This window comes from uncultured Slackia sp., from assembly GCF_934630525.1.
Taxonomy (GTDB): Bacteria; Actinomycetota; Coriobacteriia; order Coriobacteriales; family Eggerthellaceae; genus Slackia.
Window position 1 is genome coordinate 1 of sequence record NZ_CAKTVX010000014.1, and the last position, 53,712, is coordinate 53,712.

The 53,712-nt window shown below is 59.0% G+C and carries 39 protein-coding genes, 1 tRNA gene and 1 riboswitch; of the genes, 30 read left to right on the top strand and 10 right to left on the bottom strand.

Translation table 11 applies throughout. The features are described 5' to 3' along the window. Positions 1-240: 240 nt before the first annotated feature. Positions 241-1,158: a MarR family transcriptional regulator gene (locus Q0D41_RS09190; RefSeq protein ID WP_294378301.1), complete on the bottom strand. Its 918-nt coding sequence runs from the start codon at positions 1,156-1,158 to the stop codon at positions 241-243. A 673-nt stretch (positions 1,159-1,831) separates the two neighbouring features. Between Q0D41_RS09190 and nrdD the strand changes: the two genes are divergently transcribed. Further along, positions 1,832-4,054, top strand: a complete 2,223-nt coding sequence (gene nrdD, locus Q0D41_RS09195; protein ID WP_294378303.1) for an anaerobic ribonucleoside-triphosphate reductase — start codon at positions 1,832-1,834, stop codon at positions 4,052-4,054. A 132-nt stretch (positions 4,055-4,186) separates the two neighbouring features. On the opposite strand, the gene Q0D41_RS09200 is transcribed toward nrdD, so the two are convergent. Further along, positions 4,187-5,098 carry a cation diffusion facilitator family transporter gene (locus Q0D41_RS09200; protein ID WP_294378306.1) on the bottom strand — a complete coding sequence of 304 codons (912 nt, stop codon included), beginning with the start codon at positions 5,096-5,098 and terminating at the stop codon, positions 4,187-4,189. 85 nt (positions 5,099-5,183) lie between these two features. Then, positions 5,184-5,269: riboswitch (NiCo riboswitch) on the bottom strand. A gap of 368 nt (positions 5,270-5,637) precedes the next feature. Between Q0D41_RS09200 and nrdG the strand changes: the two genes are divergently transcribed. The 7 genes from nrdG (at position 5,638) to Q0D41_RS09235 (ending at position 18,884) form a co-directional block, all read left to right on the top strand. Then, positions 5,638-6,246: an anaerobic ribonucleoside-triphosphate reductase activating protein gene (nrdG, locus tag Q0D41_RS09205; RefSeq protein ID WP_294378308.1), complete on the top strand. Its 609-nt coding sequence runs from the start codon at positions 5,638-5,640 to the stop codon at positions 6,244-6,246. Positions 6,247-6,390: 144 nt separating this feature from the next. Further along, positions 6,391-6,924 carry an adenine phosphoribosyltransferase gene (locus Q0D41_RS09210; protein ID WP_294378310.1) on the top strand — a complete coding sequence of 178 codons (534 nt, stop codon included), beginning with the start codon at positions 6,391-6,393 and terminating at the stop codon, positions 6,922-6,924. Positions 6,925-7,097: 173 nt separating this feature from the next. After that, complete coding sequence (gene cydC, locus Q0D41_RS09215; RefSeq protein WP_294378312.1) at positions 7,098-10,589, top strand: thiol reductant ABC exporter subunit CydC; 3,492 nt, start codon at positions 7,098-7,100, stop codon at positions 10,587-10,589. A gap of 214 nt (positions 10,590-10,803) precedes the next feature. Beyond that, positions 10,804-11,448 carry an ABC transporter ATP-binding protein gene (locus Q0D41_RS09220; protein WP_367113836.1) on the top strand — a complete coding sequence of 215 codons (645 nt, stop codon included), beginning with the start codon at positions 10,804-10,806 and terminating at the stop codon, positions 11,446-11,448. Positions 11,449-11,454: 6 nt separating this feature from the next. Next, a complete protein-coding gene (locus tag Q0D41_RS09225; protein WP_294378318.1) occupies positions 11,455-14,118 on the top strand; it encodes an FtsX-like permease family protein in 2,664 nt (887 codons plus the stop codon). 380 nt (positions 14,119-14,498) lie between these two features. Then, positions 14,499-17,090 (top strand): RNA helicase, encoded by a 2,592-nt coding sequence (locus tag Q0D41_RS09230; RefSeq protein ID WP_294378321.1) that lies wholly within the window; start codon positions 14,499-14,501, stop codon positions 17,088-17,090. A gap of 18 nt (positions 17,091-17,108) precedes the next feature. Continuing rightward, a complete protein-coding gene (locus Q0D41_RS09235; RefSeq protein ID WP_294378323.1) occupies positions 17,109-18,884 on the top strand; it encodes an ABC transporter ATP-binding protein in 1,776 nt (591 codons plus the stop codon). Between the two features lie 7 nt (positions 18,885-18,891). On the opposite strand, the gene Q0D41_RS09240 is transcribed toward Q0D41_RS09235, so the two are convergent. From Q0D41_RS09240 to Q0D41_RS09250, 3 genes are all read right to left on the bottom strand, one after another. Continuing rightward, on the bottom strand, positions 18,892-19,191 hold the full coding sequence (locus Q0D41_RS09240) for a hypothetical protein (protein ID WP_294378326.1): 300 nt from the start codon (positions 19,189-19,191) through the stop codon (positions 18,892-18,894). Positions 19,192-19,307: 116 nt separating this feature from the next. Next, entirely contained in the window at positions 19,308-21,473 is a 2,166-nt protein-coding gene (locus tag Q0D41_RS09245) for a UvrD-helicase domain-containing protein (RefSeq protein WP_294378328.1), read from the bottom strand. 304 nt (positions 21,474-21,777) lie between these two features. Further along, positions 21,778-22,311: a TIGR00730 family Rossman fold protein gene (locus Q0D41_RS09250; protein WP_294378331.1), complete on the bottom strand. Its 534-nt coding sequence runs from the start codon at positions 22,309-22,311 to the stop codon at positions 21,778-21,780. A gap of 217 nt (positions 22,312-22,528) precedes the next feature. Here Q0D41_RS09250 and Q0D41_RS09255 point away from each other — a divergent pair, with 217 nt between their 5' ends. The 3 genes from Q0D41_RS09255 to Q0D41_RS09265 all read left to right on the top strand — a co-directional run bounded on the left by Q0D41_RS09255 (position 22,529) and on the right by Q0D41_RS09265 (position 26,398). Then, the gene (locus Q0D41_RS09255; protein ID WP_294378333.1) at positions 22,529-23,845 is read left to right on the top strand and encodes a putative DNA modification/repair radical SAM protein; all 1,317 of its coding nucleotides are present in this window, start codon (positions 22,529-22,531) and stop codon (positions 23,843-23,845) included. Positions 23,846-23,938: 93 nt separating this feature from the next. Then, the gene (locus tag Q0D41_RS09260; RefSeq protein ID WP_294378335.1) at positions 23,939-25,438 is read left to right on the top strand and encodes a C69 family dipeptidase; all 1,500 of its coding nucleotides are present in this window, start codon (positions 23,939-23,941) and stop codon (positions 25,436-25,438) included. 105 nt (positions 25,439-25,543) lie between these two features. Next, positions 25,544-26,398, top strand: coding sequence for a TIGR03915 family putative DNA repair protein (locus Q0D41_RS09265; RefSeq protein ID WP_294378340.1), 855 nt, complete (start codon positions 25,544-25,546; stop codon positions 26,396-26,398). A gap of 9 nt (positions 26,399-26,407) precedes the next feature. Here the strand turns inward: Q0D41_RS09265 and Q0D41_RS09270 are convergent, their stop codons facing one another. Together Q0D41_RS09270 and Q0D41_RS09275 are read right to left on the bottom strand one after the other, a co-directional pair. After that, entirely contained in the window at positions 26,408-27,763 is a 1,356-nt protein-coding gene (locus Q0D41_RS09270; RefSeq protein ID WP_294378342.1) for a glycosyltransferase family 2 protein, read from the bottom strand. 143 nt (positions 27,764-27,906) lie between these two features. Beyond that, positions 27,907-28,062, bottom strand: a complete 156-nt coding sequence (locus Q0D41_RS09275; RefSeq protein WP_294378345.1) for a ComF family protein — start codon at positions 28,060-28,062, stop codon at positions 27,907-27,909. 1,088 nt (positions 28,063-29,150) lie between these two features. On the opposite strand from Q0D41_RS09275, the gene Q0D41_RS09280 reads away from it, so the two are divergent. From Q0D41_RS09280 to hisE, 12 genes are all read left to right on the top strand, one after another. Continuing rightward, complete coding sequence (locus tag Q0D41_RS09280; protein ID WP_294378348.1) at positions 29,151-30,104, top strand: ABC transporter substrate-binding protein; 954 nt, start codon at positions 29,151-29,153, stop codon at positions 30,102-30,104. Positions 30,105-30,113: 9 nt separating this feature from the next. Next, positions 30,114-30,245 carry a hypothetical protein gene (locus Q0D41_RS09285; protein WP_260162761.1) on the top strand — a complete coding sequence of 44 codons (132 nt, stop codon included), beginning with the start codon at positions 30,114-30,116 and terminating at the stop codon, positions 30,243-30,245. A gap of 54 nt (positions 30,246-30,299) precedes the next feature. Continuing rightward, on the top strand, positions 30,300-31,223 hold the full coding sequence (locus Q0D41_RS09290) for a histone-lysine N-methyltransferase (protein WP_294378358.1): 924 nt from the start codon (positions 30,300-30,302) through the stop codon (positions 31,221-31,223). 136 nt (positions 31,224-31,359) lie between these two features. Beyond that, a complete protein-coding gene (gene hisG / locus Q0D41_RS09295; protein ID WP_294378361.1) occupies positions 31,360-32,976 on the top strand; it encodes an ATP phosphoribosyltransferase in 1,617 nt (538 codons plus the stop codon). A 5-nt stretch (positions 32,977-32,981) separates the two neighbouring features. Further along, positions 32,982-34,358, top strand: coding sequence for a histidinol dehydrogenase (gene hisD / locus Q0D41_RS09300; protein ID WP_294378364.1), 1,377 nt, complete (start codon positions 32,982-32,984; stop codon positions 34,356-34,358). Between the two features lie 3 nt (positions 34,359-34,361). Further along, complete coding sequence (gene hisC / locus Q0D41_RS09305) at positions 34,362-35,480, top strand: histidinol-phosphate transaminase (protein WP_294378367.1); 1,119 nt, start codon at positions 34,362-34,364, stop codon at positions 35,478-35,480. 147 nt (positions 35,481-35,627) lie between these two features. Then, a complete protein-coding gene (hisB, locus tag Q0D41_RS09310) occupies positions 35,628-36,215 on the top strand; it encodes an imidazoleglycerol-phosphate dehydratase HisB (protein ID WP_294378369.1) in 588 nt (195 codons plus the stop codon). Then, positions 36,215-36,961: an imidazole glycerol phosphate synthase subunit HisH gene (locus tag Q0D41_RS09315; protein WP_294378371.1), complete on the top strand. Its 747-nt coding sequence runs from the start codon at positions 36,215-36,217 to the stop codon at positions 36,959-36,961. The genes hisB and Q0D41_RS09315 overlap by 1 nt, the downstream gene beginning before the upstream one ends. Further along, positions 36,958-37,707, top strand: coding sequence for a HisA/HisF-related TIM barrel protein (locus Q0D41_RS09320; RefSeq protein WP_294378374.1), 750 nt, complete (start codon positions 36,958-36,960; stop codon positions 37,705-37,707). The genes Q0D41_RS09315 and Q0D41_RS09320 overlap by 4 nt, the downstream gene beginning before the upstream one ends. After that, on the top strand, positions 37,701-38,483 hold the full coding sequence (gene hisF / locus Q0D41_RS09325; RefSeq protein WP_294378380.1) for an imidazole glycerol phosphate synthase subunit HisF: 783 nt from the start codon (positions 37,701-37,703) through the stop codon (positions 38,481-38,483). Before Q0D41_RS09320 ends, hisF begins: the two co-directional genes overlap by 7 nt. 230 nt (positions 38,484-38,713) lie before the next feature. Next, complete coding sequence (gene hisI / locus Q0D41_RS09330; protein WP_294378388.1) at positions 38,714-39,052, top strand: phosphoribosyl-AMP cyclohydrolase; 339 nt, start codon at positions 38,714-38,716, stop codon at positions 39,050-39,052. Between the two features lie 2 nt (positions 39,053-39,054). Then, positions 39,055-39,372, top strand: coding sequence for a phosphoribosyl-ATP diphosphatase (gene hisE / locus Q0D41_RS09335; protein ID WP_294378391.1), 318 nt, complete (start codon positions 39,055-39,057; stop codon positions 39,370-39,372). Between the two features lie 22 nt (positions 39,373-39,394). Here hisE and Q0D41_RS09340 read toward each other — a convergent pair whose 3' ends face one another. After that, the gene (locus tag Q0D41_RS09340) at positions 39,395-40,297 is read right to left on the bottom strand and encodes a PHP domain-containing protein (RefSeq protein ID WP_294378394.1); all 903 of its coding nucleotides are present in this window, start codon (positions 40,295-40,297) and stop codon (positions 39,395-39,397) included. A gap of 218 nt (positions 40,298-40,515) precedes the next feature. Here Q0D41_RS09340 and infC point away from each other — a divergent pair, with 218 nt between their 5' ends. The 3 genes from infC to rplT are packed head-to-tail and all read left to right on the top strand — an operon-like array spanning position 40,516 to position 41,689. Beyond that, positions 40,516-41,094 carry a translation initiation factor IF-3 gene (infC, locus tag Q0D41_RS09345; RefSeq protein WP_114616198.1) on the top strand — a complete coding sequence of 193 codons (579 nt, stop codon included), beginning with the start codon at positions 40,516-40,518 and terminating at the stop codon, positions 41,092-41,094. Positions 41,095-41,112: 18 nt separating this feature from the next. Continuing rightward, on the top strand, positions 41,113-41,310 hold the full coding sequence (gene rpmI, locus Q0D41_RS09350; protein ID WP_114616199.1) for a 50S ribosomal protein L35: 198 nt from the start codon (positions 41,113-41,115) through the stop codon (positions 41,308-41,310). A gap of 22 nt (positions 41,311-41,332) precedes the next feature. Then, positions 41,333-41,689, top strand: coding sequence for a 50S ribosomal protein L20 (gene rplT, locus Q0D41_RS09355; protein ID WP_114616200.1), 357 nt, complete (start codon positions 41,333-41,335; stop codon positions 41,687-41,689). Between the two features lie 75 nt (positions 41,690-41,764). Here the strand turns inward: rplT and Q0D41_RS09360 are convergent, their stop codons facing one another. Together Q0D41_RS09360 and Q0D41_RS09365 are read right to left on the bottom strand one after the other, a co-directional pair. Beyond that, the gene (locus tag Q0D41_RS09360; protein ID WP_294378401.1) at positions 41,765-45,406 is read right to left on the bottom strand and encodes a collagen binding domain-containing protein; all 3,642 of its coding nucleotides are present in this window, start codon (positions 45,404-45,406) and stop codon (positions 41,765-41,767) included. A 327-nt stretch (positions 45,407-45,733) separates the two neighbouring features. Continuing rightward, entirely contained in the window at positions 45,734-48,172 is a 2,439-nt protein-coding gene (locus tag Q0D41_RS09365; RefSeq protein ID WP_294378404.1) for a U32 family peptidase, read from the bottom strand. Between the two features lie 179 nt (positions 48,173-48,351). Here Q0D41_RS09365 and Q0D41_RS09370 point away from each other — a divergent pair, with 179 nt between their 5' ends. From Q0D41_RS09370 to tyrS, 4 genes are all read left to right on the top strand, one after another. Beyond that, positions 48,352-50,460 carry a transglycosylase domain-containing protein gene (locus Q0D41_RS09370; protein ID WP_294378407.1) on the top strand — a complete coding sequence of 703 codons (2,109 nt, stop codon included), beginning with the start codon at positions 48,352-48,354 and terminating at the stop codon, positions 50,458-50,460. A gap of 184 nt (positions 50,461-50,644) precedes the next feature. Further along, positions 50,645-51,526, top strand: a complete 882-nt coding sequence (locus Q0D41_RS09375; RefSeq protein WP_294378410.1) for a P-loop NTPase — start codon at positions 50,645-50,647, stop codon at positions 51,524-51,526. 85 nt (positions 51,527-51,611) lie between these two features. Next, a tRNA-Ala gene (locus Q0D41_RS09380) sits at positions 51,612-51,687 on the top strand. Between the two features lie 63 nt (positions 51,688-51,750). Next, positions 51,751-52,968 (top strand): tyrosine--tRNA ligase, encoded by a 1,218-nt coding sequence (gene tyrS / locus Q0D41_RS09385; protein ID WP_294378412.1) that lies wholly within the window; start codon positions 51,751-51,753, stop codon positions 52,966-52,968. The last annotated feature ends 744 nt before the right edge of the window (positions 52,969-53,712 follow it).

Sequence of the window (53,712 nt, forward strand, 5' to 3'; positions counted from 1 at the left end):
GTGTGGTTCAATGGTAGAACTGAAGCCTTCCAAGCTTCTAACGCGGGTTCGATTCCCGTCACCCGCTCCATTAAAACGCCAGGTCAGAGCCTTGTACGCTCTGACCTTTTTTGTTTATGCACCAAACTCTGTACCAAGTGGGGACCAAATTGGGATCAAACTTGGAAACTTCTCGATCGCCCCACGGGCGCGCCAGCATGGGTTCTACACAGCGCAGCGTTTCGTCTGCGTCTCTTCCGTCTAATCGATCGGTCTCAAATCGGCAAAGCCCACGTTGCGCTCTTCGGCGCGGCGTCGGCGCAAGCCGTCGATAACCACCGATCCCACATCGCCGATGGCTTCCTGGTCGGCCGGCGTAAGCTTGCTCCAAAGAAGGGCCTCGGCAAGCTCGTTCGATTTTTCACTGATGATGCGTTCCTGGAATTCCCCGTCTTCGGTGGGCACGACGAAGACGGCCTTGCGATCGCGGTCGCTTCCCATGCGCTTCACCCAGCCGCGTTGCGCGAGACGGTCGACCGCGCGAGTCACATTCGCCGTGGGCATTTCGAGCGACTCGCCGATATCGTTGACGCGCAAGGGCCGCGTCGCCTCGCCAAGGCGCATCATCACCAGACAGTCGGAAAACGGCGCCCCGCACGTCTCTTTCAAGCCGCGTTCAATAGCCAAGCGCACCAGCTCAATGGAAACGAGCGTGCGCGACGCGGGGTATTTCTCGGCGAAATCAGGGGAGAGCGGCGGATCGATGTCGGCGCCGGCGGCGATGGACGCTTCCAGAATCTTGCGCCAGGCGGCATTGTCGGTCGGGAACAGGTCGTAGAGCTCCTTGACGATTGCCGCATTCACGTGCGCTACGTGCTCGCCGCCGGCGGAGGTGGCGCGGGCGCGGCGAAAACGCTTATCGGTTGCGCCGTTTGCGCGCAGGGCAAGCCCGCGTTCTTCAAGCGTGTTGATGGCCTGGGTAACGACATTGGGCTTCAAATCGAGCAGCGCGCTTACGTCTTTCTGCGGCAGGCCCGCAGTTCCTGCCGTGAGCAGTTTCACGAGCACGCGATACTGCGTGATATTGAGCTCGCTTGCCTTCTTCAGCGCGGCATCGAGCGCCTCGTGGGTGAGCTTGAACGCCACAAAGAACGTCGAATCGAATTTCGGGCGAAGCATGGATCCTTCTTTCGATGCATTAGTTCGTGAGTGCAACTGATTATTTCATAGATGAACTATACCGCACGAAGGCGCTTCGATGAACATTGGTTGGCAACAAGAAGTTAACATCGCGCCGCATTGAACGAAGCTGGCGCCAAGGCGCCTGGGCCCGTTTTTGCGCGGCCCCAATATCTTGTGCATGCGGGAGGGGAAACGCGTCAATCGGCTTCGGAGGCAAGGCGTGAAACCAGTTATCGCTCGACCTTACGCCCTCGCGTCGCTTCGGACGTGGCGCCTCGCCTTCGCATGCCGCGCCCGCTCTTTTTCGGCCGTATGTGACCCCACCTGCGGCTTTGCCTTGCCCCGGCTTTTGCCCGCGTCTCCCACGCACGTTGCGCTCTCGATTTCAAGGCCAATCGCCGAATTCGAGCATGTTTTTTCGTTTGCGAGCGGTTTCATTCGAGCCGACCTGCACAAACACGATACTGTGCAGAGTTCAAATAACAATCACAAGATATTGTGGTCTGTTTGAGTTATCATAGAGGCACCGAAACCTGGGTTTTCGCAAGGGAAAACCCAGGCGATGTTGTCTTTAGGGCGGGACGAAGGTCCCGATAGCGTGCGTATATGGGGTGTCCGAACGCGCGATTTGACGAAGTGGCACATGGCGATACATTGATTGGGGAATGCGATGAAAATCATCAAGCGCAGCGGTTCGGAAGTAACGTTCGACATCCAGAAAATCGTGAATGCGATCACCGCAGCCAACAACGATGCCGCTCCTCACGAGCGCCTCACGGAAGACCAAATCGCCCTCGCCGCCCACAGCGTTGAATGGCTGTGCGGTCGTGCCGGCCATACCGTGTCGGTTGAGGAAATCCAAGACATGGTCGAGAACCAAATCATGGCGCTTGGCCGTTTCGAGGTGGCGCGCAAATACATCATCTATCGCTACATCCAAACGCTCAAGCGCACGTCGAACACCACCGACGACAAAATCCTGTCGCTCATCGAGTGCAACAACGAAGAAGTGAAGCAGGAGAATTCCAACAAGAACCCTACGGTGAATTCCGTCCAGCGCGACTACATGGCCGGCGAGGTTTCCAAGGACATCACCATGCGCCTGCTGCTGCCTGCTGAAGTCGTGGCCGCCCATAACGAAGGCATCATCCACTTCCACGATTCCGACTACTTCGCGCAGCACATGCACAATTGCGACCTCGTGAACCTGGAAGACATGCTGCAGAACGGCACTGTCATCTCTGGCACGCTTATCGAGCGCCCGCATAGCTTCTCTACGGCATGCAACATTGCCACCCAGATCATCGCCCAGGTTGCGAGTTGCCAGTATGGCGGCCAGTCCATCTCGCTCACGCATCTTGCGCCGTTCGTCGAGGTGAGCCGCCAGAAGATTCGCCGCCAGGTGCTCGATGAAATCAACACGCTGGGTCTTGAGACCACGTCTGAGAAAATCAACGAAGTGGTCGAGGCTCGCCTGCGCGACGAGATTCGCCGCGGCGTGCAAACGATCCAGTACCAGGTCGTCACGCTCATGACCACCAACGGCCAGGCGCCGTTCGTCACGGTGTTCATGTACCTCAACGAGGCGCGCACTCCCGAAGAAAAGCGCGACTTGGCCATGATCATCGAAGAAGTGCTTCGCCAGCGCTACGAGGGCGTGAAGAACGAGGCGGGCGTCTGGATCACCCCGGCGTTCCCGAAGCTCATCTACGTGCTCGAAGAAGACAACATCACCGAGGATGCTCCGTATTTCTACCTCACGCAGTTGGCCGCGAAGTGCACCGCCAAGCGCATGGTGCCCGACTACATTTCCGAGAAGAAGATGCGCGAGCTGAAGCTTTCCAAGGGCGAGACCGAGGGCAACGGCGATTGCTACACCTGCATGGGTTGCCGCAGCTTCCTTACGCCCGACCGTTCTGGCAACGGCTACGACAACGTGGCCAATGCGGGCAACTACGAGCCGGGCAAGCCGAAGTACTACGGCCGCTTCAATCAGGGCGTTGTCACCATCAACTTGGTCGATGTCGCGTGCTCCTCGCAGGGCGACGAGAAGAAGTTCTGGGAAATCTTCGACGAGCGTCTGGAGCTGTGCCACGAGGCCCTCATGTGCCGCCACAACCGCTTGAAGGGCACCCTTTCCGATGCGGCGCCCATTCTGTGGCAGTACGGCGCATTGGCGCGCCTGCCCAAGGGCGAGCCCATCGACAAGTTGCTCTACGGCGGTTATTCCACCATTTCGCTGGGGTATGCAGGCCTGTATGAGTGCGTGAAATACATGACCGGCCACAGCCATACCGAGGCGGAAGGCACGCCCTTTGCGCTCGAGGTCATGCAGCACATGAACGACAAGTGCACCGAATGGAAAGAAGCGAGCAATATCGACTTCTCGCTGTACGGTACGCCGCTCGAGTCCACGACGTACAAGTTCGCGAAATGCCTGCAACGCCGTTTCGGCATTATCGAAGGCATCACCGACAAGGGCTATATCACGAACAGCTACCACGTGCATGTGTCCGAGGAAATCGATGCGTTCGACAAGCTGAAGTTCGAGAGCCAGTTCCAGCGCTTGAGCCCTGGTGGAGCTATCAGCTACGTTGAGGTGCCCAACATGCAGGACAACCTGAAGGCAGTCATTCGCGTGATGCAGTACATCTACGACAACATCATGTACGCCGAGCTGAATACCAAGAGCGATTACTGCCAGGTGTGCGGCTTTGATGGCGAAATCAAGATCGTTGAAGACGATGGCAAGCTCGTGTGGGAATGCCCGCATTGCGGCAACCGCGACCAGGAAAAGCTCAATGTCGCGCGTCGTACCTGCGGTTATATTGGAACCCAGTTCTGGAACCAGGGCCGTACGGAAGAAATCCGCGATCGCGTGCTTCATCTGTAGCGAATCGCCGCCCGAATAAACGAAGGGTCAGCCTGAGGGCTGGCCCTTCTTGCGTATTGTGGGGAATAGAGAGGTGGAGGCGAGGGCCGGCCGACCTCATAGGGTTTCGGCCCTCGCTGCGAAACGTGGCATTTATGCCGGGTTTTCGTGAATCATGATGTGCTTTACTTCTTCGAAGTTTGCCTCGACCGCGTCGTGCGCGGCCTCGGCGATTTCGTGGGCCTCAGCAAGCTTGAGCTGTCCATCCACGGCGATTTCGGCATCGACATAGACGCGGTTGCCGAACTTACGCGTGCGCAGCGCATCGATGCGCACCACGCCCGGGACCCCTTCAATGCAGCCTCCGATTCTGCGCTCGAATTCGCGATCGCACGGCGTGTCGGTCATATTGTTCAGGGCGTCTTTCATCACGTCGTAGGCGACCTTCAGAATGATGATGCAAATTGCGAGGCTGGCAAGAGCGTCGCCCGCGGCAAAGCCCAGCATGCTTGCGCCGATGCCCAAAAGCGCGCCGACCGACGAAATGGCGTCGGAACGGTGGTGCCACGCGTCGGCCATGAAGGCGCTCGAATTCAGCACGCGTGCCCAATGGCGCGTATACCAGAACATGCCTTCCTTAACCGCGATAGACAAGACGGCTGCCGCGAGCGCGATAATCGTCGGCGCGCTGGCGGAGGCGTATGATCGGGTGGCAATGGTTTCGATGCTCGAATATCCAATGGCGAGGCCTGTGCCAGCCAAAATAAGGCCCAGCATGAGCGACGCCACGCATTCGAAGCGCTCGTGGCCATAGGGATGAGTCGCGTCGGCATCGCGCTCGGCCAGGCGCACGCCGATGAACGCGATTGCGGTGGCGAACACGTCGGAAAGCGAATGGATGGCGTCGCTGATCATGGCCGTGGAATTGCCCATGATGCCTGCGATGAGCTTGATTGCCGAAAGCGCCACGTTTCCGCCTACGCCAACTGCGGCGACCTGCTTGGTGATGGCTGCCTTGTCGATGCCCGGTTGCCGCGACGAATCGGATTGCGTTGCTTGCGTCATGATGAACCTCCTGGTTGCGAACGTGTCGTTGCTCTTCGGGGTTCGTTTTCAATTGGAAGAAAAGAAAACGCGCCTGCGGGTCAGCTACTGTCCCGCAGGCGCGTGTGCGTCTGCTGCCGAATACGGCCCGGCTCCATGGCGATGCGCCACGGCCTGATCAGTTTGCGCTGTTGAGCTCGCCCTGTCGCCGTGCGATGGGCAATGCAGTGCAAAGAGCGCCATTATTGTATGCGAGCGGCGGCCGGTTAGTCCCAAGCAACTTGAAAATGTGATGAAAATGTGTCTGACCTGGAGATATGTGAATAGTTGAGCATATGTTCGTCACGGTTCGAGTGTGGCCGTCTGTCGGTTTTCTGGCTCGGATGGAAGGTCCTTTGTTAAGGTATAGGAAAAGGAAACGGCTGGGTGCGATGGCGCGCGCTCATGCGCTTCCGCTTCGGTCAAGTCCTGGCTCGCGCGAACAGCGCATTAAGTGCTGTTCGGCTCGTGCGGAATCTATCGGAATCGCACGACCGCGCGCCATCGCGCGAGGGGGTTTCATGAACTACTCTGCCATCAAATATTTCGATATCGCGAACGGCGAAGGCGTTCGCACGTCGCTGTTCGTGTCGGGGTGCCGCAGGCATTGTCCGTATTGCTTCAACGGCGAGGCATGGCGCTTCGACGCAGGCGAGCCGTTTGATGAGGCGGTGCAGGCCAAGGTAATCGAGAGCTTGGGCGCGGCGTTTTGCGATGGCCTCACGATTCTGGGCGGCGAACCCATGGAGCCCGAGAATCAGGAAGGCTTGGTCGAATTCGTCGAACGCGTAAAGCGCGAGGTTCCGAGCAAGGCCATTTGGTGCTTTACGGGCGATACGCTCGACGAGCTTGAGCCCGGTGGGCCCCATTTCACCGAGTTCACCAATCGCTTGCTCGATTGCATCGACGTGCTGGTCGACGGGCCTTTTGAAAACGACCTGCACGACATTACGCTGCGTTTTCGTGGCTCGTCCAACCAGCGCGTCATCGATATGAATGCAACGCGCGAGGCGGCTCGCGCGGCTGGCGTGAAGCCGTCGCAGGCAGTGGCGCTGTGGCAAGACGAGGAAGTCTATGCGACGCATTCCATGAAGCGCGACGACGTGCCCGAGTATTTTCAGCACGGTTAACGCCCTTCGCGCAGCCGGCTCGGCTTGCGATGCCCGGTTGGTTTGCGTGTAATCCCTTCTTTACGAGGGCTCGTCGGCAACGCAATTGGCGGCGGCGAGCGCTACAATGGCTCAGTTGCATATTCCGTGCGAGAAAGGGCATTCATGGCTGCTTACGATTTTGAAGGCCACATTACCGACATTCCCGATTATCCCGAGCCGGGCGTCATTTTTAAGGACATCACGACGCTTTTGAGGGAGCCCGAAGGCTTCAAGGCAACCATCGATGCCATTGCCGACCACTTCAAAGACGCCGGCATTACCAAGGTCGTGGGCGCTGAGGCCCGCGGCTTCATGATTGGCGCCCCTGTCGCGTACAGCCTAGGTGCTGGCTTCGTGCCTGCTCGCAAGCCCGGCAAGTTGCCGCGCGAAGTGCGCAGCGAAAGCTATGAGCTCGAATACGGAACCGATAGCCTCGAGATTCATACCGACGCGCTCGACGAAAACGATGTGGTGCTCATCGTTGACGACTTGGTTGCCACGGGCGGCACGGCGGTGGCGCAGGCCCATCTTATCGAGCAGTTCGGCGCAAAGCTCGCGGGCATGGGATTCCTCATGGAGCTCGATTTCCTCAACCCCCGCGAGGCCATTGCCAAGGCGACCGACGCTGAGGTCTTCGCACTCGTTCACGTGGAATAATCCTGTTGCTATTTCTCAATGCGGCGCCTGAGCGCCTCGCTTTTGCTCAGACGACCTGCTGCAAGCATGAAAACCCGTGGAGGTCTTCTCGAAAGCCTCCATAAAAGTGTCGCTTGGGTTACCATTAGCCCCGTACAACTTATGACGTTCGCAAAGGCGAAAACGGGGGAGAAATGTTCGATAAACGCTTGCTTGCTATGGTGCCGGGCGCCGCAAAATACATTCTTGCCAATGTACTGTTCCAATGGATAGCGCTTGTGTGCAACATCGCGCTGTTCATTGTGATTGGCGTATTTCTGCAGGCCACGTTCGAGGGCGCGGCTGACGCCGCTATGGCGATTGGCGTGATGGCCGCTTCTGTGGCGGCGATCGCTGTGCGCATGGTGTGCCAAACGATGGCGCAGCGCATGGGGCAGCGCGCGGCCGCTAAGGCGAAATGCGCCATTCGCCAGCAGGTCTACGATAAGCTCGTCGCCCTTGGCCCCGCCTATAACGAAACCGTGGCAACGAGCGTCGCCGTGCAGGTGAGCGTCGAGGGCACCGAGCAGCTCGAGAGCTATTTCGGCCAATACGTGCCCCAGCTGTTCTATGCCCTGATCGCGCCCATTACGCTGTTCGTGGCGCTTGCCCCGCTGTCGCTTCCGGCCGCCGTGGCACTGCTCGTGTGCGTGCCGTTCATTCCGGCGTCTATTATGGCCGTGCAAAAAATCGCGCGCCGCACCATGCGCAATTACTGGGGCAGCTATTCCGATTTGGGCAGCGTGTTCCTCGAGGCCATCCAAGGCCTTACCACGTTGAAGATTTATTCGGCCGACGCCCAAAAGCACAAGGAAATGAACGAGGCGGCGGAAGGCTTTCGCAAAGCGACGATGCGCCTGCTGTCAATGCAGTTGAATTCAATCACCGTTATGGACCTGTTCGCATTCGGCGGAGCGGCGGTTGGCATCATCGCCGTGCTGTGGCAGTTCTCGGTTGGCGCGGCGACATTCGCCGCTGCATTCTCTATCGTGTTCTTGTCGAGCGAGTTCTTCATTCCCATGCGCACCTTGGGTTCGTTTTTCCATACGGCGATGAATGGCATGGCCGCCGCCGAGAAAATGTACGCGATTCTCGACGCGCCGTTGCCGGTTGACGGCACGCGCGCGGTTGATGCGCGCAATGCGAACGTCGTATGCCGTGGCGTGGGCTATTCCTATGATGGACAGCGCCAGGTGCTCGAGGGCGTCGATTTTTCGGCGCCATGCGGCAGCTTTATTGGCGTAACGGGCGAAAGCGGATCGGGCAAATCGACGCTCGCTGGTATTCTGTCCGGCGCGAACGCGCGCTATGCGGGCGATATCAGCATCGGCGGCATTGATTTGCGCGACATTTCGGCCGAATCGTTGCGCGAGACCATTACCACGGTGCCGTTTTCGAGCTACGTGTTCAAGGGCACGCTGCGCTCGAATTTGCTGCTTGCCAAGCCCCATGCGACCGATGAAGAGCTGTGGGAGGCTCTTGAGAAATGCCGTCTCGCCGGTTTCGTGCGCGAGTCGGGTGGCCTTGATATGGATATCGCTGCCGAGGGCGCGAATCTTTCGGGCGGCCAGCGCCAGCGGTTGGCATTTGCGCGCGCCCTGCTGCACGATGCCCCCATTTATATCTTCGATGAAGCCACGAGCAATATCGATGCCGAAAGCGAGGCTGCCATTATTTCGGCCGCGCGCGAGTTGGCTGGCGGCCATACGGTCATCATGATTTCACATCGTTTGTCGGCCCTTGAGCATGCCGATGAAATTTACGTGCTTGAGCAGGGGAAACTTGCGCAACATGGCACGCACGCGCAGCTTCTTGCGCACGGCGGCGCATATGCGAAGCTCTGGGAAAAGCAGTCCCAGCTTGAAGCCTTCGCACATGGCGTCGCCCAGGAAGGCGTCGAGGAATTCGATGTGTGCGAGGCCGATTCGCAGCTTCAACCCGCGCAGCGTGATTCGCGCCAGGTGAATGGCGAGGCCGCTTTAAAGCCGCGTCGTCGTTCGAACTTCAGCATCATGGCGAGGCTTGTGGGCCTTACGCGTCCGCTTCTGCCCGTTATGGCGCTCGCGATTCTTCTGGGCGTGCTCGGTTTCTTTGCGGCGATTTTCCTTACGGTGCTCGCAGTATATGGCCTGCTCGATGCCGCAGGCGTATGGGCCGCGATTCCTGTGGGCGCAGCGTGCGTGGCGGTGGCGGTGTGCGGCGTGGTGCGCGGTCCGCTTCGCTACGGCGAGCAGCTGTGCAACCACTATCTCGCATTCAAGATTCTCGCGCTCGTGCGCGACAAGGTCTTCGGCAAAATGCGTACGCTCGCTCCGGCCAAGCTCGAGGGCCGCGACAAAGGTGATCTGGTTTCGCTGCTGACGAGCGACGTCGAGCTGCTCGAGGTTTTCTATGCGCATACGCTTTCGCCGGCGGCCATCGCGCTTATCGTTTCGCTCGGCATGGTCGCGTTTACCGCGACGCTTTCGCCGCTGTTGGCGTTCTATGTCGCATTCTCGTATGCGGTTGTGGGCATTGCGGTGCCGTGGGTTTCCTCGAAAGCGAGCGGCACGGGCGGCCGTGAAGTGCGCGATGCCATTGGCTCGATGAGCGCTTTCGTGCTCGATAGCCTGCGCGGTTTGCGTGAAACCTTGCAGTTCGGTCGCGCGTGCGACCGCGCGCAGGAATTATCGAATCGCATGGATAGCCTCATTCGCGTCGAGGCGCGCCTGAAGGGGCGCACGGCGATTGCCATGGCGGCGACGGGCGCTGTGGTCTTGGCGCTCGATATGGGCATGCTGCTCGCGTCGATGCATCTGGTGAACTACGGCATGCTCGATTTCGGATGCGCCGTTGTGGCATGCGCGGCGCTCATGTCGTCGTTTGGGCCGGTTATCGCCGTGGCGAATTTGGGCTCCACGTTGCAGCAAACGCTTGCCTCGGGCGCTCGCGTACTCGACGTGCTCGATGAACATCCGCAAACCGAAGAGGTCGAAGGCGGCGTGGCGCTTGAGGGGTTCGAGGGCGCTGCAGCCGACCACGTCGATTTCTCATATGGGGACGCAGAGGTGCTTTCCGATGTCGAGCTGCGTGTCGAGCCTGGCCAGGTGGTGCAAATTGCCGGCCGTTCGGGCTCGGGCAAATCGACCTTGCTTAAGCTTTTCATGCGCTTTTGGGATGTCGATCGTGGTGAAATCGAAGTGTCGGGACGCGATATTCGCTGCGTGAATACTGCGAGCTTGCGTGAAGTCGAGGGCTTCATGACGCAGGAGACGCATTTGTTTGCCGGAACGGTGCGCGACAATTTGGCGTTCGCGAAACCTGGTGCGCGTGACGAAGAAATCATGGTGGCGTGCGAAAAGGCGTCGATCGCCAATTTCGTGCGCAGGCTTCCTGCGGGGCTCGATACGCAGGTGGGCGAGCTGGGCGACGCCCTTTCGGGAGGCGAGCGCCAGCGTTTGGGCCTTGCGCGCATGTTTTTGCACGATGCTCCATTCGTTTTGCTCGATGAGCCTACGAGCAACCTCGACGCGCTCAATGAGGCTGCCGTGCTGCGCGCGCTTTCAGACAATCGCGCGGGCAAAACGGTGCTGCTCGTAAGCCACCGCCCGAGCGCCGCGGCCATTGCTGACGTGACATACTCGGTGGAGCATGGACGCGTTTTGTAAACAATAAGTAACCATTTGCTAACAAATTGGCTCAGTGGTATAAAAGTCACCTAAGGGAAACTGTTAGGAAGGTACTTTTATGCCTCATGGAGTTACGGGCGCGGCCGCATCGGCGGGATGCGCATTGGATAAGGGCGCCCCGCATGCGAATGCGGGCGCGTCCTATTTGGTAACGCGCGGCCTTGTGAAAGGCTATGGCGAAGGCGCGGCGCGTATGGAAGTGCTGCGCGGCATCGACGTGGAAATCGCGCGCGGCGAGATTTGCGTGCTGCTCGGCCCCTCGGGTTCGGGCAAATCGACGTTTTTGAACCTTATCGGCGGCCTTGAAGCGGCCGATGGGGGCACTATCGAAGTGGGCGGCACCGCTATCACGAGCCTCGGCAAGAAGGCGCTTGGCGAATATCGTCGAAGCGAGCTTGGCTTCGTGTTCCAATTCTATAATCTGGTACCCGACCTCACGATTCGTGAAAATATCGAGGTCACGGCGCATCTTTCAAAAAACCCGCTCCCTATCGACGATCTTCTGAAATCACTGGGCCTCTATGAGCATCGCGCGAAATTCCCCCGGCAGGTTTCGGGCGGCCAGCAACAGCGTTGCGCCATCGGACGCGCGCTCGTGAAAAACCCTGGCTTGCTTTTGTGCGACGAGCCCACAGGCGCGCTCGACTACAAAACGTCGAAGGAAATCCTCGCCCTTATGGAGCAGGTAAATCGCGATTATGGCTGCACCATCGTGATCGTGACCCACAATGACGCCATCTCCCACATGGCGAACCGCGTTTTGCGCCTTCGCGACGGTGTGCTCGTTGAAAATGAGACGAACGCCGCTCCCGTGTCCGCCGCAGAGCTTGTTTGGTAGGTCGTTATGAGTCCCCTGATCAAACGGCTTCCGCGCGAGCTTGTCCACAATATTGGAAAATACCTCGGCATATTCTTGCTCATGGCCGTGAGCATCGCGCTTACCTCGGGGTTTCTGCTCGCCGCCCATTCCATTTCGGTCATCATCGACGATATGCCCGAAACCTACAGTATTGAAGACGGCCGTTTCACCACGGCGTTCGAGGCGACCGATGAGCAGCTCGACGCCGTGCGCGATGCTGCGTCCGATTCTGACGGCATTGAGCTGTACAAGAACTATTTCTTCGATGCGAGCTTCGAGAAAACGCAGGGCGATAACGCCCGCAACTGCACGGTGCGCACGTTCGAGCATCGCACGCAGGTCGATTTGGCCGCGTATGCGCAAGGCGGCGAGCCCCAGGCGGCAGACGAAATCGCCATTGACCGCGTGTTCGCAACGAACAACGATGTATCCATAGGCGATACGGTCACGCTCAACGGCGTCGAGTTTCGCGTGGTGGGCATTGTGACCCTGGCCGATAACCAGGCGCTTTTCCAGAGCAATTCCGAGTTCACGGTGAATACGCTTTCGTTTGGCGTGGCCGAAGTGTCGCCCGAGGGCTTCAAGGCGCTCGAGAATACGGGCTTTCTGCCGAGCTATACCTACTCGTACCGCTTCAACGATCGCGACCTTTCCGTGGCCGATCGCGTGGATATCGAAAAAGACATGGTGAGTGCGCTTTCCGACGCCCATGCGAACGTGACCGATTTGACCGACGTCGATTCGAACCAAGGCATTGGGTATGCCAAAGACGACGTGTCGGGCGACTCGGCGATGTGGACGACGCTGCTGTATATCATCATCGTGATTATGGCATTCGTGTTTGTGGTGCTCACGTCGGGCACGATTGAAGAAGAAAGCGCGATTATCGGCACGCTTCTGGCGAGCGGCTATCGACGCCGTGAGCTGGTAGCGCATTATCTCGCGCTGCCGTGTATCGTGGGCATCGCCGCCGCCGCAGTGGGCAACGTGGTGGGCTTTACGCTCATGAGTGAGCCTATGCGCAATTTGTATTATGGGTCATACAGCCTGCCTCCGTATTATGCGACCTGGAGTTGGGGCGTTTTCTTCCAGACCACCGTTGTTCCTGTGGCGGTTTTGATTCTGGTCACGCTCATCGGTTTGCTGCGCAAGATGGGCCACACGCCCCTTCAATTCCTTCGCCATGAAACGAGCAAGGGCGGCGTGAAGCGTGGGTTTGCGCTGCCCGAGTGGCTGGGCTTTACCGCGCGATTCCGTCTGCGCGTGTTCCTGCGAAATTTAGGCAACTTCGCCACGCTCTTCGTGGGCATTGGCTTTGCGAGCCTGCTTTTGCTGTTCTCACTCGCGATTCTTCCCACGATGAGCCATTACGCCGAGAATTTGCACAATACCGTTGTCGCGCAGCATCAATATTCGCTGAAGGCGCCGCTGGAGCTTGAGGGCACCAATGACGAGCGCGAAGCGTGGAAAGCTGCCGATACGCTGCAGGGCGTGGAGGGCGCCCGGCTTTCGGCTCTTGAGGATGCCGCCGACGATGCGCAAGAAAAGGCCGATGCCTTGAAGGTGGCGGCGGAGGCGCTGCAGGCCGAGCCGACGCTTGAAGCCATGCAAAAGGCGCAAGATGCCCAGGACGCTTTCGCGAAGTCCCAAGACGCGCTCAATAGTGAGCTCGATGGTGTTGCCGACGATTTGGGCACGACGCGCGACGAGGTGGTCGATATGGTCGACAAGGTGTCCGACCTCGACCTTGACGACGAAAACGCGCATCCAGTGAATACGGTCGACAACGGTGCCGGCGCAATCGCCCAGGCTGAGAAATTCGCCGTGTATTCGCTGCAATACGATCGCGGTGAAGGCAATGGCGAGGAAACGATCGCCGTGTATGGCGTGCAGGAGGATTCTCGTTATTGGACCGATATGGACTTTGGAGACGGCAAGGCGGTCTTTGGCGGCGGCTTGGTTGACAAGTTCGGCTTCAAGCAGGGCGATGCAATCGAACTGTACGACAAGTACGAAGACAAGACGCATACGCTCACGTTCGCGGGCGACGATGGCACGTGGGGCACGAAGTCGACCATGAATATCTACATGAGCCTGGACGATTTCAACGCGTTGTTCGGTAACGATGCGGCCTACTTCAATGGGTATGTTTCCGACGAGCCGCTCTCGCTTGATTCCCGCTATGTGGCGAGCGACCTTACGCCTTCCGACATGGATGCCATTGGCGAGCAGTTCACGGGCATGATGGACGACATGATCGGAATGCTCGTGGGCATGTCGGTGTTCATCTTCCTCGTATTCATGTATTTGCTCACGAAGTCGGTCATCGACCACAGCGCGCGCTCCATCAGCTATATGAAGGTGTTCGGCTATCGCGACAGGGAGGTGAGCAAGCTCTACGTGCGCTCGATTACCTGGTGCGTGGCGGCATCGCTCATCGTGTGCCAGCCGCTCATCATCGTGTCGCTCACGGCGATATTCAAGGCAATGCTGCTTTCGTACAGCGGCAACATCGAGATTTACGTGCCGCTGACGTGCATTTTGGAAGCCATCGCCACGGGATTCGCGACCTATCTTGTGGTGGCGCTTCTGCATGTGCGCCATATCAAGAAAGTGCCGCTTGCGCTCGCGTTGAAAAACGCGGAATAATGAAAGAGTCTGGCGTGTAGGCGCTTTGGGGAAGGGTCGCGAGAGCGGCCCTTTCTGCGTTAAAATAGCCGATACCCCAACGGCGGTTTGTGTGCCGGGCAGTGCCTTCCCGAAGAAGGGAGGTGATGCCCTATGACCGATTTTTTCACAGAGGTAGCGAACCTCGCGACTGCGCTTGTCGCTCTGGCGACGGCGATAATCGGGCTATCCGCGGCACGTGAGCAGTGCCCAAAGCGTAAAAAGAAAGGCCACCGCCGATAGGGGGTGACCTTCTTCAAAAAACGACGGCATTGCCTGGATCCCACCCGCAGGCTCGCCATTGGGCCCATTTTATCACCGCATTTTTCTTTTGCCAACTTGATTGGCATGAAAGGCCTGCCATGTCAGACGCTCATCCTGAAGATCTTACCGAAGTCGTTGAGGCCGACGAAATCGCAGCCGCCGCCCATGGCGAGCTTGGCCGCATCGCCAACAAACTCTATGACGAAGACGCCTCTACCGAAGAGTCGTTCATGGCATTCATGGAGTGGTGCGAGTCGCGCGGCATTGAACTGTGGCCGCACCAGGAGGAAGCTCTCATGGACATCATGGTGGGCGATCACGTGATTTTGGGCACGCCGACCGGTTCGGGCAAATCGCTCGTAGCGCTTGGCATGCATTTCATGGCTATGTGCTTCGGCGAGCGCTCCTATTACACGGCGCCCATCAAGGCGCTCGTGAGCGAGAAATTCTTCAACTTGGTCGAATTGCTTGGCCGTGACAACGTGGGTATGATCACCGGCGACGTGCATATCAACGTCGACGCGCCCGTGATTTGCTGCACGGCCGAGATTCTCGCGAACCTCGCGCTTCGCGAGGGCGCCGAGGCTCAAGTGCATTCGGTGGCGGCCGACGAGTTCCACTATTTCAGCGATTTCGATCGTGGCTGGGCGTGGCAGGTGCCGCTGCTCACGCTTCCGAAAACGCAGTTTCTGCTGATGAGCGCCACGCTTGGCGACGTCGACGAAATCGCTGCGACGCTGCAGCGCCAAACGGGCAATACGGTGAGCCGCGTGATGAACGCCCCGCGCCCCGTGCCGCTTTCATATGAATATGTGAAAACGCCAATCGAGGCCACGGTCGAGCTCGCCTTGCGGGCTGGCGAAGGCCCCATGTATTTGGTGCATTTCTCCCAAGATGCCGCGCTCTCTACGGCGAGCGCGCTTGCGAGCTACGGCGTTGCCACCAAGGCGCAGCGCGAGGCGGTCAAGGAGGCCATGAAGGGCACGGCGTTTACCACTGCATTCGGCAAAACGCTCAAACGCTTGCTCGGCTTTGGCGTGGGCGTGCACCATGCGGGCATGCTGCCGCGCTATCGCTTGCTTGTCGAAAAGCTCGCCCAGCAGGGTCTTCTGCCGGTAATTTGCGGCACCGACACGCTGGGCGTGGGCATTAACGTACCCATCCATACCGTGGTTTTCACGCAGCTCACGAAATTCGACGGCTACAAAATGCGCCGCCTGCGTTCGCGCGAGTTCCACCAAATCGCCGGTCGCGCGGGCCGTTCGGGCTTCGATAGCGAAGGCCGCGTGCTCGCCGAGGCGCCCGAGCATGAAATCGAGAACTACAAAGCCATGGTGAAGGCTGGCGGCGACGAGAAGAAGCTGCGCCGCATCAAGAAGAAGAAAGCGCCCGAGGGCTTCGTGAATTGGAGCGAGCAGACCTTCGACCACCTCATTGAATCGCAGCCCGAAAAGCTCACGCCGCGTTTGCGCATCACCCATTCGATGGTGCTTTCCGTGGTGGAGCAGGGCGGCGACGCACGCGCTCGCGTCGAAGCGCTCATCGACGACTCCATGCAGACGCCCGAGGAAAAAATCAAGCTCTCGCAGCGTGCTGACGAAGTGTTCGCCACGCTCATCGATGCCGACGTGGTGGAGCGCCGCGAGGCCGAAGATGGCGGCACCGAATACGTGCTCACGATGGACCTGCCTGACGATTTCGCGCTTGACCAGCCCCTTTCGCCGTTCCTGCTCGCGGCGCTTGAGCTGCTTGACCCCGAAAGCGACACCTATGCCCTCGATGCGGTTTCCATGGTTGAAGCGACGCTCGAAAACCCGCGCCAGGTGCTGCGCGCGCAGGAACGCAAGGCGCGCGACAAGGCTATGGCCGAAATGAAGATGGACGGCGTCGATTACGATGAGCGCGTGGAGCGCATCGCCGAAGTCACCTATCCCAAGCCGCTCGAAGACCTGCTCAATTCCGCCTTCGCGCAGTATTGCGAAAAGGTGCCGTGGGCTCGCGACTTCGAACTGAGCCCCAAGTCGGTTCTGCGCGACATGCTCGAAACGGCGAGCGACTTCAAAGGCTACATTCAGCGCCTGGGAATCGCACGTTTCGAGGGCATTTTGCTTCGCTATTTGGCCGAGGCTTTCCGCGCGCTCGATCGCACGGTGCCCATCGATAAGCGCGACGAGCAGATGAAAGACATCATCGCCTGGCTCGGCCTCGTGGTGAGTTCGGTCGATTCAAGCTTGGTGGACGAATGGGCGAATGCGGGCGCGTCGCTTGACGCGGCTCCGCCCGAGGCGCAAACCGACGCCGTGGTGCGCGACAGGCGCGGCCTTACCGTGCTCGTGCGCAATGCGCTCATCTCGCGCGTGCGTCTGGCCTCGCTTGGCCGCGTGGCCGACTTGGGCGAGATGGATGCCGATTGGGGCTTTGGCGAGCGCGCTTGGCAGGCGGCGCTTGACGAGTACTTCGCCCAGCACGAGGAAATCGTGCTCGATGCCGATGCCCGTTCGAAGAAATACCTGTTCATCGACGAATCCGATGAAGAGGCGGCCCATGTGTGGCACGTACGCCAAATTTTCCGCGACGAGTCGGACGATCGAGATTTCAGCATCAGCGCCGATGTCGACCTCGATGCGACCCAGATGGGTGATGGCGTGGTGTTCGCGAACTACCGCGTTGGCTTCATCGACGAACAGTAAAGGCGCCAAGGGGAACTCATGCAACAATCAACTACACGCCGCACGCTGCATTACTACTGGCAGGTGACGCGCAAGCACAAAGGCCTGTTTTGGGGCCTTATCGTATCGACGTTCCTTTTCGTGGCGCTGCTTTCGTACGGCAACCCGTACGTCATGAGCCTCGTCGTCGATCGCGTGAGCGAGGGCGGCGTGGGCCCCGATGAGGTGTTTTCCGCCTACGGACCTTATATCGTGGCGCTTATCGCGATCAACATATTCGGCCAGGCCGCGAGCAAGTTTCAAGACTACACGCTGTATAAGCTGGAAATCGCGGCCGCGTATGATTTGGCTACGATGAGCTTCGACGCGTTGTGCAACCAGTCCATGAGCTTTCACTCCAACCGCTTCGGCGGTACGCTCGTGAGCCAAACATCGAAATTCATGAGCGCCTACCAGCAGATTATCGAGACCATCATGTTCCCGTTTCTGCCGGTTATGTGCTCGGTCATTTTTACGTGCGGCATTTTGGCGCCGCGTGTGCCGGTGTATGTGGCTATTCTCATGGCGCTGCTCGCGGTGTACGCCACGGTTTCATATGTCATGTACAAGCGCATTCTGTCGCTTAATGAGAAGGCGGCGAGCGCTCAAAACCAGTTGTCGGGCGAGCTGTCCGATTCGGTGTCGAATATCCTTGCCGTGAAAACGTATGGGCGCGAAGACTATGAGCGCGGGCTGTTCGATGCGGCGAATAGGGAAGTGGTTGCGCGCGATTCGAGGCGCATGTGGGCTTCGCTTACGCGCGGCATTATCACGGCATCGATTACCGTGGTCATTATGAGCGTGGTGGCCGTGTTCATCGCGGGCGGCAATGCGTGGTATGGCATCACGCCGGGCACGCTTGTGATGATGTTCACCTACACCTATACGGTCACGAACCAGTTCAACTTCATCAACAATGGCCTGCAGCGTTTCAATCGCGCGTTCGGCGACGCGAGCGGCATGACGGCCACGCTCGATGAACCGCGCCTGGTGGCCGACGCTGCCGGCGCGCCCGATTTGCAGGTGCGTGAAGGCGCGATCGATTTCGAAGGCATTGGCTTTTCGTATGGCGACGGCGATACGAAAACGCAGGTGTTCGACGATTTCGAACTGCATATTCCCGCAGGTCAGCGTATTGGCCTCGTCGGCCTTTCCGGCGCGGGCAAAACGACGCTCACGAAACTTTTGCTTCGCTTGTCCGATATTCAGCAGGGGCGCATCCTTCTTGATGGGCAAAACATCGCGCAATGCACGCAGCAGTCGCTGCGTCGCCAAATCGCCTATGTGCCGCAGGAATCGTTGCTGTTCCACCGCAGCGTTGCCGAGAATATCTCGTACGGCAAGCCGGGCGCCAGCATGGACGAGATTCGCGAAGCGGCGGCGCGTGCGAACGCGCTGGAATTCATCGAACGTCTGCCTCAGGGCTTCGAAACCCAGGTCGGCGAGCGCGGCGTGAAGCTGTCGGGCGGCCAGCGCCAACGCATCGCCATTGCGCGTGCCATTCTGGCCGATTGCCCGGTGCTCGTGCTCGATGAGGCGACGAGCGCGCTTGATTCTGAAAGCGAAGCGCTCGTGCAAGACGCCCTCGCCACGCTTATGAAGGGGCGCACGTGTATCGTGGTGGCGCATCGCCTCTCAACGGTGGCGAGCCTCGACCGCATCGTCGTGCTCGATTCGGGCAAGGTCGCCGAAGATGGCCCGCACGAGCAGCTTATCGCCGCTGGCGGCGAATACGCCAACTTGTGGAATAGGCAGACTGGCGCCTACTTGGAGTAACGTCGTTTTAAAACGGCGTTACCGGCCGACGCTGCGCGACAATCTGGCGGCGCATTTCGGGCTTGCGCTGCGGCTCGCGTAACGAAGTACGCGTCGCCTTGCGCGTCCCCGAACTGCACTCGCCAGCTTGCCGTTCGCTGACTTTTGGTTGGCCTGATTCTCGTCCGCTGCTATTGCGCTGTTTTGAAGAAAATGCAGGAAAGGCCCGGATGGGAGGCGCGACGAGACTGCCGGTTTTAGTTTCGGCTTTTGTAAAGAGGACGCAGGGAAGGCCCTGATGGGGCGCTCCAAGACCGTCGGCGTTCAAACGCGTCCTTCGTTGTAAAGCTGAACGCCGCCAAGCGAGCGCAAAGCGAACGAAGTGAGCGGTAGCGAGCTGTGGTCTTGGAGCGCCCCATCAGGGCCTTCCCGAACAGGTCAAACCTACTTCTTCAAAAGCGGCGTAAGTTCTCCGCGGCACAGAATCTGAACCGAGCGGGTCGCGCGTGAAACGGTGGTATACAGGCGGTTTTTCGCCACGCGGTCATCGGCGGGGAATACGCGCGCGCTCGCATCGGGCACAATCACGTGGTCGAATTCCAAGCCCTTTGCCAGCTGAAGCGTAATAATCATGGCGCCGTTCGTGGGCAGCTCGGCGGCCGTTTCCATATCGACCAGGCCATCGGCAGCATCGCCCAAGAACGCGCGCAGACGCTTGGCCTCGTGCTTCCACGGTACCACGATAGCCGTAAGGTCGTCGTTTTCCTTCGCATGCGCAACGGCTTCGCGCAATGCGGCGGCATATTCGTCGTCGTTGCCGTAGCAATCAACGCGCACGGGTTCGCTTGCGCGTTGTACCGACGAGATTTTCGCGCGCTGCTCAGCAGGCAAAAGACCTGCGAAAATCTCGGTGATTTCGGGCGAGGAGCGGTAGCTCGTAAGCAGGCTGCAGGTCGAAATGCCGCCGCGCAGGCGCGTGAACACTTCCCGCACCTCGGCGAACGACGCCGTGTTGGGGTTAATCGCTTGGTTTTCGTCGCCAAGGAGCATGAAATGCGCGCGACGGAAGAAGCGCGCGAGCACGGCGAGCTGGGCCGCCGAATAATCTTGCACCTCGTCGATCATCACGTATTTCGCGTAGGCGTCGCCCAGGCCGGTGATGGCCATCTTCAAATAGAGCCATTCCAGCGCCGAGAGGCTTTTTTCGCCCAAAAGACGCATGCCGATGCGATCGATGCGCAGCCAAGCGTCGTCACGCACCGCGCGGAATGCGCCCTGGTAGCGATCCTGCAGAAGGCGCAGCGCGAAATCGCGCGCCTCCTTTTCGTCGACGGGCGCATAGGGCTCGCCGAACTGGGAAAGCTGCTCGTTGAGCGTCATGCCCTCGAGCTCTTCGAGCACGGCCGGGCCCGACGCGAGCTGCTTCACGCGTGCCTCAAGGGCGTCTTCCAGATCTTCGCGCATGAGCGTGGCGCGGTGCGGCCCGGCGGGAACGTTGCGGTACTTCGCATTCACCTTGCGAATCTGGTTGATACCCAGAAGTTTCACGTTGCCATGGTGCAGTTCGCGGAAGTCGTCGTCTTCGAATTCGAGGTTCGCGATGGCTTCGTCAATGCGCCACAGGGCACCGACGGGCACGCTCTTCTTCTCAGCGGCCTTGTCGAGCGGCATCACGCGGCTCGCGAATTCCGCCCACGTGAGCGTTTCGGGATTGCGCTCTCCCATGTCGGGCAGCACATTCTCGATATACGTGCGGAAAATCGGGTTCGGCGTGATGAGGAACACCTCGCTCGGGTCGAGCTCGGTGCGATTTTGGTAGAACAGGTACGCGATGCGCTGCAGAAGCACGCTCGTCTTGCCGCTGCCCGCGATGCCCGCCACCAAAAGCGCGGGAACGTCTTCGTGGCGCACGACTTCATTTTGCTCGCGCTGGATGGTGGCGGTAATGGCCTTCATTTGCGCGGTGCGCTGATGCGACAGCGATTCAAGCAGAAGCGCGTCCTGAATGGCGACGGTGGTGTCGAAATAGGCGTGGAGCGTGTCGGCTTCGATGTCGAACTGGCGTCGGCACGCGAGGTCGACATGGATGGTTCGCCCGTTCGCCACGTAGCTCGTGGCCCCGTTGCTCTGGTTGTAATAGGTTTCGGCTACAGGGCTTCGCCAGTCAACGACGAGACGCTTGTAGTTGTCGTCGGAAATGCCGGCGGCGCCGATGTAGAGCTCCTTGGGCGGCTGGCCGGGCTTGAATTGCAGCGCGACTTTCGCGAAGTACGGTTGGCGCAAAAGCAGGCGGCAGCGCGCCAACTTGTCGGCGGTCACTTCCTGCTGCGCGTTGTACGAATCGATAACGCTGTTCACGGCGCCGTACGACGCGTAGGTTTCGCTCGTTTCGGTGTCGCTCGTGAAGTCGTTCGAGATTTCGGAAAGCAAATCGAGCTTATCGCGCGCGGCAGCGGCGCTCGTGGCTTCCATTTTGCGCACGAGTTCGCCGCGCATCTTTTCCAGCTCGGCGTAAACCTCGGAAAGATGTGCCTGCTCAGCGGCGAAAACGGGGTCGTCGAGCGAGGTGCCGAACGCCTGGGCGTCTTCGGCTGCGGTGTTTTCTTGCATAGCGGCTCCTAGCATTCGCGGGCCAAAATTCGGACAAACTAGTTTACCCGCATTTCAACCCGCAAACCAACGGCGAGCCTTGTCGTAAAGAAATCACCATGCATTCGCGCTCTCGAAAGTACGCTGCGGCCGTGTTATCCGCGCTTCGAGCCCTGCCTGCGAATGCCACCTTTGTGCCCGCAGGCCTTGTTGGGGCCAATGCCTTTCGCCGAGGGTCCCTTCGCGCCTGCGCATCGTGCGGTTTGCATGGCTGCTTTGCGCGCAAGCGCCGCTTCGAACGCCTTGCTGGAGGTGGGGCGTGCCATTATTTCTCGAGCCAATCGATGATGTCGTCAGGGGTGGCGAAAACGTCGCAGAATGCGCGCCAATCGCAGGAATTGAGGCCCGTTTCGCATGAGAGGTCGAGCATTTCCACGAGCGGTTTGAAGTAGCCGTCGACATCGAGCAGCGCGCAGGTGGCCTTTAGCTCGCCAGCCTTGATTTGCGACATCACGCTGAAGAATTCTTCGAACGTGCCAAGGCCGCCCGGCAGCGTGATGAAGGCGTCGGACATGCGCACCATGTGCTTGATGCGCGTGGAAAGGTCGGGCTCTTCCACGTTTTCGATGCCTTCGACGATGGCGCGTCCCTTGGCGGTGAGGCCCGTGGTGGTCACGCCGAACACGTGCCCGCCTGCAGCGACGGCGGCATTCGCGACATCGCCCATGAGGCCCTTGTCGTAGCCTCCGAACACGAGCTCGTGGCCGCGCGCGGCGATGGTTTCGCCGAGGGCTTTTGCCGCTTCGACGTATTTCGCGTCAAGGTTGTCGGAAGAGGAGCAGAACACGCAAATTTTCATAGTGCGCCTTTCAATTCTCGAGGTGTTTCTTCCATGCTAGCGCAATTGCCCGGGTTCTCCAAAACACGGCAGCGTCGTTTCCGGTCTTTGCATGGCGCGGTTTTCGAGCCGATGCTCCATGCAGACGTGTCATGACTTTCGCGAAAAAGCATCTTGAATCGAACATTTATTCGTTTTAGAATAACGAAAAGATGTTCGCTTTTACGGAAGGGGTGCGGTGGATACAACAGCGAAGCTCGCATTGCTCGCCGATGCTGCGAAGTACGATGTCGCCTGCACCTCGAGCGGCATCGACCGCGATGCGCGCATGGGTGCCCTTGGAAACGCGACGGCGGCGGGCATATGCCACAGCTTTTCGGCCGACGGGCGCTGCATCACGCTTTTAAAGGTGCTGTTCACCAACGTGTGCGTCTTCGATTGCGCCTATTGCGCGAGCCGCTGCTCCAACGACGTTCCGCGCGCTTCGTTCCGGCCGCGCGAATTGGCCGACCTCACTATGGAGTTTTACCGGCGCAATTACATCGAGGGTCTGTTTCTTTCGAGCGGGGTTTTGAAAAGCCCCGATTACACGACGGAGCGCATTATTGAATGCCTGCGCATCCTTCGCGAGGAATATGGTTTTCGCGGCTACATTCATGCGAAGGCGGTTCCGGGAACGTCGTCTGATCTGCTGGCGGCGTTGGGGCTTCTTGCCGACAGAATCAGCGTGAACATGGAGTTGCCGTCGAGCGAAAGCCTTGAGCTTTTGTGCCCCAATAAAACGCGCGACTCCATCGTCGCGCCCATGCGCCAAATTCGCGAGGGTATCGCCGAAGATCGCGATACGCGGGCGCTCATGCGGCGCGATGCGTGCTATATGGCACAGCGTCGCCCTGCCCGAAAAACGCGCGCATTCGCGCCGGCGGGGCAAAGCACGCAAATGATCATTGGCGCAACCCCCGAAACCGATTTTCAAATATTGAATCTCTCTTCGTCGCTCTATAAAACGATGCACATGAAGCGTGTGTTCTTCTCGGCGTATTTATCGGTAAACGAAGACGGCCGGCTGCCGCAGGGAAACGCCGTGCAGCTCGATAGGGAGCACCGGCTTTATCAGGCCGATTGGCTTATGCGGTTCTATAAGTTCGATGCGGCAGAGCTCATCGACGAGGGCCAGCCGTTTCTTGCCACCGACATCGATCCGAAGGCGAACTGGGCTATCAACCACCTCGATCGGTTTCCCGTCGAAGTGAATACTGCGCCTTATGAGGAACTTCTGCGCGTGCCTGGCATTGGGGTGCGTGGGGCGAAGGCGATCGTGGGCGCGAGGCGCGCCACGGCGCTTGGCGAAGCCGAATTGCGCAAGCTCGGCGTGGCGTATAAGCGGGCACGGTTTTTCATCACGTGTCAGGGCCGCTACCAGGGCCACGGCACGCGCTTTGACAAAGAGAGTCTGCATGCCCAACTTGCAGCGCCCATTCAAGCGGGGTCGCATGGCCGCCGTTCGGGCAAGGTGCTCGCTGGGCAAATGAGCCTTTTCGATGCCGTAGGCTAGGCGCGTCAGGGCGTATTTTTAGCTACTATAGGGCGCAGGTGAAAATGCCCCAGCGCGCATATGCGCGAGGGCTTTCGTAGAGGAGGAAACGGTATGTCGAAAAAAGGGTTCGATGGCCTTATGCGCCGTTCATGCACATCGGTTCTCGTAGGCCGCGCCGCAACGCGCGACGGCTCTATTCTTATTGCCCGCAACGAAGACAACACCACGCCCGCCGCGCCGAAATCGCTTCGCATGGTGCCAGCGGGCGAACGCGATGGCGTCGAACTTGTATCGGGGGCGAACGGATTTACCATTACGCTGCCCGAAGGGGGCCTTCGTTATTCCGCCATGCCCGACGTTACGCCCGAAGAGGGGCTTTTCGAAGAGGCTGGCGTGAACGCCGCCCATGTCGCAATGTCTGCTACCGAAAGCGCGTTGGCAAACGATCGCGTTTTGGCATTCGATCCCTATGTGGAAAACGGCCTTGCCGAAGATGCCATGCTTACCGCTGTGCTGCCCTATGTGAAAACAGCGCGCGAAGGCGTGAAGCGTTTGGGCGAAATCGTGGCCGAGTATGGCTCCGCTGAAAGCAACGGCGTGCTGTTCGCCGACCATCTGGAAGCATGGTATATGGAAATCGCCACGGGCCATCATTGGGTTGCCCAGCGCATTCCCGACGATTGCGTTGCCGTGGTTGCGAACCAGCTCTCGATTCAAGAAGTCGATTTTGAAAGCGATTCCTTCATGTATTCAGAGGGAATTCGTGAATTCGTTGATGAGCATGCGCTCAATGGCGCTTTAGGCGTCGGCGAAGGGCGTCCGTTCAACTTCCGTGAGATTTTCGGCACCAGTTCCGATGGTGACAGGCGTTACAACACGCCGCGCGTATGGGATGGTTTGCGCTTGCTTGCTCCTGAAATTGCGAAAGAGCATACGGTGGTCGATAGTGATTTGCCGTTCGTTTTCCGGCCCAACCGCCTGCTCGGAGTTGAAGATGTGGCGGCGGTGCTTTCGAGCCATTTTGACGAAACGGAATTCGACCCCATTGGCACAGCGGGTGACGAATTCTCGCGCAAACGCTATCGCGCCATTGCGCTCTCGCGCACGCAGGAATCGCATGTGCTGCAAATCGAAGGCGTGTTTGGGCTTTCCGCTGAGCAGTGCGCGCAGGCTGCGCTTAAAGGCGAGCTTGCTTCCCCCATTTGTTGGGTCGCGCTGGGCACGCCATGCTTCTCGCCCTATATGCCTTTGTTCTGCGACGCCCCCATGTGGCCGGCGTGCTTTGACGATGCGGAGCCTAAACCCGATCTGGGCCATCCGTATTGGGTGTTCCGTTCGCTGCAGGCAGCAAGCGATGCGCGTTTTGCGGTCACGCAGGTGCGTTCGGGCGACTACAAAAGCGGGCAGTGGCAAAAGGCCTTGCGCCATGCGCAGCGCGTACATCGCGAGGCATTGGCGGCTCCTGTCGAAGAACGCGCGGCGGTATACGAAAAGGGCAACAGCGATCTTGCCCAATGGGTTGTCGCCGATGCCCAAAAGCACCTTGCAGCGCTTCTGCTCGACCTGTCGATTGCCTCGCCGCTCACGTTCAAGATGAACCCGAATTTGTAGCATGGTTCCCAGCGGCCACTGGCGGCTGTTGGGTTTTGCGCATAGCGCGGTTTGCCGTGCTGCGGTGAGGCGCGGAGCGCGCCTATGAAAGGAGGATTGCCGCCGATGAACGACCTTGAGCTCGCCTACGTGCACGATGGTTCGCTCGAAGGGCTGCTCACGGCGGTTTTTCTCGCTTTCGAGCGAAAGGAATACCCTTCCGATGTATCGGCGTCGTGCAGCTTCGCGCCCAGGCTCGGGCAGCGAATCGTTGAGGTCGAGACGAATATGGAACGGGCGTGGCGTGTGCGTGCGGGAATCATTCGCGTATGCGATGTGGAGACGTATCAATGCGTGGTTGCGGCCTTGCTTTCCGATGAACCCGATGCGGGCTCATCGATTCTTTCCTTCATTCGATACGCCATGAAGCGTGGCCCTTGCGCGCGTTTCGACAAAGCTGCGCCCGATGTCGAGCGTTTCGCGGAAATCGTCCGGTCGGTCAAAAACGAGCGTCACTACTGGGTGCAATTCATGCGCTTCTCGAAAACGCGCGATGGCGTGTATGTGGCGGTATGCAATCCCAAGGCGAGCGTCGTGCCGCTGCTTATGGGGTGGTTCTCGGCCCGGTTCAACACGCAGCCGTTCATTGTGTTCGATGAGGTTCACCATGTTGCTGGCGTTTCTCACAACGGGGAATGGCAGCTCGTTCGCTCCCTTGATTTCGTTGTGCCGCCCGCTGCCGACGATGATGCCTTCTATGAACAGGCATGGAAAACGTTCTACGATAGCGTGGCGATCGATGCGCGCTACAACCCCGAATTGCGCCGCAGCTTTATGCCGAAGCGCCTCTGGAAGAACATCGTCGAATTGAGCGATGTATCGCTTGGAGGTCCGGGAATAAAAGAAGAGCGCCGTCCGCTGCCCAAGCAGCGAAACGGCGCTCTGAAAGGGAGCGTGCCCCGTGGCCTTCCGGGCCAATAGGACGCGTTTCTATTTCATGCCGGTTTGGCTCATTTCCTCAACGTTAACCGAAATAGTGTGAGCAATGGGCTTCCAGCTGGCCTTTTTCACCAGCGCCACCAACGCGATGGGGATATAGGTGAGCTGGAAAATGGGGAAGGTGAACAGGTAACCGATCTTCTTCGTCGTGGTGGAATGGATGTTGTCCCATTCGGTAAAGGTAGTAAGCACGCCGAAGATGAACATGAACAGCATGAAGTTAAATAGGCAGAAGAACATCGACGAGAGGGCCGAAGTGATCATGGTGCCTGCCGATATCACGCCGAACACCGCGAGCAGCGCGATGGTGCCGTTGAAGCCGATGGAAATAACCGTGAGCAGCATAGCGGGCGCGATGGTCATGAGCATGTCGTAGCATGCAAAGCGCTTGCCCTTCGGGTTGGTGAAAATGCCCTTGAGCAGTTTGGCGGCATAGTGCCAAAACACCTGATAGAAGCCTTTCGCCCAACGGAATCGTTGGTTCCAGGAGTCGATGAAGGTAATGGGCTGCTCGTCGTAGAGCATAGCGGTGGGGCAATAAGCGATACGACGGCCTTCGATAATGGAGCTCGCGGAAAACTCGATATCCTCTGTGAGCAGATGCCATTTCCAGCCGCCGCTTTCTTTGAGCACGTGGGCGGCAATGAAGAAGCCCGTTCCCGAAATAGCGCAGCTCGTGTTGAGCGTCAGGCGCGCCTGGCTCAGGTATTTCGCCTCGCGCAAGAACCAAATGGCATAGCCGGCGGAAATCCAGTTGCTTCCATAATTTTTAGAATTGCGGTAGCTCGTGGAGGCTTCGGCGCCGCCGTCGAAGACCTTATTCATTTCGCGGAAGTAATTCGCGTCGAGCACGTTGTCGGCGTCGAACACGAAATACGCTTCGAAGCTCTCGGCGTCGTCGCGTTTTTGGATTTCGTGCCAGCCGTAGTTCAGTGCGTAGCCCTTGCCGACTTCTTCATCGTTAAAGCGCTCGTACACATCGGTCGCACCGGCATTGCGCGCGATTTCCGCAGTGTTGTCGGTGCAGTTGTCGGCAATCACGAAAATGCTGATGAGCTCCTGCGGGTAGTTTTGCACGCGAATGCTGTGAATGAGGTCGCCGATAACTTGGCTCTCGTTGCGCGCAGAAATCATCACGGCATATTTGTGATTGGCCTTGGCTCCCTGCAAAGGCGGTTTGCGCGTGAGCACGACGAATACGTAGTAGAACTGGTAGATGTAGCAGATGCTGAAAACCAGCAAAACGGACCAGTTGAAGACGTCAACGAACGTCATATGCGAAAGCATTTGCTCGAACACGGTCTTCTCGCTCCTATCGATTGGCGGCTTTAAATGCTGCGTTGGCATTTCCGTAAACTTTCAAGATTATAGGGTTAGAGCGGCGTGGGGCCTATATGCCTTCCCGCGCGCGAACATAAAATGCGCAACCATTGCAGAATTGAGCGGCCTTTGGCGCCTCAAGGCGCATGCACCGCTCGTCGATGGCGCGCCTACACTCGCGCGACGGTGGCGCAGCGCACCCTGGCGCCGGCCAGTTCGAGCGCGATGCTCGCCTGATCCATTGTCGCGCCCGTAGTGAACACGTCGTCAATCAAAAGCAGGCGTCGGCCTGAAAGGGGTTCGCATGCGGTGAAGCGTCCTTGCATATTCTGCTTGCGTTCCGTTTTGCCCAATATTCGTTGATCGCGTGTTGCGGGAGGATTGAGCGTTCGTATGCATGGCAGCCCGCATTGGTCCGCAAGGCTTTGGGTTAATAGTTCCATGTGATCGAAGCCGCGTCTTCGTCGAGCGGCGTTGCTTGCGCTCACGTAGGTCACGCCGTTTGCCCATGTCATCCATGATGGCGGAAGCGTGTTCGCCAGAATTGCCGCCAGGGTTTCGGAAAGGCGCTGTTCGCCTTTGTCTTTATACGTTTTGATCAAAACCCCCGTGTCTGCTGTGTATCGAAGCGCGCTTACGCAAGGGCGTATGCGCTCTCCTTTGTTTGCGAGTGGGGTGCAATGGTCGCATTGCAAAAAGCCGAAGGCGGCTCCGCACCGTGGGCATGCGCGCCAAAAATCGAGATAATCGAGTTGAGCGGCGCAACGTGCGCACAAAACGGCGCCTGGAGTGTCGCAAAGAGCGCAACGCGTGGGCCAGAGCGTTTCGCATATCGCGTCGGCGATAAGTCCCATGGCCCCTTCTTTCCGATTCGCATGCCCCTGGGCGATATGCTAGGGCGCAAACCTTGCCGTTATCTTGCCCATTTCGCGACATTCGCCTGGCATTTCCCTGCCTTTTTCCTCGGCATTTCCGTTGTTTCGCATGCCTTTTGCGAGCGCAATGCGCGAAGAGTCCGTCAAGTATTCGTGGGTTTTTCGCCGTAATCAATCTTTCGGTATTGCGTTAACACTGCATGGAGGATGCTCGCTCGTTCATGCAGGGGCATTAAATCTGCTAAACTGACCCGAGACTTCTTTCGGGTCTGTAGTTGCGGGGGCCAAAAGGCTCCTTAGTCCATGGCAGATGCGGTCAAAAGGATCCACGTAAGTACGCGCCGCCCTAATATAGGCGCGTGCGAGCATGGCGTATCCTAGAAGTAAGTCGCACCTCCCGGCCGATTTTTGCGGCAACGCCGCACTGGGGGAGAGGGCAGAGCGAAATCATTCGCAAAACCCCAGTGCGCGAGTGTGGGGGCAAAGACTAGGTCAGCCGAAAGAGGAATCTGGATAGATATGGAAAGAGGATTCATACGATGAAACATCGCGTGTCGCTCGTTGTCGCGTTTGCATGCGCGTTTTGCTTTGCGCTTGGTTTGGCTGGCTGCAGCCAGGCCGGTTCCTATGAGGGAAAGACCCTTACTCCCACGATTAGCTCTCCCACCATTGGGCAGAATGGCACGTTGCGCGTGGGCATCGACGCCGATGGTGGCGCGCCGTTCGTCACATCTTCTTCGAGCGCCAGCTATGCGGGCCTCGACGTCGATATGGCGGCAGCTCTCGCCGATCAGCTGGGCTTGAAGCTTGAGCTCGTCGACGTTGCAGGCAATGCCTCTTCTGCCCTTGCCGATGGCGATGTCGACATCGTGATGAGCCAGACGTCCACCGAGAAAAGCTCGACCATGTGGGTTTCCGATCCTTACATTGAAACGGGCGTTGCCCTGTTTGCTCCGAATGGGTCCACGACCGTTCCCGCAAGCGTTCAGGCGTCGAGCATCGCAGCGCAATCTTCTTCCACGAGTGCCTGGGCTGTCCAAAACGCTTTCGGAGATGACGCGTTGAACCCCGCTTCCGATTTGGTCTCGGCGTTTTCCCTTGTTGAAACCGGCAAATCGCAGTACGTCGCAGCCGATGCAGTCATTGGCTCGTATGCGGCGCTCGTCCAAAGCGTCGACGTGCAGCCCATTGCCCTGCTTGGCTCCAAGGGCGGCTATTGCATCGGCGTCGATTCGAGCAATCAGGAATTGCAGAAGGCTATTTCCGCGGCGCTGACCGCGGTGCGCGGCAACGGAGTTTTCGATGCGGTGTGCACGAAGTGGCTTGGTTCTCCCATGAACCTCGACGCGCTTTCTACGATCGAGGTGTCTTCGAGCAAATCGGTTTCCGCCGGCGACGATTCCGATGAGGAATCCGCAGGTGGCGGCTCGGCCGAAACCGCTTCGAGCTCCACGGCAGGCGCGAATGCCGTCCAGCCTGGTTCGACGAGGTAGGGCATCGCTATGGGCAAGCGAAGCGTCGAAGACGAGAACGATTTGAACGATATCGCCCCTATGACTACGATGCAAAAAGCAATCATAGGGCTGGCCGTGGTTGCTGTCATCGCGTTTATCGCATATACGGTGTTGCATTAATTTCCATGTGGGCTCGCCTCAGGCGGGCTCACATGCGTATTGAAAGGAATACGAATGGCCAAGCATGGGAAGCACGCTCGCGTTCAGGAAGCTGACGTCGAACTTGTTGATGACGCATCCGTTCAGGCTGCGCCCGAATACGACGCTTCAGAGAACAACGTGCCTGAAGCCACGAAGGGCATTTCGGCCCATCAGAAGAAATCGAAGCGCATGCGCACGGTGCTCATCGTTGTGAGTGTGGTGCTCGTGGTGCTCATCGCGGCGTTGGGGTATTTCGCATTCATGCTGTACCAGGAAGCAAGCGACGTTGCGAGCCAGGCTTCAAGTTCGTCGGCTGCCACGCTGAAAGACACCGCCGAGGCAACCGATGCGAAAAAGCAGGGCAGTCGCCTTACCGCTCCGAATTTGGTTGCATTGCTTGGATCCACGGAAGATGAGGCCATCTCGAAGGTTGGCCGCGGTGCTACTGTGGCGAGCTCTTCCGACATAACCGAGGAAAAAGGCGAAGGCGACTCGAAGACTACCGAAGTCGTGGGCAAAACGGTGACGCTTGCGCTCACCGAGCAACAGGCCGACTCGAAGGGTAATACTCCTTCGGTGTATCTCACACTTGACAAAGACGGGAAAATCACCCAGGCAGGCTATTCTGCCGCGATGTCGACGCTGGGGTATGGCGATGTGAGCTTCTCCGACGCGGTGACCGAAAAGCACGTTGTCGAGACTTTGCTCGGCGACGCCGGCCTGACGGTCGAAGATGGCTCGGTCGAGCTTCCTTCCGCCGACGAATACCGCACCTACGCAAATGACGGAAAGACCATTGCCCAAGAGCAATACACCTTCTCGGGCGAGGCGCCCGCCGCGCTCGACGGGGCCCAACACGCGTGGCAGTGTCGTTTGAATTACGACTATTCCGCGGCGAACGTATCGAACAATTTGTCTGATACGCTCAGACTCTTCTATGTATACGTGAACGCGTAGAAACTGGAATCTATAGAAACCCGCCAAATGGCGGGTTTTCTTTTATGGAGAGCAGGGCCACGATGCAACGCTCGACCACTCTACTGTGATAAAGTATCTAACACATTACACATGTGAAAGGGGAAGGTGACACGTAGTGAGGCCTATTACCGCCCGAGGATTCCGAGACATCATGCCCGATGAAGCCATCGAGCGTGAGCGTATAACCCGCATCGTGAGCGATGGGTTCGCATCCCACGGGTACCTGCCGGTCGAAACGCCCTTGCTCGAAGAGCAATCTTCGCTGGCGATGGCCGGTGGGTCTGCCGTCACGCCTTTCCAGCTTTTCGATGGCGATGGCCGCCTGCTCGTGGTGAGAAGCGACCTCACCATGCCCATCGCGCGCCTCGTCGCAACCCGCCTGGCGCACACCGAGGCGCCCATTCGCTTGCGCTATGCCGCACCTGTCGTGCGCGAGCAGGCTCAATACATGGCGCGTTCTCGCCAGTTTACGCAGCTTGGCATCGAGCTCATTGGCGCAAACGGCGTCGAGGCCGATTTCGAAGTGGTGTCCATGGCCGCTGAAGCGCTTAACGCCGTGGGCGTTTCCAAGTGGCGCATCGTATGCGGAAGCGTTCGTCCCATGAATGAGCTTCTTGCGGCGGCGGGCATTGCCGGCTCCAAGCGCGAAGAGCTTCTGTCGTGCGTGCATGCGTCCGATTTCGTCGATTTGGACGCGGCGCTTTCAGGCGTGGACGCGCCCGAGAATCTGGTGAGCGCAATAGCGGCCTTGCCGCGCATCAGCGGCGGAATCGAGGCGCTCGATGCGGCATCTGCGGCGCTTGCGGCGGCGGGTATCGCCGATGGAGGCGTGTCGGAGTTGCGCGCGTTGTTCGAGTCGGCGCAAAAAGCGGGCTTTGCCGATAACCTCGCAGTTGATTTCTCGGTCATGAACTCGTTCGGCTATTACACAGGCCTCGTGTTTTCCGTGTACGCCGATGGCGTATCGGCCCCTCTTGGGTCGGGCGGGCGCTATGACGAAGCATTTTCGCGACTGGGCGAGCGTGATTTGCCCTCGGCTGGCTTCGCTTTATCGCTCGAGGAAATCGAGGAAGCCGTCGCGAACAACGCCGAACCGCGCCCGCTTCGCATCGCGGTGCCGAAGGGGTCGCTGTTTGCCGATACGGTTGAGGCGCTTGCGGCGGCGGGGCTCGACACTGAACCGCTGCACGATGTAGGGCGACACCTTATCGTGCACGGTCAGGGCGTCGACTATGTCATCGTGAGGCCCACCGACGCCCCTGCCTTCGTTGCCTCTGGCGGAGCCGATTGCGGCATTTGCGGCCGCGATTCGCTCGTTGAGGCGGGCCTCGATTTGGTGCAGCTCATCGATCTTGGCTACGGCGCGTGCCGATTCGTGGTCGCCGAGCCTGCGAGCGCGAAGGGCGCGGCCGATGCGGCCTATGCGCGGCGCGGTTCCATTCGCGTATCGACGAAGTATCCGCGCATTACCCAGGCGTATTACGATCGAATTGGCGTGCAGGCCGATATCGTCACGCTTCATGGCAACATCGAGCTTGGTCCCATGGTCGGCCTGTCCGACCGCATCGTCGACATTACTGCGACAGGCACCACGCTTCGAGAAAACGACTTGGTCATCGTCGATGAGGTGCTGAAATGCTCCGCGCGCTTCTTTGCGAGCCCCGCGAGCATTCGATGTGATGAAAGAGTTCGCGACCTGGCAGCTAAGCTGGCCGCTTCGAGAAAGGCATAGATACTATGAAAATCATTACGCTTAACCCAGGTGAGCGCCTCGCGGCCGGGCAACTTCCGCGCCAGGGAGTTTTGCCCGCGGCCATTATGCAATCGGCCCAGGCTATCGTCGACGATGTGCGCGAGCGCGGCGATGTCGCCCTGCGCGAGTATTGCAAGAAGTTCGATGGCGTCGACGTCGACGATTTCCGCGTCGATCCCAAGCTCATGGATGAAGCTGTCCAGGCGGTCGACCCTGCGTTCATCGAGGCCTTGAAGAAGGCTGCTGCGCAGATTCGCGAATTCCATGAGCGCGAGGTTGAGCAGTCGTGGTTCACGTCTCGCGCCGATGGCACCATTTTGGGCGTGAAGGTCACCCCCGTTTCTGCCGCTGGCGTGTATGTTCCGGGCGGTCGTGCCCAGTACCCTTCGACGGTGCTCATGGACTGCATTCCGGCGAAGGTCGCCGGCGTAAAGCGCGTGGTCATGGTTACCCCGCCGCAAAAGGAAGGCGGCATTTCGCCGTACACGCTTGCAGCGGCGAAGGTCGCGGGCGTCGATGGGATATATGCCGTGGGCGGCGCCCAGGCCATTGCCGCTCTTGCGTATGGCACCGATTCTATTCCCAAGACCGCGAAAATCGTCGGCCCCGGCAATGCGTTCGTTGCCGCGGCGAAGAAAATCGTCTCGGGCGATGCGGGTATCGACATGGTGGCGGGCCCGTCGGAGGTGTGCGTTCTCGCCGATGCGACGGCCGATGCAACTGTGGTTGCCGCCGACCTTATGGCTCAAGCCGAGCACGATCCTCTGGCCACGTGCTACCTGGTCACCTGCGACGCTTCGTTCGCGGAAAAGGTGCAGGGCCGTTTTGCCGAGCTTTTGGCCGCAAGCCCGCGCGCCGAAATCACGAGCGCATCGCTTACCGACCAGGGCGTGGTCGTTGTGGCCGCCGACCTTGAGGCGGCAATCGACGCCGTGAACGTCATTGCTCCCGAGCACCTCGAGCTGCACTGCGACAACGCTATGGGCCTGCTCGGCAAAATCGAGAACGCCGGCGCTATCTTCGTGGGTCCGTGGAGTTCCGAACCTTTGGGCGATTACGTTGCCGGTCCCAACCACACGCTTCCCACAGGCGGCACGGCGGCATTCTCCAATCCTCTTTCCGTGCAAGATTTCATTACGCGTTCGTCGGTTATTTGCTATACGCCGGAAGGCCTTATGAACGATGCCCCCGCCACGCAAACCATGGCGCAGGCGGAAGGCTTGTGGGCGCATGCGCTTTCGGCTGGCCTTCGCTGCAAAATGGTCGAAGAGGGCCTCGAGGGCTTCGATGGTGTCGATTTGGGCGACATCAACCGTATTGCCTGGCCGGTTGATTTGGCCGCTCCCAAAAAGACGGAATAGCGTATGGCCCAACTCTCCGACCGCGTTCGGGCGCTCATACAGCCGCATTTGGCGAGCATCGAGCCCTACGACCCGAATTTCACGCCGTGCCGCGTGAACCTTTCGGCGAACGAGAACACGTATCCCATGCCTGCTGCGGCGCGCGCGTCCATCGATGCCGCGCTTGCGGCTACGCCGCTTAATCGCTACCCCGACCCCATGTCGAACGAGCTGCGTGCGGAAATCGCCGCGTGGCACGGCGTCGATCCATCGTGGGTGTGCGTGGGCAACGGTGGCGACGAGCTGCTTTATAACTTCCTTCTCGCTTTTGGCGGCGTGGGCCGCACGCTGCTCAACTGTCCGCCATGCTTTTCGGAATACGCGTTTTTCGCATCGCTTGCGCAAACCGAGGTGCTCGATGTGTGGCGTGATGCGGAAACGTTCGAGCTCGACCAGGCGGCGGTGCTTGAGGCGGCGCCGAAATGCGATATCGCAATCGTGACTTCGCCGAACAATCCAACGGGCGATTTGGCTCCGGTTGAATTCGTGCGCGAGGTGTGCGCCGCATGTCCTGGCCTCGTTATGGTCGACGAGGCCTATGGCGAATTCGCCGATGCCGCTTCCTCGTGCGAGCAACTGCTTTCGGAATGCGACAACCTCGTGGTGCTGCATACGCTTTCCAAGGCGTTCGGCATGGCGGGCACGCGCGTTGGATATGTGATTGCCGCGCCCGACGTAATCGACGCTTTCGCCGCGATTCGCCAAATCTATTCGGTGAACGTGCTTTCGCAGGCTGCGGCTTTGGCCGCGGTTCGCGCGCGCGACCAGTTCGCGCCCGTGGTGGGCACCATTCGCAGCGAGCGCGCACGCGTGATTGAAGGCCTGCGTGGCATTGCCGCCTGCGGGCTTCCGCTCGAAGTTTGGGAAAGCGAGGCCAACTTCGTGCTCGTGCGCATGCCGAACGCCACGCGCGTACGTGAGCGCATGCGCGACGAGAAATCGATTCTCGTGCGTGATTTCAGCTATGCGCTCGGCTTGGCCGATTGCCTGCGCATTACGGTTGGCACGCCTGAAGAAAACGACGAAGTGTTGGCAGCGTTGGCTGCGTTGCTGAAAGATGAAATTGATTCGTGCCACGAATAGGCATGCCGGCTTGCGCAGTGCATGTCTTCGCGCATTGAGAGTCCCGTCGGCGGGCGCCGAAAAAGCGCTGGCCGCAGCGGTGTTTTGCTCGCACGAATCGTTTGGCTGGTATAGAGTGCTCTCTAACCGCTTCGAAAGGAGTTGCCCATGGCTCGAATTGCTGAGGTTTCGCGCAAAACGGGCGAAACCGATATCGTGGTAAAGCTCGACCTTGACGGCTCGGGCATTTGCGATATTTCTACGGGCGTGCCGTTTTTCGACCATATGCTCAATGCCTTCGGGCGCCACGGTTTGTTCGATTTGACGGTGCACGCGCAAGGCGATGTCGAAGTCGATGCCCATCATACGGTTGAGGATGTGGGCATTGTGCTGGGCGAGGCGTTCGTCCAGGCTCTTGGCGATAAGGCGGGCATCGCGCGTTTCGCCGACGTTGCCATTCCCATGGACGAAACGCTCGTCATGGCAGCGGTCGATATTTCGGGTCGTGGCCAGGCATATTGCGATTTGCCCATCTCTTCGCCGCGTGTAGGCGATTTCGATACCGAACTCGCGGTGGAATTCTTCTATGCATTCGCACGCGATGCGAAAGTCACGCTGCACGTGCGCGAGCTCGCGGGCGCCAATGCCCATCACATCATTGAGGCTGCGTTCAAGGCATGCGGCCGCGCCATGCGCCGAGCGTGCGAATTCGACGGCCGCGTTCAAGGCGTGCCGTCAACGAAGGGTTCGCTGTAATGGCGCCGAGAATTGTGGTGGTCGACTACCACAAGGGCAATTTATCGAGTGTGGTGCGTGGGCTTTCCCGCGCAGGCGCCCGCGCGCAGGCGAGCGATTCGCCAGATGAAATTCGCGCGGCCGATGCCGTGGTGCTGCCGGGCGTGGGCTCGTTCTACGACGCTATCGCGTTCATGCAGGAATCGGGCGAAGCCCAAGCGGTGTTTGACGCCATTGGCGAGGGAACGCCGTTTTTGGGCATTTGCCTGGGGCTTCAGCTGCTTTTCGAGCGCGGCGATGAGGGCGTGCCAGAAAATGCGCCTGCGGCTTTGGCGGAAGATGCCATGGGGTCGAACCTTGCTCCCGCCGAGGTTTTCGAGGCGGGCTCCAGGCGCTGGGCGCGCGGTTTGGGCGTGCTTTCCGGCTCGTGCTCGCGTTTGGAATCGACGCGCCTCAAGGTGCCCCATGTGGGTTGGGACCAGGTGCATCTGACCGACAACGGTCGCGCATGCGAACTTTTGCGCGGCTTTCCCGAAGGCGCGAACATGTACTTCACGCATTCCTACGCGGTTGACGCCGATGCGTGTGCTGCCGACATTGCGGCGCATACGCACTACACGCGCAGTTTCCCGTGCGTGGTGGCGCGTGGCAATGTGTTCGGCTGCCAATTCCATCCGGAAAAATCGTCGTCTCGCGGACTCGACATCCTGAAGAATTTCGTCGCCATAGCGGCTGCCGCAAATGAGCAGAAAGGAGGCCGCACATGATCGTGTTCCCCGCCATCGATTTGGTTGCCGGCAAAGTCGTGCGGCTCGAGCGCGGCGACCGTTCGCGCATGAAGGTCTATTCCGAAAATCCGACCGAGGTTGCTCGCGATTTTGTCGAACAAGGCGCTACGTGGCTCCATGTGGTCGATCTTTCGGCGGCTTTTGAGGAAGACGAGGCCGCCCGCGAAGCGAATTCGAAAGCAATTGCCGCCTTATGCCAGGTCGAGGGAATTTCAATCGACGTGGGAGGCGGTGTGCGCTCGCTCGAGAGAATCGACGAGCTGGCGCGTTTGGGCGCCAAGCGCATTGCCATGGGCACCGTGCTCGTGCGAGACGAGTCGTTCGCCCAGGCAGCGGCGGCCCAGTTCGGGGAGCTGCTCGTGGCCGATGTGGCCGCCAAGACCGGTCAGGTGAAGGTGAATGGATGGCGCGAAGGCGTGGGCGCTTCTGCCGATGAAGTGGTTGGGCGCTTGTCGAGCCAGGGGTTCAAGCACCTCGTCTTCACCGATATTGCGCGCGATGGCATGCAGACGGGCATCGATGTCGAGGCGTACCGCCACATTGCCCAGGTCGCCGGCTTTCCCGTGGTCGCATCGGGCGGCATCTCTTCTACCGCCGATATCGCTGCGCTCGCGGCGACGGGTGATGACATCATTGAAGGCTGCATTACTGGGCGCGCGCTTTATGAGGGCGCCTTCACGCTGAGCGAAGCGCTCGCGGCCGCGAAAGGCGGTGCGCCATGCTGACGAAGCGCGTGATTCCCTGCCTCGACGTGAAGGACGGCCGCGTGGTGAAAGGCGTGAACTTCGTATCGCTGCGCGATGCGGGCGACCCGGTGGAGCTGGCGGCAGCGTATGACCGCGAAGGCGCTGATGAGGTTGTGTTCCTCGATATCACAGCTACAAGCGATGGCCGTGCGACCACGATTGATATGGCGAGCCACGCTTCGGAGGAGCTTTCAATTCCCTACGCGGTGGGCGGTGGCTTCCGCGATCTTGCCGGCATGCGCGCCATGGTTGCAGCGGGTGCCGACAAGGTGTCGCTCAATTCGGCGGCCGTGCGCGACCCGTCGCTCATTACTGCGGCGGCTTCGGCGTTTGGCAGCCAAGCTGTGGTGTGCGCCATCGATGCGAAACGCGTGGGCAAGCCCGGCGCTCCTGGGGCTGACAAGTGGGAAGTGTTTACAGCCGGCGGCCGAAATGCCACGGGGCTTGACGCGGTTGAATGGGCGGCGCAGGCCGCTCGACGTGGAGCGGGCGAGATTCTGCTCACGAGCATGGACCGCGACGGCACCAAGGCTGGCTTCGATGTGGCGCTCACGCGTGCGGTTGCCCGCGCGGTAAGCATTCCCGTTATCGCGAGCGGCGGTGTTGGTGAGCTCGAGCATTTCGCGGAAGGCGTCATCGATGGCGAGGCCGATGCGGTGCTCGCCGCAAGCGTGTTCCATTTCGGGCAGTTCAGCATTCGACAGGTGAAGGAATACATGGCCAGCCAGGGCATTCCCGTGAGGCTCGACTTTTAGAAGCGCCATTTCGCCGCGCACCAAGGCTCTATGTCCGGCGTAGTCACGGAGCGTTCGGAGTTGTTCGCGGCTCTCTCGCCGACGGTGCCGCATGCGCTCCCAAGAGCGGGAGCGCGGGTGGCGGCGATGACATTCCGATGCGCGCCAATCTGGAGTTGCGCTTTTTCGGCCGCGCGGCGCTCGATAGAGACGGGTCTCGCTGTCTCTTGCATGGCAGGAAAGGTTTTGAAATGCAATTGAAGTTCGATGATCGTGGGCTCATCCCCGCCGTCGTGCAGCAATACGACACGGGCGAAGTGCTCATGGTGGCATGGATGAATGCCGAATCGCTGCGTTTGACGCAAGAGACGAAAACAACGTGGTTTTGGAGCCGCAGCCGCCAAGAGCTCTGGAATAAAGGAGCTACGAGCGGAAATATGCAGCGCGTGATTTCCGTCGACGCCGATTGCGACGCTGACACGTTGCTTGTAAGGGTCGACTCGCCAGGCCCCGCGTGCCACACGGGTGCGCGCAGCTGCTTTTTCAATCGAATCTACGATGCGCCGGAAGGTGCGACAAAGGAGGATTAGCCATGGGAGTTCGTACCGCAAACGTACAACCGGGCAGCATCGGAGAGACCATCGAGGGCCTTGCCGCAACCATCCACGCCCGTCGCGATGCCAGCCCCGATGAGAGCTATACGGCACGCCTGCTTACCGACGTCGAAGACGAGCTGCTGAAAAAAATCGCCGAAGAGGCGAGCGAGGTCATCATGGCCTGCAAAGACAACGACCATGACCATATTCGCTATGAGGCGGGCGATCTGGTGTATCACCTGCTCGTAACGCTTGAACGCTATGGTGTGGGCATCGATGAGCTTGCGGGGGAGCTTAACGCGCGCATGAAGTAGGCTGGGCGGCGCGAAGGCGCATCTAAAGGTTCCAGCTTTCCCATGAGCCGTCGACTCGGGGCACGTCGAAGGTTCGATACCCCGCAGCGAAAGCATGCTTTTGGGCTTCGAGGACGCCGAAGCATATGTCGCTTGCGACATGCGCATCAGAGCCAATTGTGATGGGCACGTCAGCTTTGGAGAAACGTTCGAGCAGGCCTGTGGCGGGGTAGCAGTCCGGCAGGCCTTTGCGCAGCGACGCGGTGGATAGCTCGACGCGGCGATTTGTGTCGTGTGCGCATGCGGCCATTTCGTCCCAAAGGCTTTCAATGTTCGCGGGTGCCGCCCATCCATCTTGCGAAAAGCGCATAGGCAGGTCGGGGTGGGACATCGAGTCGAAGGCGAGGGGGCTTTCGCACGCGGCGCACCACGCATCGACGTACGCACGCCATACGCCGCTCGCGCCGAGTTCCTCCCAAATGTGCATGTCTTCCGAATAATCGATCCAGCCTGCGGCGAGGCCGGGCGCATCGGCGGGATTGATGCGGTCGCAGCCGTGTTCGCCCGCGGCGATCGAAACGTCTCCCGCGGCTCCAATCCAATGCACGCTGCCAAGCTTGACCTGGGCGTTTTGTGCCCACTTTGCAACGTTGCGCTCGCATCCCGGATACCAGTCGCATTCGAATCCAAAAATGAAGTCCATGTCGGGCGCGATTTCTGCTGCAAGCTCGCGCGCGGCATCGAATGCTGCTTGATGGGTGGGCAAATCGCGCGCCGGCACTTGGCACTCGCATCGCGGGTCCATGCTGGCCGGCAGCGTGAGGTGGTCGGTGGAAACGAGCACGCGGCATCCTTGCGCTGCGGCCGCGCGCACATTTTCCTCGAATGACGACTCGCCGTCAGAGAAATTAGTATGGGTATGGCAGTCAATAATGGATGCGTGCACGTTTTTCCTCCACATCTAAGAATTTCTTCTTGCCAACCGAAAGAGAATGTTGCTATTATATTCGAGCTGTTTCAAGCGGAGGCAAAAACCTCCCACCTGCTTCGGCGCAAGCTGATGGGTCTCAAGAATATACTTCTTCATGAACTTCTTGAACCCTGTGCGTGCGCGCAGGGTTTTTTGTTACAGTGCAAACCCGCAACCCGCGGGAGATGTAGGAGGTGAGCGCAATAGCAGCTCAAGAGCCCAGGCTCAATGAAGAAATCCGCACTCGTGAGTGCCGTCTGATTGGCTACGACGGTTCTCAGATGGGTATCTTCAACACCCGCGAGGCCATGCGCATCGCAGAAGAGGCCGGTTTGGACCTTGTCGAAATCGCGCCGAACGCTGAACCGCCCGTGTGCCGCATCATGGACTACGGAAAGTTCAAGTACGACCAGGCGATCAAGGCCAAGCAGGCTCGCAAGAAGCAGACCAAGGTCGAGATCAAGGAAATGAAGTTCCGTCCCAAGATCGACGTGGGTGACTACACCACGAAGAAGAAGCATGTGCTTCGTTTCTTGGCAGGCGGCGCTAAGGTCAAGATCACGATCATGTTCCGTGGCCGCGAGATGGCTCACCCCGAGCAGGGCCTCTCGATTCTCGAACGCTTGGCAGACGACTTGAAAGACGTTGCCGTTATCGAGAATGCCCCCAAAATGGAGGGCCGCAACATGCATATGCTCATCGCTCCGCTTCCGGCAGCGGTGAAAAAAGCAGCCGATAAAGACGCCAAAAACAACGGCGAATCCAACGAGTAAGCAGAAAGGACTTCGATTATGCCTAAGATGAAGACCCATAAGGGCACCGCAAAGCGCTTCCGCGTCACCGGTACCGGCAAGATCGTCCGCGCTAAGGCTTTCAAGAGCCACATCAAGAGCAAGAAGAGCCCCAAGCGTATCCGCAATTTCCGCAAAGAGACTGTTGTCGCTGAGTCCGACAAGCGTGTTGTCGCTCGCAACCTCGGCCTCCGCTAATTGATTTAGGAAGTGATTATCAATGCCACGTGTTAAGCGTTCTGTTTCCGCTAAGAAGAAGCGTCGCGTTGTCCTCGCTCGTGCGAAGGGCTACTACGGAGCTAAGTCTCGCCATTATAAGAAGGCGAAGGAGCAGGTCCGTCACTCTCTGCAGTACCAGTACCGCGATCGTCGTAACAAGAAGCGCGAGGTTCGTCGTCTCTGGATTACCCGCATCAACGCTGCTGCTCGTATCAACGGTGTGTCCTACTCCGTGTTCATGAATGGCCTCCACAAGGCTGGCGTCGAGCTCGACCGCAAGGTGCTCTCCGACATGGCCATCAACGACCCCGAGGCTTTTGCCGCGCTGGTTGAGGTCTCCAAGGCTGCTCTGAAATAATTCGTTCTTGCTGAACGCCAAAAGCCCCCGCAGCGCGGGGGCTTTTTGTGCTTGGAGAGATTGACGCTGCGTCTGTCAGGGGTGCTCTTCGGCCTTGGGTGCAGCTTCCATTTCGCATCGACGTTTGCTGTATGCGGCCATTGCCGCCGCGCTTCCCGCGAAAGCGAGTCCCGCCGCCCCCGCGATAAGGCTTGTTGCGAAATCGAGCGTTTTCGGCAGGGACTTCATTCGCTTGTTTTTTAGAATCGCGATTTCGATTTCGGGCGTATCGCGAATCTCGATGCGCAGCCCTTGGTCTTCGGCTTTATACCCTTCAGGGGCGCATGCTTCAGTGAGGACATACGTTTCCCCAACGCGCAGGTGGCTGAATTCCACTGGCGTTTCCCCTTGGGCAGCCCATCCGTCGGCTTCAAGTCCTTCATTGCAGGGCTCAATGGGGTTGCCTTGGGAATCTTCAAGACGGAATTTTCCGCCCTCAATTTTCGCTTGCGAAGCCGCCTGCTCGGCGCTGCCGTCATCGGCATGCGCTTTGCTGGCTTGTTCGTAGCGCTCAGCATCGACTTTGAAAAATGCCAAGCGTGTGAAATCATTCTCGATGGTCTCTTCCCACAGGGCGTCGCCTTCGTTTTCGCCTTCGCATCCCGCATCGCGCGCTTCGATCCAGGCGTTCTCGCTTTCATACCAGCGTCCGTCGCTTGCAAGGAAGCGTGTTTTGCTCCAATCGCTTGTCACGTAACCCAAATCGAAACGGGGACGTGTTTCGCGGAGCGTATATGCGCGACCTTTTGGTAGGTGTGTGGCTTTGGCGAGGCCTTCTTCGTCGGTTACGAGCTTGTATTCATCGGGCGCATCGGTGGCCTCGTCGACTGCGCCTGCTTCGCTGGATTCGTTGTCTGTGCTTTTCCTTGCGTTCGTCAAAACCCCGCTGGGCGGTTCGTTTTCTTTTGATTCGTCTGTGCCGATTGCAGTCTCGTTGCTGCCTGGAGTGTTCTCGTCCTGAATGCCCGCAGCCGAGGGTGCCTCGTCCTTTTCCTCTTCGTGCCCTTCTTCGCTTCCCGCCGCGCTTAAAACGAATTCGACCCCAGCAATGGGCTTTCCTGTTTGCGCGTCGACCTTCGTAACCTCGATCCCTGTTGGCTCTTCCTCAATCGTGATGCCTGCGCATACGACTTCGCAGGTGTCGTTTTCCCATGTCAGCGTTATGTGGTGATGCTTCGTTTCGGTTCTATACCCTTCGGGCGAGAGGGTTTCGACTACGACGTATTCCGCGGTGCCTGGCCCGAGCGGCAGAGGGGCGATCGTCCACGCTCCCGACTCATCACTCGTTGCGCTCCCCGCGAAGTCGTCCCTGTGTAGCGCAAGCGTTCCGTCGGGGAATACGATGTCGGTTGCGGCTCGTGCCTCATAGGTGGCCCCCGAGACGTCCTCTCCGGTCAGAATATCGATCTTGCGTCCTTCGATGGCTCCATATGCCTTTTCGTTGGGCAAGGTTATTTCAATGATGTCGTTTTCCTCCCATTGGTGATTCTGCGAAACCTCGAAGTACACGGGCTCTTTTCGCGTGAGATAGGGAGCGATGGTTGAAACCTCCCGAATGGCATAGCTGCCCCAGGCGAGCCTTTCGGGGAATTGCACCATGCCCGACTCGGGAATCGTGAAGTGGGAAATCTGTTCGGTGTTTGGCGTATGCACCTCGAATGACACGGGTTGGTATTCGCCGCTGGCGTCTTGCCTAAGCAACTCGACGACAGTTCCTGGCGAAAGCACGGTTTTACCCGTCTCGGCATCGGTCTTCTTTACGCGTACGGGCGAGTAGATGCGATGGTCCTCAATCGTCATGAACACGATGTGCGCGTCGGCATGCACTTCGATATCGGTGATTGGATCGACGAGTCTGAGCGCCTCGTCGGGGCAATACGTTTCAACAATGGTGTACGATCCATAGGGCAGGGCGCAACTCGGCGCCGATTGTCCGCCATGGGCTTCTGGCTCCCAGTTTTCAAGCAAATCCTTCGAAGTGAAGCGTCCGTCGCTTTTTGTTGTGACGGTTCCCATGAGCGAACCGAAAAGCGCCGGCCCGTCGTTTGAGACGACGGCCTTTCCTTGTGCGTCAAGAATGGAGGCAACGCTGTAGCCCTTGTTCGCAAGGCTTCCGTCGTCTTGCAGCCATATTTCGAATTCTGCTCCCACAAGGGGCGATTTGAGCGATTCGTCGCTTTCGCCCTCATGTTCGAAGAATTTCGCGCCTTCGATGTCCCCTCGAAACACGCGGTCGTATGCGGTCAGGGCTACGGTTGTGCAGGGTTCATCGCTTTCGGGCGCTAAGTCGAGGGCCATCCATCCATCGGCATCCGCATGCGGAAGCGGCGCGACGGCGTAGCCCTTCGGCGCTGAAACCTCACGAACGCGAACAGCTCCGCGCGCGATTTCGGGAAATTCCGCAATCCACGCGCCGCCAGCTTCGGTTTCGAGCCACGTGCTTTCTGCGGTATAGGAGTTTCCCCGCGAATCGACGAGCTCGAAGAGCGCTCCCGAGAGTGAGGCGTGTCCTTGGGCGCGCTCGCCGGTTTCGACGTCTCGTTTCTCGATGGCGACGCGCACGGTTTTTGGCGTATCGTCAAGCGTTTGCGCGCCTGCCGCCTGGCCCACCTCCATATACCGCGGTTCATCCCAGGCGCAAAATCCCAAGGGGGCGTGGTCCTCCCGAATCCACACGCCCTGGCCTGGAGTAAGTTCAATTTCGGCGCAGCCTTGTGCATTCGTAGAGAATTCGGTGATCAGTCCGCTGCATACGCCGTTTTCGCAATGCTGGAACACGCTGAATTGCGCCCCCTCAAGCGAATAAAACGGCGCGCCTTCATCGCCCGTCGCGATCGAGATTTCCGCAGAGCGTTTTTGAAGCGCAAGCGTGATGAGGTTCGTGAGCGGCACGTGGAGCCAATAGACGTTGCCCCATTTTGCTGTGATTTGGGAAATCATATTGCCGGGGCACGCTCCGGCAATCACGCCGTCCGCGTGGCTTGAGGAATGCCATGCCAGATCATGGTTCGGCGCGTCGCCCCAGAAGAACAGAATGTGGCAATCGGCGCCAGGCGCTCCCCAATCAAGCGGATCGGCAATGATGATGTCGCCTTTGCACAGCTGGCCGCTGGCGAGCATGCTTTCTTTGCTTTCGTATCTCGTGCGCAGTTCCGAGTGGTCGTTGAGATAGGAAATCCAACGTGACAAGTTCGATTTGTTGCCTCTGTTGTATCCCGATGAGCCAACATAAGACCCTATGGGGTCGCAGTTGGCGCCGCATGCTTCAAGCACTGCGACGATGAACCCCGTGCAGTTCATGTAAGCCTGCCCATTTGATTTCGGTTTGCCGTTGGGGTGCCAGCAATCCCAGGTGGAAATGTCGCCCCCGGCGCCGTCGGGCCCGGTGTTGCCATAAGGGGTGCCCAGGTAGTACGAATCGTATTCGTGCGCCTTCAGCTCGTCGAGCGCGCATCTCGTGGCGCCCAGGATATCTTCGATTGTGCTCTGCGGGTTTCGGATTTCTGTCGCCCAGGCTTGGCGGAAAAGATGGTGTTGGCTGGCGTGGTCTAACGGTGCGCCTTCGAAGGCTACAGGGCCCAATGCGGCATATGATGCAGCCGTGGCGGCAAGGGCGAAAAATGATCGGCGCGAAAAGGGCGCATGGGGGATATAGGGCGGACAAAGGGACGTAGGCATGGTCGCCTCCTAATCGATTGCTGCGGTCTGCGTCGCTGCGGGCGCATGCCTATGCTAGAGGCGAAACCTTGCCCAATCCTTGCCCGTTCCCCGTGCTTTTCCTCGCGTTTTGGTGCCGCATTGCCGCTCGTTGCGGCTGAATTCCAGGCGATTTCCTCGTATGGACGCTGCGGCAATCGTTTGAAATCCCCTTGTTTTTGTTGAAACGTTCACGCGTTTCTCCCATTTTTGGCGGGCGGCCAATAAAAAAGCCCACGTTTCCGTTTTGGGGAAACGCGGGCAGCATTTGAGGTGAACTGCGAGGTTACGGAACTTCGTACGGGGCGCTTATTGCACGCCTCTGAACAAGTGTCCCGTCGTGCAGCCTTCCGCCTTTGCGACGTTCGTGCCACGCTTGGCGGCTTCGATGGCGCGCACGACTCGGGAGGTAGCCTTGCCGGCTTCGTTGGCGCTCATGAGCGTTGTGTCGATCATGAAGGCCGAAACGCCCGCGTCGATAAGCTCGTCAATCACGTGTGCGGCATCGAAGCGCACGGCGTTGTAGAGGTGGCTGCGGCCAAAGCAGTCGGTTACCACGGGGAAACGATAGCCCTTGCGATCGAGCAGCGTGTGCGCGTGGGTGCGTCGTTCGCATTGCGAACACTTCTGGTTGCATGCGCCCTGGCTCATGAGCAGGCAGTGCTCGCAGGTCATGAGTTCCTGGTTGCCGCAAACCACAATGCCCAGTTCGACGGGTGAATTTTTGCCGAGCTCAGCGATTTGTTTCAAGGAAAGCTCTGGGGAGAGCCATACGCGGCGAGCTCCCAGGGCGGCTGCGACGGAAAGCGAGGCGGCATTCGTGATGGGCAGGTGCGGTCCCACTTCAACAAGCGAGCCCATGTTCGCGCCGCGCACGAGTTGGCCGAGGTTCTCGACGAACAGCGGTTTTTCAGGTTTCGCCCACTTCCACAAGTCGACGTCTTCCTCGCTGTTCATAGGGAGCTTGTCCACCACGGGCAGGGCGATCGCGCAGCGGCCGGGGTATCCCGCCTGCTCCTCATCGACGATGCGGCCCTCGCAGCATGCTTCGCCGCGACGATAGTTCAGGGCGGCGACGAACACCACATCGGCGCCGGCTTTTTTGGCGGCGCGCGCGCATGCGGGATTCGTGGCGAACGCTACGACGCACGCGTCATCGGCGGTCGGTTTCGGCATGGGGCGGCCGTGTTCAGGCTTCTCGGTTTTTTCGATAATGCGATCGCGCCACGGATCGAGCATGGCTTCGGCGAGCATCTTCAGCGCCTGCGTGCGCGCTTTGTGCAAAGCCGAAAAGCCCATGCCCACGCCTTCGTCGACATCGACATCGAGGTCCGTAAGGAAAAACGGCGTATTGCCCAGCCGGTCAACGTGTTCGCGCACTTCTTCGGGGGTAATGGCCTTCGTGCGGGCCGCCTCCACCGTTGCGCCCTCGAAAGAGGCTTTCACGCCGGCGCATTCTGCCACAAAGCGCAAAGGCTCGCCGATATGGGCCACGACGCGCATGCGTGCGGGAAGGCGAGGCTCAAAATCGTCGTCGTGGAATGCCATGGAAGCGTCGCGAACGCGGAACACGCGATCGCCTTTGCCCACGCGGCCGTCGATTTCGAAGTAATACATGTCGCCTTTGCGCTCAAACGCCTCAAGCGTTGAGGCGAAATGGCCCTTATTGGTCCAAAATTCCAACACGTCGCCTTCATGCAGCTCGGTTTGGGACTCCACGGCAACCTCGCGGCCCTTCGCCTTCGCAACGCGTCCGGCGAAAACGCCACGGTTGTTCGGGCGGCCATAGCCCATGATGTCGTTTCCGCGGCGGCGGGAAAGATAGGCTTCGGTGAATCCGCGGCTGAAGGCCTCGGAAAGCGCGCGATGCTCTTCCTCGGTCGCGCCCGCTTCTTCAAGAGGCGTGCCTTCGTCGATGGCGCATGCCAAGCGGTCAATTGCCGCGCGATAGGCCGCCACCACGGCGAATACGTATTCGGGCGATTTCATGCGGCCCTCGATTTTCAGGCTGTCGACGCCCGTTTCCGCGAGTTTGGGGAGCATGTCGATGGTGCAGAGGTCTTTCGGGGAAAGCAGGCGGTCGCCCGGTGCCGAAAGCTCTGTGTCGGAGTCCTCGTCTCGAAGGGTGTAGGGAAGGCGGCATGCCTGCGCGCAGGTGCCTCGGTTCGCGGAGCGTCCGCCGATCATGGAGCTCATAAGGCATTGCCCCGAATAGCAAATGCACAGGGCGCCGTGCGCGAAGCACTCGGTTTCCATATTCAGGCTGTGCGCCTCTTCGGTTACTTCGGCGAGTTCGGCGCAGCTCAGCTCGCGCGCCAGCGTTACGCGTTCGGCGCCGAATTCCGCCGCCGCCCGCACGCCGTCGATGTTGTGCGTGTTCATCTGCGTAGAGATATGCAGGCGCGCATCGGGCAGCGTGTGCCTCACTTCGGCGGCGAGTCCGATATCTTGCACGATAAGGGCGTCTACGCCACGTCGCCATGCCTGGCGGGCAAGTTCAAGTGCCGCCGAGGCCTCGTCGGGCATAATCGCGATATTGAGCGTGAGGTACACGCGAACCCCGCGCAGGTGAGCGAAATCGCACGCGCGCGCCAGGTCGTCAAGGGTGAAGTTGTCTGCGCTGCGGCGGGCATTGAACGCATCGCAACCCAAGTACACCGCATCGGCTCCGGCCGCCACCGCGGCATGCAAACACGTCATAGAGCCTGCGGGGGCGAGAAGTTCCATATGCCTGTATGGGTTCATCATGTAAAAAGTCCAATCGTCTTCGTGTAAAACTTTGCGAATAGTATCGCTTTCGGGTATCGTTGCACAGTATGAAACCACGGAGAAAACAGCGCGAAAAACGCGCACACGCAGGCCTCTGGGCCATCATCATTGTTCTGGCCGGCATCGGGCTGGTCGGCTACGGCTGCTATCAGGGAGTTATGTCCTTGATAGATGACTGGTGCGCCGATTTGCCCAGTGTGCAGAATACGACTGCTTTCGACTTGCCGGAACAGTCTACCATCTACGCCAACGACGGCACTACCGTGCTGGCCGAGTTGTACATGGAGAAACGCGAGCCCGTCACAATCGACCAAGTGAGCCCCTACGTGCTCAAGGGAACGGTCGCGACGGAAGACGAGCGCTTCTACGACCATGGCGGCGTCGACTTGCAGGGTATTGTCCGCGCGGTGTTCGTGAATCTCGCTGGCGGCCAAGAGGGAGCTTCCACCATCACGCAGCAGTATGTGCGCAACACCATCTTGTCTTCCGAGATGAACGAGATTTCCATCAAGCGCAAGGTTCGCGAGATGACGCTCGCCGAAGAGATGGAGCAGATTTACTCCAAAGACCAGATTTTGATGATGTATTTGAACACCATCAACTATGGCGACAACTGCTATGGTATCCAGGCTGCGGCGAAGCATTATTACTCGGTGAATGCGAGCGACCTTACGATTGCTCAGGCCGCGACGCTCATCGGCATTCCGAATTCGCCCACGATGTACAACCCGGTCGTCAACCCCGATAACGCACTCGATCGTCGCAATGTGGTGCTTTCGCGCATGCTCACCAATGGCGTTATCACCCAAGAGGAATATGACGCGGCGAAGGCCGAGGACCTGAACCTCAACGTTCAAGAGGAAACCGGCACGAATGGCGTGTACCTCTATAAGTACTTCACCAGCTATGTGCGCGACCAAATTCTTGAGACGTACGATCATGAGCAGGTCTTCCAAGGCGGTTTGCAAATTGTGACCACCATCGATCCTGAAATGCAGGGCTACGCCGAAGCCGCCGTGCAGAAGCAGTACGATTCCGGGCGCCTTGCGGCCAGCAATCAGGAATTCGCGCTCACGCTCGTCGACCCCAATACGGGCTTTATCAAAGCCATGATCGGCGGCAAAGATTACGATGCCGACCAGTACAACATCGCCACGAGCAAATCGGGCACGCAAACGGGCTCGACATTCAAGGCGTTTACGGTTACCGATGCCATCGAAAAGGGCATCAATCCGCAAACGACGTACATGAATTGCAACGGCCCGGTAGAAGTCAACGGCGCGAAAATCTACAACTACGGCAAGCAGAACTACGGCAATCTCTCCATCGCGAACATGACTGCCGTTTCGTCGAACACGGGCTTCATGCGCCTCATTACCGACACGTCGAGTGGCGTTACTCCCGAATCGGTGAAATCGGTGGCTGAGCGTCTTGGTCTTGACGGCGACAACCTTGGCACCGCCCCAACGATTACCCTTGGCGTTTATAACGCCAACACCACCCAAATGGCAGGTGCTTATGGAACGTTTGCCGCAGGTGGCGTGCATCGCGACCCCACGGGCATCATGAAGGTGACCGATAGGTCTGGCAACGTGCTCGTCGACAATACCGCTGGTGTTGAGGGCAAGCAGGTCATTACCGACTCCGTGGCATATGCAGTAACCCAGGTGCTCGAGGGCGTTATCTACAACGCTTCGTATGGCACCGCGAATGCCGCGGCTTTGCCTTCGGGTCAAATCGCTGCCGGCAAAACGGGTACGACCGACGATTGGCACGATTTGTGGTTCGTCGGTTACACTCCGCAACTCTCTTGCGCTGTATGGACGGGTTCGCGTGACAACAGCGTTCAGCTTGAAACGAACACGTGGTGCCAAGAGATTTGGCGCGACCTCATAAGCGCATGCCTGCAGGGCCAGCCGAACGAAGATTTCAAGTCGGCTTCCGCTCCGAACTACAATTCCGCATATAAGGGCGGCGGCAAGTCCGAAGACGAGGATGAGGACGAGGAGAAGAAGGAAGAGGAAGCGACTGAGGAGACTACCGAGGAAACTCCCGAAGAAACTCCGGGTGAAACCGCGGGAGGCACCGCTGGCGAAACGCCGGGAGGTACCACGGGTGGCGCTACGGGCGAAACGCCGGGAGGTGCTGCTGGTGAAACCCCGGGAGGTACCACGGGAGGTGGCACTACTACTCCCGACCCAGGGTCGTCCTCGACACCTGGATCAGGGACAGCGGGCGGTACGGGTGGAACCGGCGCTGCTGGGTAGCGTGACCAAATAAACTTAAATGACATCAACTGCTTCAGTAACGCCAGCCGACAACGGCTGGCGTTATTCTATTTCGGGAATAAAGTGCTATTATCGCAACGAAGCATACATGTCGGCATTCCGTCTCAGCGGGGTTAAACGGGATTGGGCGATGCCGGCGGCAACCTGAAGAAAGAAGGAAGAAATGGCCGACGATACTACGAACCAAACTCCCGATACATGCTCGCATGATTGCGGCTCGTGTTCTGCATCGTGCGGGGAGCGTACGGCGCCCTCGAAGCTTGCTCCCAATTCGGTGTCAAGCTTTAAGAAAGTTATCGGTGTTGTGAGTGGCAAGGGCGGCGTGGGCAAAACGTCGGTTACGTGCTTGCTTGCCTCTGAGCTCATGCGTGCAGGCAAGAAGGTCGGCATCATGGATGCTGACGTCACTGGTCCTTCTATTCCGAAGGCCTTTGGCGCGAAGGGACCGCTTTGCGCCGATCAGAATGGCATGAATCCTGGCATTGGCGCTGAAGGCGTGAAAATCATTTCCACCAATCTGCTGCTTCCGCAAGATGACATGCCTGTTGCATGGCGCGGTCCCGTGGTTACGGGCATCCTGACCCAATTCTTTAATCAGGTTAATTGGGGCGATCTTGATTATTTGCTTATCGACATGCCTCCGGGCACGAGCGATACGCTGCTTACGGTGTTCCAGCAGATGCCCCTCGACGGCATCGTTACCGTTTCTGCTCCGCAGGAACTTGTCGGCATGATCGTCGGCAAAGCGGTGAATCTTGCTCAGGAAATGGGCGTGAGCGTGCTCGGTCTCGTCGAGAACATGGCCTACTTTGAGTGCGACGAGTGCCACAAACGCCATTATATTTTCGGTGAACCCCAGGGTGAGGAAGTGGCGAAGAGGTACAGCATTCCCGCTTACGCCACGTTGCCCATGGATCCGGCCGTCGCGTCGCTTGTCGATGCGGGCAACATTCCCGCTTACGATGTCAAGGGGGCCCTCAAGCCGATTATCGATGCGCTCGAGTCCCTGCCCGAGCATGCCAAGGGCGAGGAAGCTGCGGAGTAGCCAGTTTTTCTTAAAATTGTCGCTTGACCTGTATTAAGGGACGCGTATAATATATAAACGCGCCTTGAATAGACGAAGCGCACACGGGGCCTTAGCTCAGCTGGGAGAGCGCATGGCTGGCAGCCATGAGGTCAGGGGTTCGATCCCCCTAGGCTCCACCAGAATTCACAAGAGGCGAGCACGAGAGTGTTCGCCTCTTTTAGTATCCGCGATAGTCGAAGGGGATGAGTTCGATAACTCCCGAAGAACAGCTCCACATTATTCAGTCCGGTACCGACACTATCGTTCCGCAGGACTTGTTGCTCGAAAAACTCAAGCGTGGCACCGCCTTGAATATCAAGCTTGGCGTTGACCCTACGGCACCTGATATCCATCTTGGCCACGCCGTTCCGTTGCGCAAGCTCCGTCAATTCCAAGATTTGGGCCATCATGTCACGCTCATTATTGGCGACGGCACCGCCCTTATCGGCGACCCTTCGGGCCGCAATTCCACTCGTCCGCAGCTTACGCGCGAGCAAATTGCAGCGAACGCGCAAACTTACGTTGATCAGGCGTTCAAAATTCTCGATCCGGAGAAAACCACGCTTCGCTACAACTCTGAGTGGATTCTTGATTTGAAGATGGAAGACCTGCTCAAGCTCATTAGCAACTTCACGGTTGCCCGCATTCTTGAGCGCGATGACTTCCATAAGCGTTACACGGGCGGTTTGCCCATCGCGCTGCACGAGTTCCTGTATCCCGTTATGCAGGCATACGACTCGGTCGTTATCAAAGCTGACGTCGAAATTGGTGGCTCCGATCAGCTGTTCAACTTGCTTGCCGGCCGTGAGCTCATGGAGAAGATGGGCATGGAGCCGCAGGTTGCTCTCACCCTTCCGCTCCTCGAGGGCACCGACGGCGTGCGTAAGATGTCGAAGAGCTACGGCAACTATATTGGTCTGACCGATGAGCCTAACGATATGTTCGGCAAGGTTATGAACATCCCTGACGAACTCATGGTGAAGTACTATCGCCTCGCTTCGACCGAGAGCGTCGCTAAGATCGACGAGATCGAGGCGGGCCTTGCTGCTGACGAGCTTCATCCCAACAAAGTGAAGCGCGCATTGGCTCGCAATATCGTTGCTGCCTACTATGACGAAGCCGCCGCCGAGGCCGCCGAGGCCGATTTCGACTTGAAGTTCAAGGCTCATGGCTTCCCGGCCGATGCTCCTGTCTTTGATGCCGACCTTACGCCGGGCGAAGATGGTATGGTCTATTTTGCGAAGGTCATTGTCGACGCTGGTGCTGCGCAGAGCGTTTCGGCCGCACGTCGTCTTATCGACGAGGGCGCGGTTCGCGTAAACGGCGAGGCGCTTGCTGCGAAGTCGTATAATCTCGCTCCTGAATCCTTGAAGGGTGCTGAGGTTCAGGTTGGTAAGAAGAAGTTCTTCAAGCTCGCGTAAGATTGCCAACATATATAAGGTTTTAAGAAGGGGCTGCGTTGGCAGCTCTCTTCTTTGGTTTTAGAACGAGGCCAGGGGTGCTTCGGCGTGCATGTGTAGGACCAGGCGCGGTGGAAATGCTTGGGTATTCGAATAGGCGGTCGCACCTAAGCTTCTTCAATATCGAAATGATGGAAACCCTCCGACATAGATAATCGACCAGGGACGGTCGCTGAGGGGCGGCCCGCGCGGAAGGCGGGCGGGCCCGGAGGCGGCCGTCTTTCTTTTTCGGGAAGCGCGCGCCGCGCAGCGGGGCCAGGCGGCGCGCGCCGGCATTCGCTCCGCGAGAGGCTCGGCGAAGGCGAACAGGGGAAAGCCGGCGATTGGGGGAAGCGCCGCTTGCATGACGAAGGCGGGGGGCTCCCGGCCCGAAGGCGGGCAAAGATCGCCCTGCCTATATATAGGCGGTTGAATGCGTGCGGCCGAATCGGCCGCACCGGAAGGCCCGGCGCTTGCGCGCCTGGGCCCTTTGGTGCGGTTGCGCCTATGTATGAGCCGAGGCGAAGCGCCGGGACCGCGGGACGGCCCCGCATCCGGACCGGGGCGAAGCGCCAGGTCGGGGCCCACCTCCTGCTCCGCATCCCCCCGCTTTACCGTGCCGGAGTTGTCGGCATCCTGTGTGCGGGATGGTTTCCCGCCCGCGCCGCGGCGGGGGAGCGTATAATACCGAACTCGTCGCCGCGAAGGGCAGGAGCCCTGAGAGCG

Excerpts from the sequence above, each read along its gene's own strand:
- rpmI (WP_114616199.1), top strand. The coding sequence starts at position 41,113 with ATGCCTAAGATGAAGACCCATAAGGGCACCGCAAAGCGCTTCCGCGTC.
- Q0D41_RS09265 (WP_294378340.1), top strand. The coding sequence starts at position 25,544 with ATGAACGACCTTGAGCTCGCCTACGTGCACGATGGTTCGCTCGAAGGG.
- nrdG (WP_294378308.1), top strand. The coding sequence starts at position 5,638 with ATGAACTACTCTGCCATCAAATATTTCGATATCGCGAACGGCGAAGGC.
- Q0D41_RS09220 (WP_367113836.1), top strand. The coding sequence starts at position 10,804 with ATGGAAGTGCTGCGCGGCATCGACGTGGAAATCGCGCGCGGCGAGATT.
- tyrS (WP_294378412.1), top strand. The coding sequence starts at position 51,751 with ATGAGTTCGATAACTCCCGAAGAACAGCTCCACATTATTCAGTCCGGT.
- Q0D41_RS09210 (WP_294378310.1), top strand. The coding sequence starts at position 6,391 with ATGGCTGCTTACGATTTTGAAGGCCACATTACCGACATTCCCGATTAT.
- Q0D41_RS09235 (WP_294378323.1), top strand. The coding sequence starts at position 17,109 with ATGCAACAATCAACTACACGCCGCACGCTGCATTACTACTGGCAGGTG.
- Q0D41_RS09260 (WP_294378335.1), top strand. The coding sequence starts at position 23,939 with ATGTCGAAAAAAGGGTTCGATGGCCTTATGCGCCGTTCATGCACATCG.
- rplT (WP_114616200.1), top strand. The coding sequence starts at position 41,333 with ATGCCACGTGTTAAGCGTTCTGTTTCCGCTAAGAAGAAGCGTCGCGTT.
- hisE (WP_294378391.1), top strand. The coding sequence starts at position 39,055 with ATGGGAGTTCGTACCGCAAACGTACAACCGGGCAGCATCGGAGAGACC.
- Q0D41_RS09285 (WP_260162761.1), top strand. The coding sequence starts at position 30,114 with ATGGGCAAGCGAAGCGTCGAAGACGAGAACGATTTGAACGATATCGCC.
- Q0D41_RS09245 (WP_294378328.1), bottom strand. The coding sequence starts at position 21,473 with ATGCAAGAAAACACCGCAGCCGAAGACGCCCAGGCGTTCGGCACCTCG.
- Q0D41_RS09190 (WP_294378301.1), bottom strand. The coding sequence starts at position 1,158 with ATGCTTCGCCCGAAATTCGATTCGACGTTCTTTGTGGCGTTCAAGCTC.
- hisC (WP_294378367.1), top strand. The coding sequence starts at position 34,362 with ATGGCCCAACTCTCCGACCGCGTTCGGGCGCTCATACAGCCGCATTTG.
- Q0D41_RS09270 (WP_294378342.1), bottom strand. The coding sequence starts at position 27,763 with ATGCCAACGCAGCATTTAAAGCCGCCAATCGATAGGAGCGAGAAGACC.
- Q0D41_RS09360 (WP_294378401.1), bottom strand. The coding sequence starts at position 45,406 with ATGCCTACGTCCCTTTGTCCGCCCTATATCCCCCATGCGCCCTTTTCG.
- Q0D41_RS09290 (WP_294378358.1), top strand. The coding sequence starts at position 30,300 with ATGGCCAAGCATGGGAAGCACGCTCGCGTTCAGGAAGCTGACGTCGAA.
- nrdD (WP_294378303.1), top strand. The coding sequence starts at position 1,832 with ATGAAAATCATCAAGCGCAGCGGTTCGGAAGTAACGTTCGACATCCAG.
- cydC (WP_294378312.1), top strand. The coding sequence starts at position 7,098 with ATGTTCGATAAACGCTTGCTTGCTATGGTGCCGGGCGCCGCAAAATAC.
- Q0D41_RS09370 (WP_294378407.1), top strand. The coding sequence starts at position 48,352 with ATGTCCTTGATAGATGACTGGTGCGCCGATTTGCCCAGTGTGCAGAAT.
- Q0D41_RS09230 (WP_294378321.1), top strand. The coding sequence starts at position 14,499 with ATGTCAGACGCTCATCCTGAAGATCTTACCGAAGTCGTTGAGGCCGAC.
- Q0D41_RS09315 (WP_294378371.1), top strand. The coding sequence starts at position 36,215 with ATGGCGCCGAGAATTGTGGTGGTCGACTACCACAAGGGCAATTTATCG.
- hisF (WP_294378380.1), top strand. The coding sequence starts at position 37,701 with ATGCTGACGAAGCGCGTGATTCCCTGCCTCGACGTGAAGGACGGCCGC.
- hisB (WP_294378369.1), top strand. The coding sequence starts at position 35,628 with ATGGCTCGAATTGCTGAGGTTTCGCGCAAAACGGGCGAAACCGATATC.
- Q0D41_RS09225 (WP_294378318.1), top strand. The coding sequence starts at position 11,455 with ATGAGTCCCCTGATCAAACGGCTTCCGCGCGAGCTTGTCCACAATATT.
- Q0D41_RS09320 (WP_294378374.1), top strand. The coding sequence starts at position 36,958 with ATGATCGTGTTCCCCGCCATCGATTTGGTTGCCGGCAAAGTCGTGCGG.
- hisD (WP_294378364.1), top strand. The coding sequence starts at position 32,982 with ATGAAAATCATTACGCTTAACCCAGGTGAGCGCCTCGCGGCCGGGCAA.
- Q0D41_RS09375 (WP_294378410.1), top strand. The coding sequence starts at position 50,645 with ATGGCCGACGATACTACGAACCAAACTCCCGATACATGCTCGCATGAT.
- Q0D41_RS09200 (WP_294378306.1), bottom strand. The coding sequence starts at position 5,098 with ATGACGCAAGCAACGCAATCCGATTCGTCGCGGCAACCGGGCATCGAC.
- Q0D41_RS09280 (WP_294378348.1), top strand. The coding sequence starts at position 29,151 with ATGAAACATCGCGTGTCGCTCGTTGTCGCGTTTGCATGCGCGTTTTGC.
- Q0D41_RS09275 (WP_294378345.1), bottom strand. The coding sequence starts at position 28,062 with ATGCAAGGACGCTTCACCGCATGCGAACCCCTTTCAGGCCGACGCCTG.
- Q0D41_RS09250 (WP_294378331.1), bottom strand. The coding sequence starts at position 22,311 with ATGAAAATTTGCGTGTTCTGCTCCTCTTCCGACAACCTTGACGCGAAA.
- Q0D41_RS09365 (WP_294378404.1), bottom strand. The coding sequence starts at position 48,172 with ATGATGAACCCATACAGGCATATGGAACTTCTCGCCCCCGCAGGCTCT.
- hisI (WP_294378388.1), top strand. The coding sequence starts at position 38,714 with ATGCAATTGAAGTTCGATGATCGTGGGCTCATCCCCGCCGTCGTGCAG.